This window comes from Fundidesulfovibrio sp. (genome assembly GCF_058402725.1).
Map to the genome: position 1 here is coordinate 1 of NZ_JBZVFJ010000008.1, position 46,758 is coordinate 46,758.

Annotated in this window: 47 protein-coding genes; 8 read left to right on the plus strand and 39 right to left on the minus strand. The window is 68.6% G+C overall.

All coding sequences use genetic code 11. The features are described from left to right. From ACV4UX_RS02160 to ACV4UX_RS02330, 35 genes are all read right to left on the minus strand, one after another. On the minus strand, positions 1–536 hold a 536-nt coding region (locus ACV4UX_RS02160), incomplete at its 3' end, for a hypothetical protein (protein WP_491591690.1). Between the two features lie 14 nt (positions 537–550). Continuing rightward, on the minus strand, positions 551–1,657 hold the full coding sequence (locus tag ACV4UX_RS02165; RefSeq protein ID WP_491591691.1) for a DegT/DnrJ/EryC1/StrS family aminotransferase: 1,107 nt from the start codon (positions 1,655–1,657) through the stop codon (positions 551–553). A 9-nt stretch (positions 1,658–1,666) separates the two neighbouring features. Next, a complete protein-coding gene (locus ACV4UX_RS02170; RefSeq protein WP_491591692.1) occupies positions 1,667–2,566 on the minus strand; it encodes a class I SAM-dependent methyltransferase in 900 nt (299 codons plus the stop codon). After that, a complete protein-coding gene (locus ACV4UX_RS02175) occupies positions 2,563–3,543 on the minus strand; it encodes an NAD-dependent epimerase/dehydratase family protein (RefSeq protein WP_491591693.1) in 981 nt (326 codons plus the stop codon). Before ACV4UX_RS02175 ends, ACV4UX_RS02170 begins: the two co-directional genes overlap by 4 nt. 10 nt (positions 3,544–3,553) lie before the next feature. After that, the gene (locus ACV4UX_RS02180) at positions 3,554–5,218 is read right to left on the minus strand and encodes a nucleotide sugar dehydrogenase (protein WP_491591694.1); all 1,665 of its coding nucleotides are present in this window, start codon (positions 5,216–5,218) and stop codon (positions 3,554–3,556) included. A gap of 11 nt (positions 5,219–5,229) precedes the next feature. Next, a complete protein-coding gene (locus tag ACV4UX_RS02185; protein ID WP_491591695.1) occupies positions 5,230–6,117 on the minus strand; it encodes a sugar phosphate isomerase/epimerase family protein in 888 nt (295 codons plus the stop codon). 9 nt (positions 6,118–6,126) lie between these two features. Further along, the gene (locus ACV4UX_RS02190) at positions 6,127–7,179 is read right to left on the minus strand and encodes a radical SAM/SPASM domain-containing protein (protein WP_491591696.1); all 1,053 of its coding nucleotides are present in this window, start codon (positions 7,177–7,179) and stop codon (positions 6,127–6,129) included. 10 nt (positions 7,180–7,189) lie between these two features. Beyond that, positions 7,190–8,329 (minus strand): class I SAM-dependent methyltransferase, encoded by a 1,140-nt coding sequence (locus ACV4UX_RS02195; protein ID WP_491591697.1) that lies wholly within the window; start codon positions 8,327–8,329, stop codon positions 7,190–7,192. Between the two features lie 11 nt (positions 8,330–8,340). Continuing rightward, the gene (locus ACV4UX_RS02200) at positions 8,341–9,213 is read right to left on the minus strand and encodes an NAD-dependent epimerase/dehydratase family protein (RefSeq protein WP_491591698.1); all 873 of its coding nucleotides are present in this window, start codon (positions 9,211–9,213) and stop codon (positions 8,341–8,343) included. Then, complete coding sequence (locus ACV4UX_RS02205; RefSeq protein WP_491591699.1) at positions 9,210–10,190, minus strand: ATP-grasp domain-containing protein; 981 nt, start codon at positions 10,188–10,190, stop codon at positions 9,210–9,212. The genes ACV4UX_RS02200 and ACV4UX_RS02205 overlap by 4 nt, the downstream gene beginning before the upstream one ends. 2 nt (positions 10,191–10,192) lie before the next feature. Further along, the gene (locus ACV4UX_RS02210) at positions 10,193–10,921 is read right to left on the minus strand and encodes a PHP domain-containing protein (RefSeq protein WP_491591700.1); all 729 of its coding nucleotides are present in this window, start codon (positions 10,919–10,921) and stop codon (positions 10,193–10,195) included. Beyond that, positions 10,914–11,957: an N-acetylneuraminate synthase family protein gene (locus ACV4UX_RS02215; RefSeq protein WP_491591701.1), complete on the minus strand. Its 1,044-nt coding sequence runs from the start codon at positions 11,955–11,957 to the stop codon at positions 10,914–10,916. The genes ACV4UX_RS02210 and ACV4UX_RS02215 overlap by 8 nt, the downstream gene beginning before the upstream one ends. Continuing rightward, on the minus strand, positions 11,944–12,687 hold the full coding sequence (locus tag ACV4UX_RS02220; protein WP_491591702.1) for an acylneuraminate cytidylyltransferase family protein: 744 nt from the start codon (positions 12,685–12,687) through the stop codon (positions 11,944–11,946). Before ACV4UX_RS02220 ends, ACV4UX_RS02215 begins: the two co-directional genes overlap by 14 nt. A gap of 19 nt (positions 12,688–12,706) precedes the next feature. Continuing rightward, positions 12,707–13,951, minus strand: coding sequence for a glycosyltransferase family protein (locus ACV4UX_RS02225; RefSeq protein WP_491591703.1), 1,245 nt, complete (start codon positions 13,949–13,951; stop codon positions 12,707–12,709). A gap of 26 nt (positions 13,952–13,977) precedes the next feature. Next, the gene (locus tag ACV4UX_RS02230; RefSeq protein ID WP_491591704.1) at positions 13,978–15,234 is read right to left on the minus strand and encodes an N-acetyl sugar amidotransferase; all 1,257 of its coding nucleotides are present in this window, start codon (positions 15,232–15,234) and stop codon (positions 13,978–13,980) included. Continuing rightward, positions 15,231–16,088, minus strand: coding sequence for an imidazole glycerol phosphate synthase subunit HisF (gene hisF, locus ACV4UX_RS02235; protein ID WP_491591705.1), 858 nt, complete (start codon positions 16,086–16,088; stop codon positions 15,231–15,233). The genes ACV4UX_RS02230 and hisF overlap by 4 nt, the downstream gene beginning before the upstream one ends. Continuing rightward, the gene (hisH, locus tag ACV4UX_RS02240) at positions 16,088–16,729 is read right to left on the minus strand and encodes an imidazole glycerol phosphate synthase subunit HisH (RefSeq protein ID WP_491591706.1); all 642 of its coding nucleotides are present in this window, start codon (positions 16,727–16,729) and stop codon (positions 16,088–16,090) included. Before hisH ends, hisF begins: the two co-directional genes overlap by 1 nt. Then, positions 16,726–17,847, minus strand: a complete 1,122-nt coding sequence (locus ACV4UX_RS02245; protein ID WP_491591707.1) for an N-acetyl sugar amidotransferase — start codon at positions 17,845–17,847, stop codon at positions 16,726–16,728. The genes hisH and ACV4UX_RS02245 overlap by 4 nt, the downstream gene beginning before the upstream one ends. Further along, positions 17,844–18,404 (minus strand): GNAT family N-acetyltransferase, encoded by a 561-nt coding sequence (locus tag ACV4UX_RS02250; RefSeq protein ID WP_491591708.1) that lies wholly within the window; start codon positions 18,402–18,404, stop codon positions 17,844–17,846. The genes ACV4UX_RS02245 and ACV4UX_RS02250 overlap by 4 nt, the downstream gene beginning before the upstream one ends. A gap of 3 nt (positions 18,405–18,407) precedes the next feature. Continuing rightward, positions 18,408–19,700 carry a DegT/DnrJ/EryC1/StrS family aminotransferase gene (locus tag ACV4UX_RS02255; protein WP_491591709.1) on the minus strand — a complete coding sequence of 431 codons (1,293 nt, stop codon included), beginning with the start codon at positions 19,698–19,700 and terminating at the stop codon, positions 18,408–18,410. Next, positions 19,697–20,404, minus strand: a complete 708-nt coding sequence (gene pseF, locus ACV4UX_RS02260; protein WP_491591710.1) for a pseudaminic acid cytidylyltransferase — start codon at positions 20,402–20,404, stop codon at positions 19,697–19,699. Before pseF ends, ACV4UX_RS02255 begins: the two co-directional genes overlap by 4 nt. Positions 20,405–20,434: 30 nt before the next feature. Further along, positions 20,435–21,502: a hypothetical protein gene (locus tag ACV4UX_RS02265; RefSeq protein ID WP_491591711.1), complete on the minus strand. Its 1,068-nt coding sequence runs from the start codon at positions 21,500–21,502 to the stop codon at positions 20,435–20,437. Continuing rightward, entirely contained in the window at positions 21,499–22,491 is a 993-nt protein-coding gene (locus ACV4UX_RS02270) for a Gfo/Idh/MocA family protein (RefSeq protein WP_491591712.1), read from the minus strand. Before ACV4UX_RS02270 ends, ACV4UX_RS02265 begins: the two co-directional genes overlap by 4 nt. Next, positions 22,484–23,548 carry a pseudaminic acid synthase gene (pseI, locus tag ACV4UX_RS02275; RefSeq protein ID WP_491591713.1) on the minus strand — a complete coding sequence of 355 codons (1,065 nt, stop codon included), beginning with the start codon at positions 23,546–23,548 and terminating at the stop codon, positions 22,484–22,486. The genes ACV4UX_RS02270 and pseI overlap by 8 nt, the downstream gene beginning before the upstream one ends. Positions 23,549–23,567: 19 nt before the next feature. Next, a complete protein-coding gene (locus tag ACV4UX_RS02280; protein ID WP_491591714.1) occupies positions 23,568–24,353 on the minus strand; it encodes a class I SAM-dependent methyltransferase in 786 nt (261 codons plus the stop codon). Further along, the gene (gene pseG, locus ACV4UX_RS02285; RefSeq protein ID WP_491591715.1) at positions 24,350–25,438 is read right to left on the minus strand and encodes a UDP-2,4-diacetamido-2,4,6-trideoxy-beta-L-altropyranose hydrolase; all 1,089 of its coding nucleotides are present in this window, start codon (positions 25,436–25,438) and stop codon (positions 24,350–24,352) included. The genes ACV4UX_RS02280 and pseG overlap by 4 nt, the downstream gene beginning before the upstream one ends. Beyond that, positions 25,413–26,552, minus strand: coding sequence for a UDP-4-amino-4,6-dideoxy-N-acetyl-beta-L-altrosamine transaminase (gene pseC / locus ACV4UX_RS02290; RefSeq protein WP_491591716.1), 1,140 nt, complete (start codon positions 26,550–26,552; stop codon positions 25,413–25,415). The genes pseG and pseC overlap by 26 nt, the downstream gene beginning before the upstream one ends. After that, a complete protein-coding gene (pseB, locus tag ACV4UX_RS02295; RefSeq protein ID WP_491591717.1) occupies positions 26,549–27,526 on the minus strand; it encodes a UDP-N-acetylglucosamine 4,6-dehydratase (inverting) in 978 nt (325 codons plus the stop codon). Before pseB ends, pseC begins: the two co-directional genes overlap by 4 nt. A gap of 41 nt (positions 27,527–27,567) precedes the next feature. Then, the gene (locus ACV4UX_RS02300) at positions 27,568–28,446 is read right to left on the minus strand and encodes a glycosyltransferase family 2 protein (protein ID WP_491591718.1); all 879 of its coding nucleotides are present in this window, start codon (positions 28,444–28,446) and stop codon (positions 27,568–27,570) included. 12 nt (positions 28,447–28,458) lie between these two features. Next, positions 28,459–29,928 (minus strand): B12-binding domain-containing radical SAM protein, encoded by a 1,470-nt coding sequence (locus ACV4UX_RS02305; RefSeq protein WP_491591719.1) that lies wholly within the window; start codon positions 29,926–29,928, stop codon positions 28,459–28,461. After that, entirely contained in the window at positions 29,921–30,139 is a 219-nt protein-coding gene (locus tag ACV4UX_RS02310; protein WP_491591720.1) for a hypothetical protein, read from the minus strand. Before ACV4UX_RS02310 ends, ACV4UX_RS02305 begins: the two co-directional genes overlap by 8 nt. A gap of 24 nt (positions 30,140–30,163) precedes the next feature. Next, the gene (locus tag ACV4UX_RS02315; RefSeq protein WP_491591721.1) at positions 30,164–31,117 is read right to left on the minus strand and encodes a hypothetical protein; all 954 of its coding nucleotides are present in this window, start codon (positions 31,115–31,117) and stop codon (positions 30,164–30,166) included. A 5-nt stretch (positions 31,118–31,122) separates the two neighbouring features. Beyond that, positions 31,123–31,833 carry a class I SAM-dependent methyltransferase gene (locus tag ACV4UX_RS02320; protein WP_491591722.1) on the minus strand — a complete coding sequence of 237 codons (711 nt, stop codon included), beginning with the start codon at positions 31,831–31,833 and terminating at the stop codon, positions 31,123–31,125. Next, a complete protein-coding gene (locus ACV4UX_RS02325) occupies positions 31,820–32,734 on the minus strand; it encodes a lysylphosphatidylglycerol synthase transmembrane domain-containing protein (protein ID WP_491591723.1) in 915 nt (304 codons plus the stop codon). Before ACV4UX_RS02325 ends, ACV4UX_RS02320 begins: the two co-directional genes overlap by 14 nt. After that, complete coding sequence (locus ACV4UX_RS02330) at positions 32,727–33,671, minus strand: polysaccharide deacetylase family protein (RefSeq protein WP_491591724.1); 945 nt, start codon at positions 33,669–33,671, stop codon at positions 32,727–32,729. The genes ACV4UX_RS02325 and ACV4UX_RS02330 overlap by 8 nt, the downstream gene beginning before the upstream one ends. 224 nt (positions 33,672–33,895) lie before the next feature. Here ACV4UX_RS02330 and ACV4UX_RS02335 point away from each other — a divergent pair, with 224 nt between their 5' ends. Then, positions 33,896–35,335, plus strand: a complete 1,440-nt coding sequence (locus ACV4UX_RS02335) for a hypothetical protein (RefSeq protein ID WP_491591725.1) — start codon at positions 33,896–33,898, stop codon at positions 35,333–35,335. Further along, complete coding sequence (locus ACV4UX_RS02340; RefSeq protein ID WP_491591726.1) at positions 35,325–36,032, plus strand: class I SAM-dependent methyltransferase; 708 nt, start codon at positions 35,325–35,327, stop codon at positions 36,030–36,032. The genes ACV4UX_RS02335 and ACV4UX_RS02340 overlap by 11 nt, the downstream gene beginning before the upstream one ends. Here ACV4UX_RS02340 and ACV4UX_RS02345 read toward each other — a convergent pair. Then, the gene (locus ACV4UX_RS02345; protein ID WP_491591727.1) at positions 36,007–36,885 is read right to left on the minus strand and encodes a class I SAM-dependent methyltransferase; all 879 of its coding nucleotides are present in this window, start codon (positions 36,883–36,885) and stop codon (positions 36,007–36,009) included. The genes ACV4UX_RS02340 and ACV4UX_RS02345 overlap by 26 nt on opposite strands. 173 nt (positions 36,886–37,058) lie before the next feature. On the opposite strand from ACV4UX_RS02345, the gene ACV4UX_RS02350 reads away from it, so the two are divergent. From ACV4UX_RS02350 to ACV4UX_RS02375, 6 genes are all read left to right on the plus strand, one after another. Beyond that, a complete protein-coding gene (locus tag ACV4UX_RS02350; RefSeq protein ID WP_491591728.1) occupies positions 37,059–38,156 on the plus strand; it encodes a glycosyltransferase family 2 protein in 1,098 nt (365 codons plus the stop codon). Positions 38,157–38,248: 92 nt separating this feature from the next. Beyond that, positions 38,249–38,839, plus strand: coding sequence for a peptidylprolyl isomerase (locus tag ACV4UX_RS02355; protein ID WP_491591729.1), 591 nt, complete (start codon positions 38,249–38,251; stop codon positions 38,837–38,839). Positions 38,840–38,855: 16 nt separating this feature from the next. Beyond that, on the plus strand, positions 38,856–39,338 hold the full coding sequence (locus ACV4UX_RS02360; RefSeq protein WP_491591730.1) for a DUF3124 domain-containing protein: 483 nt from the start codon (positions 38,856–38,858) through the stop codon (positions 39,336–39,338). Between the two features lie 194 nt (positions 39,339–39,532). Further along, positions 39,533–40,483 carry a hypothetical protein gene (locus ACV4UX_RS02365; RefSeq protein ID WP_491591731.1) on the plus strand — a complete coding sequence of 317 codons (951 nt, stop codon included), beginning with the start codon at positions 39,533–39,535 and terminating at the stop codon, positions 40,481–40,483. Between the two features lie 79 nt (positions 40,484–40,562). After that, complete coding sequence (locus ACV4UX_RS02370) at positions 40,563–41,237, plus strand: DNA alkylation repair protein (RefSeq protein WP_491591732.1); 675 nt, start codon at positions 40,563–40,565, stop codon at positions 41,235–41,237. Between the two features lie 523 nt (positions 41,238–41,760). Further along, positions 41,761–43,020: a S1C family serine protease gene (locus ACV4UX_RS02375; RefSeq protein WP_491591733.1), complete on the plus strand. Its 1,260-nt coding sequence runs from the start codon at positions 41,761–41,763 to the stop codon at positions 43,018–43,020. 202 nt (positions 43,021–43,222) lie between these two features. Here the strand turns inward: ACV4UX_RS02375 and ACV4UX_RS02380 are convergent, their stop codons facing one another. From ACV4UX_RS02380 to ACV4UX_RS02390, 3 genes are all read right to left on the minus strand, one after another. Next, entirely contained in the window at positions 43,223–44,227 is a 1,005-nt protein-coding gene (locus ACV4UX_RS02380; protein WP_491591734.1) for a hypothetical protein, read from the minus strand. 17 nt (positions 44,228–44,244) lie between these two features. Further along, on the minus strand, positions 44,245–45,747 hold the full coding sequence (locus tag ACV4UX_RS02385) for a hypothetical protein (RefSeq protein ID WP_491591735.1): 1,503 nt from the start codon (positions 45,745–45,747) through the stop codon (positions 44,245–44,247). 128 nt (positions 45,748–45,875) lie between these two features. Next, positions 45,876–46,758: hypothetical protein (locus ACV4UX_RS02390; RefSeq protein WP_491591736.1), on the minus strand; the 883-nt coding region annotated here is incomplete at its 5' end.

The following is a 46,758-nucleotide window of genomic DNA, read 5'->3' on the forward strand; positions in this document are numbered from 1 at the left end:
ACCCTGGCCCAGCCGGGCAGTTGGCGCGTGAAGGGGCGCTCCAACACCGCGCCGGAATCGAAAACCACTGCGGCCCGCGAAAAGTCGAAGTGGTCCAGCGCCTTCGCGAGTCTCTTGCGGTTGTAGTGCAGCGAATAGACCCAGTGCTTCAGGCGGCGCTTGGCCGTGCCCCCTGCGGGGGCCTCGGGCAGGCGGGCGGGGGCGAAGCGCATGGGCTCGCCGGGACGCAGGAACTGGGGAACCAGGACGAGGCGGTCGCTGTGCACGATGGTCCGGCCCTGGCGGCGCAGGGTCTCCACGGCCAGGTAGTGGTTCACGGCCTGCACGAAGAGGCCGGGCACGAGGATGCCCGCCAGGGCCACGTCCCCCTCGGGGGTGTGGCCCAGTTCGTCCACCAGCTCGGTGTAGGCGGCCACGAAGTCGATCATGAGCTTCGTGGTGGTCTCACGGGCCACGGGCCAGGAGAAGGACGCGTGCCACGCGGGGATGTCCGCGCCCTTCAAGGCGTAGAAGTCGTAGAGAAAGGGCGCGGGCATGGTTGTCGTGCCGCTCAGGAGCTGGCGGCCACGGCCTCCTTGAGCGTGGCGGCCACGTAGGCGATCTGCTCGCGCGTGAGGCCCGGCCAGATGGGCAGGTTGATGAGCCTGCGCCAGGTGCGCCAGGTGACGGGCAGGTCCTCGGCCTTGGAGCCGAAGCGCCCGCGGTAGTAGGCTTGGTTGTGGATGGGCGGGAAGGAGAGGCGTGTGTCCACGCCCTTGTCCTTGAGGCGGGCCACCACGGCGTCGCGGATGGCCTCGTCCACCTGCACGGCGAACATGTACCAGGAGTGCTGGGTGACGTATCCGGGCTCCACGGGGAGGCTCACGCCGGGGGCGTCGGCCAGGAATTCGCGGTAGGCGGCCACGATGCGGTTCTTCTCGTCCACGATGGCGTCCAGGCGCGAAAGCTGCACGATGCCCAGGGCGGCGGCGATATCGGTCATGCGGTAGTTGAAGCCCAGGGCCACATGGTTGTAGCGGCCTTCCTGGCCCTGGTTGAGCAGCACCCGGCAGCGCTCGGCGAAGGCGTCGTCCGAGCAGGTGATCATGCCGCCCTCGCCGGTGGTGACGGTCTTGTTGGGGAAGAAGCTGAAGAACCCGATGGGCGAAACGCCGCCGATGCGCCGCCCCTTGTAGGAGGCCCCCAGGCTTTCGGCCGAGTCCGAGACCACGGGGATGCCCAGGCGCTGGCCCAGGGCGAGCACGGCGTCGTAGTCCACGGGCATGCCGTTCATGTCCACGGGGACCAGGGCCTTGGTGCGCGGCGTCACGGCGGCTTCGAGGATTTCCGGGGTGACGTTGTAGGTGTCGGGATCACACTCCACGAGCACGGGGGTAGCGCCCTGGTAGAGCACGGCGTTGGCCGTGGAGATGAAGGTGAGCGAGGGCAGCACCACCTCGTCTCCGGGTCCGATGCCCAGGGCGGCAAGGATCACGTGCAGGGCGGCGGTGCCGTTGGCCACGGCGATGGCGTGGCGCGCGCCCACCACGCGGGCGAAGTCGGCCTCGAAGGCGTCCACCTTCTTGCCCTTGCTGATCCAGCCGGACTTGACAACCTCGTAGACGGCGCGGGCATCTTCCTCGGTGGTGACCACGTTGGCGACAGGGATCGTTTCCATGGGAATCCTTCAGAGCGGCTTGCGCAGGAAGCCGAAGAGGGTGTCGGTGGTTTGGGCCTGCTCCAGTTCGCGGCGATAGGCCTTGTCCGTCTCCGGGAGCGTGCTGCGAAGGGTCGGATCGCCGCCCGGCTTGCCCCGCATGAGCCAGCCGAGATGGTTGTCCAGGCCGTAGCGCTGGTGGTGCACGCAACCCGCCGCTTCCGTGCCCGACTTCTCCGCGAGGAAGGGCAGGGTGTCGCGGTGGAAGACGAAGGGGTGCATTGGCTGGAAATGGAAATCCTTGAAGGCCGCGCAGTCGTACAGGGACAGAAGCGGATCCGACGCGGCGGGGGTTTCCAGGATCACGAGGCCGCCGGGCTTGAGCAGGGCCGCGCAGAGGCGCAGGAAGCCTGCGGGGTCGGGGACGTGTTCCAGGACGTGCATGGCCAGGACGGCGTCGAAGGCGTCCCTGGGCGCGTCGTCCAGCCCGGCCAGGCAGGCCAGGCCGGGATACCGGGACGCGGCATAGGCCCTGTGTTCGTCGCACGACTCCACGAGGGTCCCGCGCGCGGCGAGCCCTTCTTCGAGGAAGCGGCCGAGGAGGTTGCCGCACCCGCCTCCGACCTCCAGCACGTGAGCGTCCGGGCTCAACCAGGGTCCCACGATGTCCACGCGGTACTGCTGCTGGGGGGCGCGGCGCTGGTGGGTCTGCTCTGCGGTCTCCCGGCTGGCCGTGACGCCGCGCGCTGCCAGGTGTTCGGCGTAGCGGGCGTGGTAGGCGTCGAGATCCTGCCCGGTGGGCAGGGGCCACAGGAAGAGCACGGCGCAGCGGGGGCAGCGCTTCACCTCGCGGCCCGGGTCGTTCCAGACGCGCGGCCAGTAGGGGGTCGGTTCCGGCGCGCCGCAGACCGGGCAGGACAGGGCGCTCAAATCCCCTGCCTCCGGAAGTGTTCGGCATACCAGGCCAGGGTGCGTTCCAGGCCAGTCTCGAAGCCCACCTTGGGGGACGCGCCCAGGGCCTTCACCTTGGCGATGTCCGGGCAGCGCCGGGGCGTTCCGCCGGGGCGCAGGGGGCCGGGAACCACCGTGACCTTGATCCCGTACACGCGGGCCATGGCCTCCACCAGGTCCAGGATGGAGCGCTCGGCCGTGTCGCCTATGTGGTAGATCTCCCCGGCCCCGCCTTTCTCAGCGCAGGCGATGATCTGCTCCACGGCGTCGTCCACGAAGCAGAAGGCGCGCGTCTCGACGCCCTGGCCCTGGATGGGCAGGTCGATGGCCTTTTTGGTGAACCCGGCCGAGAGGTCGAACATCTTGCGGGCCAGTTCGGGGATGACGTGCTCGAAGCCCATGTCCGGGCCGAAGACGTTGTGGGGCCGGAAGATCACGCCCTCCACGGAGGAGGCGCGCAGGAAGTTGAGCGTGAGCAGTTCGCTGATGATCTTGCCGCCCGCGTAGGAGTAGCGGGGGTTGGTCACGTCGGGCAGGAGGATGCGCTCGGTCTCGTCGGTGGGGACGCGCTCGGGGGTCTGGTAGACCTCGGAGGAGGAGGCCAGCACGTAGCGCTTCACGCCCTTCTCCAGGGCGGCCTTGAGCGTGGAGAGCGCGCCGCGCGTGCCCACGTCCAGCACCTGGTCGGGGATTTCGTAGAAGTGGCGCGTGCCGTTGATGAAGGCCAGGTGGTGCACGGTGTGTACGCCCTCGGTGGCCTTGGCCGCCAGGGCCTCGTCGCGGATGTCGCCCTCCACCATCTCCAGCGCGCCCTTGGCCGTGGCGAGGCGGTGGTTGCGCCCGCGGAAGTTGTTGTCGAAGACGCGCACGGCGTGGCCCCGGTCCAGGAGGGCCAGGGTGAGGGCCGAGCCGATGAAGCCCGTGCCGCCGGTGACGAGTTGCAGGGGACGCGTCATGCAGGCGCTCCTAGCGGCCCACGCCCACGGCGGCGTAGAGGATGCCGTGGGGAGCCTGGGACTTGAGATGGGGGAACATGCGCCAGGCGTCGTAGAACACGGTGGGCCGGGCGGCGAGGCCGAAGAGTCTGGGGAGGTCCCAGCGAAGGTAGGAGGGGTGGTTGTTCATCACGAACACGGCGTCGGCGTCCTGGAACCCCTCCTCGATCGACACGGGAACGGCTCCCAGGGCGGCGATCTCCTCTGGCGGAACCAGGGGGTCGTAGCCCTGCACGTTGGCGCAGTGGGCCAGGAGCTCGCGCAGGAAGAAGAGGGTGGTGGAGTCGCGGGTGTCGCTGGTCTCGGGGTGTCCCTTGAAGGCGAACCCGGCCACGAAGGCCTTGCAGGAGGCCAGGTCCTTGCCCTGGGACGCCAGCATGGCCCTGGCCCGGCCCACGATGTCCACGGGGCCGGCCTCGTTGACCTGGCGGGCCGAGGCGATGAGCGGGGCCTCCAGGCCGTGTTCCCGGAAGACGGCGCTCAGGATGTAGGGGTCCTTGGTGAGGCAGGGGCCGCCCACGCCGGGCGATGGCCTGGGGATGTCGTTGCGGTCGTAGTTGAGGTTCACCGCGTCGATGATGGCGTGGATGTCCAGCCCGAGGGGTTCGGCCACCTGGGCCACCTGGTTGGCGAAGGCGAAGCGCACGTCGCGGTAGACGTTGTCCATGAGCTTGCACAATTCGGCCGCTTCCAGGCCATCCACGCGCACGATGGTGGGCGTGTATTCGTTGAAGAGGCGGCTGGCCAGCTCGGCGCTGCGCTCGTCGAGCCCGCCCACGATCTGGGGCAGGTGGGTGAGCTCCTTGAGCGCGCGGCCCTCGGCGGTGCGTTCGGGGCAGTAGGCCACGTGGAAGTCCTGCCCGGCCTTGAGGCCGCTCACGGCCTCCAGTTCGGGGATGACCACCCGGCGCGTGGTGCCCACCTGCACGGTGGAGCGCAGGATCACCAGGGCGTCGCGGGAGAGGGCGCGGCCCACGGCCGAGGCTGCCTTGCGGATGTAGTCGAGCCCGGGCTTCTTGGTGGCGGGGTCCACGGGGGTGCCCACGGTGATGATGAAGATGTCGGCGTTCACCTGGTCCAGGCTGTCCACCAGGCGCAGGCGCTTGCCCACGTGGCGGTCCAGGAAGCCCTGGAGGCCGGTCTCGAAGAAGGGGGGCTCCTTGGCGGCCAGCTTGTCCAGCAGGGGGCGGTTCACGTCGAACCCGGCCACGGTGAAGCCGTGCTCGGCCAGCACCAGGGCCAGGGTGAGGCCCACGTAGCCCAGGCCCAGGATGGCCACGGACTTCTGCCGGATGTTCAGGAAGCCGTATTCGGAGCTGGCCAGGTCGATGAGCCCGGTGAGCCTGCCGAGGGCGTCCACCTGGGGGAGCAGGTTGATCTTGCGCCCGATGAGCTTTTTGGCCTCGTGCACGTCCACGTCGTGCCCCACGGTGACGGGGTCGGCGTTGAGGTGGCCGCGCGCGGGGGCGTCCAGGGGGACTCCGGCGCGCACGAGGCGCAGCACGTCACCCTGGGTGAGGATGCCCATGAGGCGGTCGTTGTCGTCCAGGCAGAAGGCCACGCGGCGTCCGCCGGCCAGGATGCGGTCGATGGCCTCGGCCAGGGAGGCTTCGTGACCAAAAGTCATGGATTTCATGCGTTGTTCCATCAGGCGGGAAGGGACCAGGCGGCCTGGATGATGTCGATTTGTCGGGAAAGGGTTTCGTCGTCCAGGCTTCTGGCCTCGAGGGTGATCCTCAGGCTGCTGGAGCGAAATCCGGCACATTGGCGCAGGAGGCCGAGGGCTTGGAGTTGCCAATCGGCGTCGGAGAGTGGGAGATGGTCGTCGGCGAAACCGCCGTTGGCGGAGAGGTGCACCTCGAAGAGCCTGTGCCCGAAGTCGCGCACGTAGCGGCGCAGGAAGTCCATGCGGTCGAAGCCGAGGTGGGTGGCGCTGACGTTGAGGTGGCCGAGGTCCAGCAGCAGGCCCACGTCTTCGGGCAGTGGGGCCATGAGAGCGTGCAGTTCCTCGAGGGTGCAGGCCAGGGATGTTTGCGAGCCGTCCCGGGCGGGGAAGAGGTTCTCGAGGGCCAGGGCCACGCCCCGATGCCTTGCAGCGGCATAAAGCGCGGGGAAGTTCCCGTGGAACGCCTGGAGTGCCTGGTCGGCGCTTCGAGGCGTTTGATCACGAAAGGAAAAGTGGCCGTCGGGCTGCTCCACTCCGTCGGCGAGATAGCCCGGGTGGAAGGAGTACCAGGACGCCCCCGTATCCCGGCAGAAGTCCAGCGCGCTCTCGAAGACAGCCATGGAGCGGGCGAGGGTTTCCGGTCGGCCGGTGGCCAGGTTGAGCACGAAAGGTTCACGCGGGGGCGGGAAGTAGTTGTGCACCAGAACGGGCGCGCCGGTGCGGTCCTGGAAGTCGCGGACGTCGGCAAGCCAGCGCGCGGGTTCCCGCCACGCCATGCCGCCGCTGAGTTCAAGGCCTACGCCCGAGGCGGGCAGGCTCGTCCGCACGAGCGGATCTGCCTGGAAACAGGTGGAAGAGAGCAGAAACATGCTAGGCCGTCACTTGGCCGCCTTGAGCAGAGGTCCGAACTGGCGCGCGAAGACCGTGGGGAAGTTGGCCAGGTACTGGTCGATGGCCTTGAACTCGCCCTCCATGCGGGGCACCTCGCAGGTCGGGCACTTGTATCCGCGGGCCTCGCAAAAGGAGAAGTCCTTTTCCAGGTGGGCCGCACGGAGCTTGCGCATGTTCTCGCAATTCCAGACGTCCATGAAGCTCAGGGGCTCGAAGTCGTCGATGTTGCCCAGGACGAAGCGCTCGGAGAAGTCGTAAGGGCAGGGCGTGATGTTGCCGTTCCAGCGGAAGCCCAGGAAATACCAGGGCATGACGCACCCGGGGTGGGCCGCCTTCTGGGCCTGTGCCGCGGGGTCGTCGCCGGCCTCGCCGGCCATGCGGCTGCTGCCCTGGATGGAGTAGAGCCGCGTGGTGAACACCTTGTCGACCACGCCCTCCCAATAGTTGCGGAAATCGTCCATTTCGTGGCGGTTCAGGCTGCTTTCGCAGGCCATGGTGGCGATGAAGCAGTCCGTGCCCATGGTTTTGTTGCGTTCCACCACGTTGTGGATGTTGGCCATGAGCTTGTCGTAGAGGTCCTTCGTGGTGATGGAGCGGTAGGTTTCCCGGCTGAACGCGTGGATGGAGAACTGGAGCTTGGCCAGTCCTGCGTCCAGCAGGCGAGCGGCGAGGTCGTCGTCGAGGAGCACGCCGTTGGTGATGATGTAGCAGGGGATGCCCGCCCGGGATGCGTACGCCACCAGATCGGCGATGGACTTGTGCATGAGGGGCTCGCCTCGCCCGATCATGGTCACGGGGGAGCGCATGCCGGCTTCGGCCATGGAGTCGACGATCTTCTTCCAGTGCTCCACGGACAAAAAGCCCTTGGGGCCCTTGATCTCGGGGGGGGTGCACATGGCGCAGTTGAGCACGCAGGCGTTGGTGGCCTCCACGTAGATGTGGTTGGGCGGGGTGTCGCAGACGGTCTTGCGATCGCGCAGGCACTGGTGGCGCAGCATCTCGGTGGACAGATGCGATTCGAGCAGTTCGTGGAATTTCATGGAGGATTCCTTACCTGGTTGAGTTGGGTGCGCCTGGGTCCGTGAGCAGGACGAATTCGCCGCCGTAGCCGGCGTCAAGGTAGCCCTGGCGGATGGGACCGGCGAATGCGAAGGGAATGATGACCACCACGTCGGCCTCCCGCAGGAGTTCCGGCGTGCGGGGCTCCACGACCACGCCCGCGATGCGTTTGCCCATCTTGGCAGGGTCGTTGTCGGTGACGCGCAGGCGCGCGGGGTCGAAGGCCGCCCAGTGCAGGATGTTGTTCAGGGAATTGCTGGCCCCGTGGGCCAGGACGGTTTTCTGGGAATCGAAAAGGGCGGTGAAGCGGTGGAGGGCCTGGGCGAGCTTGGCGGGATAGGCGTCCCAGGAGGTGAAGCCCTCCTCGCAACGCTGGGGCGCTTCGGCCGTTACGGCCCGGACGTAGATGTTGTCGGCTTCCATGTGCACGGCTTGTTCCTGGAAGCCGGCCCGGCGCAGCATGCTCAGCAGCGGGGCCTTGGTGAAGTAGTGGACGTGCTCGTGCATGAACACTGCGGGGTCGCCCTGCTCCAACTGGAGCTGGCAGTTGGGCGTGGAGAACGAGAGCGCGCCTCCCGGGCGCAGCACGGCGCGGCAGGACTCCAGGAATGCGGGCATGTCCTGGATGTGCTCCACCACGTTGAAGGCCACGATGCAATCGAACAGCCCCTGATCGAGCACCGCGTCCGGGAAGAAGCCCTTGACCAGGCGCACGCCGTCGTGTTCGCCGGAGGCGGCCAGGGAGGGGTCCACGCCTACGGCCTCGCGCGCGCCGTCCCGGCGGAAAAGGCGCAGCACGTAGTCGTTGGGGCTGCCGATCTCCAGCACGCGCCCCGCTGGACGCTCCGGCCTGGCGAAGGCGTAGGCGCGCTCGGCGCGCGCCACGCCCCACTGCCCCACGCCGGTGGAGGTGGAGGCCTGGGCCTGGGAACTCTGGTAGATCTCGTGGAGGACGCGCGCGGCGGCTTCGTCCAGGGGCTGGTGCACGTGGCCGCAACGGAGGCACTGCACCACAAGGCAGGGCAGACGCCAGGGGGCCTGCTGTTCCGGGTAGCCGCCGAGGAAAACTTCTGCCGCGTCTTTGCGCAGCAGTTCCGAGGCGTGCTCGGAAGTGCAGAGGGGGCATCGCATGGTGGGCTGTCCTAGATCCGGAAATCGATGGTCGTCAGCTGCAGGCCGAATGTTTGCGCGAACTTTTCTGAACTGATGGGGCATTGTTCCCGGTTGCCCTTTTCCAGGAGGCGCACGCAGGCTGGCGGAGCGCCCTGGGCGGCCGCGATGCGTCGGGCGACCTCCAGATAGCTGAGATTGGTCCGGCAGGCAAGGTTGTATGTACCGGGCGCGGGACTGGCCAGTACGGCGCGCAGCGCCAGGGCGACGTCGGCCGTGTGGATGAAGTTGCTCACCCGTCGGCCCAGGCCCAGCACGGTGATGCCGCCCGTCTCGGCCAGTTCGGCCTTCATGCGCCCGGGGAGGAGGTTGGGCGGCGTCCCGGGGCCGTAGGCCTGGGTCAGCCGCAGGTTGACCACGGCAGTTCCCTGCGGGGCCATGTGGTTCAGGATCACTTCGGCGTTGAACTTGGCCAGGCCGTAGAGGCACTGGGTGTTGGCGGACGGGTCCACGGCGGAGCGTTCGTCATAGACCCCGGAACGGGCCGGATAGACCGCCAGGCTGGACATGTTGACGAGGCAGCGCGGCGAGAGGGCCTGGGCAAGCGCGGCTACGTTCCAGGTGAGGGCGTTGTTGCGCGTGAGCAGCGTGGCGTCGCGCTCGTCGCCTCCCCTTGGGAGGCAGAAGGCGAGATGGAGCAGGGCATGGTATTCCCGGCCCGCGAGTTCCCCTGCCAGGCGGCGGGTGTCGTCTTCGTCGGCCAGGTCGGCACGGAACACGTCCGGCCCGTCCAGGGGGCTGCGCGGCGATACGAGGCGCAGCACGCGCCAGTGCTCCTCCAGGGCGGGCAGGACGCTTCGCCCCAGGAACCCGCCTGCCCCGGTGACCAGCAGGGCGGGCTTCACGCGCCCTCCGGCACGTAGAGCTCTTCCCAGAAGCGCAGCACGCGCCCGAAGCGGGGCGTGAACACGGGCAGGGGCAGGCCCAGCAGGCATTTGAGGGCCATCTCCGGCTCGTTGACCCCGAACTGCGTGCGCATGGCCGTGGAGCCCGAGAAGCGCAGGTTGATCTCGAAGAGCCGGGGGCGCCCCTCCGCGTCCAGGCGCAGCTGGAGGTTGGCCGGGCCGAAGGGGTCCAGGGCCAGGGCCGTGCGGCGCACGAAGTCCTCCACGGCGGGCGGGGTGGCGCGGTCGTGCCAGGCGGCGTTGGTGTTGCCGTCGCGCAGGGTGCGGCGCAGGCAGATGGTGGAGCGCACCGCGCCGTCGAACACCAGCACGCCGCAGGTGTATTCGGTCTCGCGCGAGCCCACCTCCTCCTGGATCATCAGCCCGTGGCCCGAGGCCAGGGCCGCGTCCAGCTCGGCGCGGGAGCGCACGATGCGCAGGCCCTTGCTCCCCGTGCCCGTGCGCGGCTTGACCACCGCCGGATAGGCCACGGCGTCGGCCTCTTCCGGCAGCCAGGTGGCGGGCGGGTCCAGGCCGTGGTCGCGCAGGAAGAGGTAGGTGAGGTACTTGTCCTCGCAGCGCTCCACCGTCCCGGGGGGACTCACCAGCACGGTGCAGCCGGTGCGCCTGCGGATGGCCTCGCGGTGTTTGGCAAGAAGCGGCAGCTCGAAGCCTATGCCCACCAGGAGGATGGCGAGACCGCGCTCGAGGATGCGCGCCGTGAGCGCTTCCAGCCAATCATCCTCGGTGACGCCGGGGCGCAGGATGTCGGGCAGCAGGAACGTGGGCTTGACCCACTCCCCGCCCACGGTGCCGGGCACGTAGTCGAAGCCCGTGAGTTCCACGCGGCCGTCCAGGTCGCAGGAGCGCAGGGATTTGACGATGCCCTGGCCCACCAGGGAGTTCACGCAGGTGATGCCCACCCTGAAATCGGCCATGCTCAGGCCTCCTCGCCGAAGAGTTCGCGGGCGAGAAGCCGCGAGCACTCGCCCAGCGTGTCGATGTGGTGCGAATCGGAGCCGATGGAGACCGGCGGGTCGAAACGGGACATGAGCTCCAGGAGCGGCCGCAGCACCGGACGGTGGTAGCGGCTGTTGACCTCCATGGGGAAGCCGTGGGCCGCGCAGGCGCGCACGATGTCCTCCAGGAAGCCCTCTGGGAAATGTCCGTGGTAGGTGAGCGACATGCCCCCGGCGTGGCCCAGGAGCGTGGCCCGGCCCGCCTCTGCGGCGGCCACGGCCAGGTCGCGTTCGGCGCGGGCCAGGGATGGGGCGTCCAGGGAGGAGGGGGGCGCGAGGCCGCCGCCCGGCAGGGGGATGGAGTGCACGCTCACGATCACCGCGTCGGCGCGTTCCAGCGCGGCGGGAGGGATGTCCAGGCCGCCCCGGAGGTCCGTGGCCTTGGCCTCGAACCCGGCCAGCACCTGGAGTGCGCCGCCCTCCCGCTTGAGGTCGTCCATTTCGTCCAGGTAGCGGGGGCAGTAGTCGGAGGCGGCGCGCACGTGGTCGGTGAAGAGCACGCGGGCGAGGCCCAGCTCCCGGGCGCGCTCCAGGCAGGCTTTTGGTGCGGCGTGGCCGTCGGTCCAGGTGGTGTGCAGGTGCTGCTCCACCCGGAGGTCGGCCCGCGTCAGCCGCGAGAAGCGGGGGAAGAGCGCGGCGGGATCAGGCATCGTCCACCAGGGAGAGGTCGAAGAGGTCCTCGGCGGCCATGTCGGCCTTGAGCCGCCTGCCCAGGAGGCGGTGCAGTTCGCTGGGGGGCAGGCCGACGCCGGGGCGCTTGGCGGTCACGTCGTCCAGGGTGAGCACCGTGCCCGCCGTGAGGGGCCGCGCGGCCATGAGCGAGCGGCGCATGTTGGCGGCGTTGGCCAGCTCTTCGGGCTGCACGGTCTTCTCCTGGCTGCCCAGGGCGGCCTCCACGTCGCGGATCTGGCGCACCATCTCGGCCAACTCGCAGGGCTCGATGGAGGCGGCGTGGTCCACGCCGGGGAGGTTGCGCGAGAGGGTGAAGTGCTTCTCGATCATGGCCGCGCCCAGTGCTGCGGCGGCCACGGGCACGTGGATGCCCTGGGAGTGGTCCGAGAAGCCCACGGGCACGCCGTAGCGGGCCTTGAGGGTCTCCATGACGCGCAGGTGCAGCTGGGCGTAGGGCGCGGGGTACTGGGAGGTGCACTGGAAGAGGGCCAGGGGTCCGGAGTTGCGCTGCGCGAGCAATTCCACGGCGTGGTCCACCTGCTCCAGGGTGGACATGCCCACGGAGAGCAGCACCGGCAGCCCGGTGTCGGCCATGGCGCAGAGGAGGTAGTCGTTGTTCAGGTCCGCCGAGGCGATCTTCACGGCCTCGGCCCTGATGTCCGTGAGGATGCGCAGGCCCTCGATGTCGCAGGCCGTGGAGAGGAAGGCGATGCCCTGCTCCTCGCACTCGTCGCGGAGCCTGGCGAACTGCTCGGTGGAGAATTCCAGGGAGCGCGACCACTCGATCTTGGACATCTCGCCGATGCGCCCGGAGAAGTAGCCGGGCTTGCTGGAATGGCGCGACTCGCTGGCGGAAGTCCGGTGCGTCTGGAACTTCACGCAGTCGGCCCCGGCCTCTCTGGCGCGACGGACCAGCTCCAGGGCCAGGTCGAAGGCGCCGTTGTGGTTGATGCCTGCCTCGGCGATGACGAACGCGCCCTTGCGGCGGACGATGTGGCGTTCAAACCAGTTCATGGAGCGCCTCCAGGAGCGCCCGGCAGACCAGGAGGTCCTTGGGCGCGTCGATGTCGATGGAGTAGAGGGGGTCGGTTTCCAGCAGGCGCATGCGCTCGCCGTAGGGAGGTTTGGGGCCGAGCACGGCGCGCGCGGTCATGGCGTCCACCAGGGCGTTGATGGACCAGGCCGGGGGCAGGAGCTGGCGGCGATGGTAGCGCTTGAGGTCGATGCCGTCCACGAAGGTGGCGGCGTAGCCCTGCTCGTCCTGCTTGAACATCCAGTAGGGGTGGTGCTTGCCCTGGATGCGGTCCACGGTGCGCACGGAGTCGCAGCCGGTCTCGAAGAGGAGCTTCAGGACCGCGCTGACGTGCCCGGGGCGCTTGAGGGGCGTGGTTGCCCGGAGGTTCACCAGAGCGTCGGGCCGGAAACCCTCGTGTTCTTCGAGCCATTGCAGCACATGGACGAAGACCGGGGCGTCCGGGGTGTCGTCCTGCGCCAGTTCGGCCGGGCGCAGGAAGGGGACCTCGGCCCCGTAGGCGCGGGCCACGTCGGCGATCTCAGGGTCGTCGGTGCTCACGATCACGCGCTGGATGTCCGGGCAGTCGAGCCCGGCCCGGATGGCCCAGGCGATGAGCGGCCTGCCGCCCAGGTCGGCCAGGTTCTTGCGAGGGATGGACTTGGAGCCGCCCCGGGCGGGGATGACGGCGACGGCGGTCGGGGGGGCTGCACCGGCGGCGCAAAGCATCATGGCCTCCTGATCTGGAGCGTTATGCCCTTCCGGCGGCGGCTTCCTGGCAGATGCGGAGCGTCAGTTGTCCGATGTCTTTGGCCAGGGCGCTCCGGACAACGCGACGGTCGATGGAACTGTAGGACTGCCGCGAGGGGAAAGGCCGCCAGAGGACCGCGCGAGCGAGCTTGGTGGGGATGCCGTCGGGACGCAAGGGGGGGCGCTCGGACAGGGTCTTGACGATGTCCCGTGCAATTGTCGCCAGCGCTGATTTTTGATTCCTGTAGCCGTACATGTCTTCAAAAAGATCCATCAAGTTGGTTGGATAGGTGGGCTGGGAATCGTTGCGGATCATGGAGGCTAGCTCGGTTGCATCGTTGGGGCTTATGCTGTCGAGCTGTTCCTTGTAGTAGTCTGCCAGGGAAAAATAGTAGAGCGCAGTGTCGCGCGGAGCGGCCTTGGCTGTGCAATAAAACCTGTTGCCATAGAGTATGCATGCCGCTGTGGTGCTTGATATGTCGCCCACGACAACGTCTTGTTCCGTCAGCCAGGAAGAGAAATCCAGACTGTAGTCTATGTGAAGGTTTCCTTTCCGGACAATGTCCGTCTCGGCGTAGGTCTTGCGGCGTTCAAGGGGATAGGGGCGCAGACTCAGCTTGAACTCTTCGCCCGAGAGTTGTTTGAACGTTTCGGTATAAAGACTGATGAGCGCCAGGCATATATGGAAGTGACTGCCGAGGTGCGGATGATTCATGAGCCAGCTGACGGGATGCAGCCCCTTGGTGTTGTTGATCACGCTGAAGCTGCCCACGAAGCCGACGCGAGTGACTCCGGCGGGACGGGGCCGACGTTCCCGGAATTTCATCAAGTCGAACCGCGGTGCGCCGGAGACCAGCATCTTGTCCTTGGCGGCCACCAGCTTTGCCACGGCGGCGTGCTCCGGCCGGGCCACATAGCGCTCGATGTACGAGCGACAGCGGTTGCCCCAGAGGTAGATGCGCTCAATGCGTTGGTAGAACTCCGGCTTCTCCAGAACGCGCTGCTCGTCGAACATCTGCTCGTCCTCGCCGCCTTCCCCGGCGCAGTAGAAGAAACGAGCTTCAGGGTAGGCTTCGAGCAGGCGCTGGAACCGTCCCGAGGTGACAAAGAACACGGCGTCCGGCTTCCAGGCCTTGGCGACGGGGCCCAGGTAGGATTCGTTGTCGACGATCAGACAACTGCATCCCTGCTGTTCAAGAAGCGCTGCCAGAACGTGCAGGGTCGCGTAGTCGCGGTAGAATGTCATAGAGTGCAGCAGCACTCGATAGGAACTCATTGGTCTACGTGCCCCCTGCCCAGGAGAATGTATTGCGAGTCCTCTTGGCCGGGTTCGCGGGAGGGAGTGAGCACGAAGCGGCAGGCACTCTCCCGGAGTTCCAGTCTGGCTGCATCGACGTGTTCGTCGTGGGCGTGGTTGGTGATGTTGTCGGTCGCATGCCAGCAGCCGACATCGTTGCGGGTCCAGAGAGCCGGGTCGCGACGGGCGTCCACGCAGGACCAGAGCTCGTCGCGGGACATTCCTAGCCAATCGAGGAACAGCTGCTCGTCGTCGGCCGGGAACGCCTGATGGCGGGAGGCCAGGGCGATGCCCTGTTCGCGGGTCATGCGGCGCAGGCGGATTTCCCGGCAGGCGTGGTCGGTGGCCTTGCCGTAGCCCCATTTGGCGAACTTGATCGCGTCGTGCAGCCCGGCATAGTGGAAGCTGTCGACGTGGTTGTAGGTGTCGAAGGTCCGCTGCTGGGGTGCGGTCTCGTAGCCATGGAGGGAAATCATGGCCTCGTGCTGGGCCTTGCTGTCCCAGCGGATGTAGTTGTTCAGGTAGATGCCGCGGACGCCCACCATGTCCAGTTCACGGTCATGGGGGTAGAACAGGGGCTCCACATCGTCGCTGCCCACGTCCGGGCACAGTCCGGGCATGTCCTCGGGCTCCAGGCCCATGAGGTCGTGTTCCTTTCTGTACTTCCTGGTCATTTCCACTTCGTCGGTGTGGGAGAACATGCCGACCTGATCCAGGCCCTGGTGCGCGCCCCAGACGATGAGGGGGATCTTGAAGCGCACGGCCACCTGCACCGGAAACACCGTCGCCCCGGCCAGGACGTGCCAGTACATGCTGGCGCGCAGGGCAAGGGCGGCGCGGGTGAGCTTCTTGACTTTCGCGGGGGAGAGCGTCTGCTGGATGATGTCGCAGCCGAAAACCGTGCGCAGGTAGGCCAGATTGCGGATACCCACGCGGGTGTTCCAATGGGCGTTGTAATGGACGAGCAGGGGGGTCATCCCGAACTCGTTCTTCAGGGTGTGGACGATGAACCATGAGTCCCGTGCGCCGCTCACGGGGACCACGCAGTCGTGGGTGGTGCGCGTCCGGGAACGGTAGCCCTCCAGGATGGAGCGGAGCTTTTCGCGCCGGGGGGCCCAGTCCAGGGTGTCCTTCTCCTCATGGACGCGGCAGCCGCTGCAGACGCCCTGCTCGTCGAAGGTGATGCCGAGCGGGTGGTTGGCGGGATAGAGGCAGCGAGTGCAGTATTTCATATGATTTCTTGCGGGATGTGTTCGAACCGCAGGAGGTCCAGAACCTCGTCAGGGCGCTTCGAGAGTCTGCCGTCGCGCTCGAAGGCGGCATCGCGCAGTTGGGCGTAGGTGTCCAGACGCACCTGGACCCCGGCGTCGAGCAGGAAGCGCTTGGCCAGGATGACGCTCATTTCGGCATAGTGCCACATGTTCCCCGCCGCCACCGCCGAGACGCCGGAGAGGATGGCCTCGCGCAGGTGGTCCGGATGGCCGGCGCCGGAGGCCAGGATCACGGGAATGGTGACGGCTTCGTTCACGCGCTCTGCCAGATCCAGGTCGAACCCCTGGCGCGCTCCGTCGCGCTCCACGCACTGGAGCAGAATTTCTCCCGCCCCGTGGTCTTCGGCCTGCCTCGCGGCGTCCCAAGGAGTGAGGCCTGCGCCGTCGCCGCGAACGGTCCAGGCGCCGCGGCCGGAGCGGGCGGCATCGACGGAGGCCACGACGCACTGGCGGCCGAAGAGCTCCGCCACCTCGGCCAGAAGCCCGGGACGCGCGAGCGCGTGAGCGTTCAGTGCCACCTTGTCCGCGCCGGCGTGGATGACGCGTTCCACCTGGTCCACGCTCCCGATGCCTCCTCCCGCCGTGAGGGGCACATGGCAGACTTCGGCGCAGCGGGCCACCACGTCCGGGTCCAGGCTGCGCCCCCGGGGCGTGGCCAGGATGTCCAGGAGGACGATTTCGTCGATGCCCCACTGGTCCAGGAAGGCGACGGCGATTTCGGGCCTGCAGACCGGAAGATGGCGGGAAAAGCCGATGCTCTGCACCACGAGGTTCTCCCTCATGGGGAGCAGGGCGATGATGCGCGGTTTGAGCATCAGTGCGTGTCCACGAAGTTGACGAAGTTGCGAAGGAGTTTCAGGCCGTTGCGCTGGCTTTTTTCAGGGTGGAACTGCACGGCCAGGACGTTGTCTCGCGCGATGGCGGCCGCGAAGGCGATTCCATGCCTGCTGGCGGCGGCAACGATGTCCGGCGCGCAGTCGAGGTGGAAGCTGTGGTCGAAGTAGAAGTGGGCGTCGGGGTCGATGCCTTTGAAGAGGGGGGTGGGGATGGAGACATCCAGGGTGTTCCATCCCACATGGGGTATGACCACCCCGGGAGAGGGGGGCATTTCCTCCACATGGCCGTCCACGAAGCCCAGGCCTTTGTGGCGGCCGAGTTCCGTGGAATCCTCGGCCAGCAGCTGCATGCCCAGGCAGATGCCCAGGAAGGGCGTCCCGCTGGCGAGCACGCGTTCCCGCAGCCAGTCCGCGAAGCGCAGGGACGTCAGGTTGGCCATGGCCGCGCCGAACGCGCCCACCCCGGGGAGGATGACGGCGTCGACGTGGTCGAGGTCCGAGGGGGCATCCGAGACGACGTGGCGCACGTTCAGGGTTTTCAGGGCGTTGGCCACGGAGCCCAGATTCCCCATGTGGTAGTTGATGATGCCCACCAGGGGGCCGTTGCGCGGACCGTTCACCCGGCGTCTCCGATCAGGCGCAGGCGGTTGTCGGGGTCGCGGGCAACGAGCGCCTTGTTGCGGACGCCCTCCACCACGGTCCAGAATTCGTCCTCGGAAAGCCCGAGGTATTCGCAGAACCGGCGAATGTAGGAAGGGTGGCAGCAGCCGTCGAAGCGGCGGATGAAATCCAGGCCCTCTTCGCGCGACATGGAGCCGGCGCTGATGGCTTCGCATGCCTGATCCGTGACGTGGCCGAACCCGAATTTCGCGAATTTGACCATCTGGTTCACAAGCCGGAAATCCTCGTCCAGTCCGGAGAAACCCCACAGGTCGCCGGTATTGCTGGGGATGTCGTCCCGGATGGCCAGGCCCTTGTCTATGGAGAACGCCGCATTGTTGGAGCCCGACCAGTCGCGGATGAAGTAGCCGAGGTAGATGATGCGCAGCTGGGCTGCCTCCACGTCGCGTTCCGGGGGATAGTTGTAGAAGTGCAGATCCTGGGGCGTAACGCCTTCCATGGCGAAGCGCGAGGCGTCCCCCCCTTTCAGGGTGTTGCAGTAGCGCATGCGCGAGGCGTCCGAATCCAGGTTGCCGTGCTTCTCCCCGATGGTCCAGGCAGGGTTTTCCCCCAGGAAGATCAGGGGGATTTCGTAGGCGATGGCCACGTGGATGGGGATGGCGTAGAGCGCGCTTTCCGTGGAGATGCACCAGTTGGCATGGTCCAGGAAGCTCTTGCGCATGAGCTTTTTCCAGGCCTGTGGGTTCAGGCTGACGGATACGGTGTCGAAACCGTGCGAGATGAGGTTGGCGAGGTTGGCCGCCCCGCGCTCGTGGAGTTGCTCCGGCGGGTAGACGCAACTGGCCAGCAGGGGGTTGAGGCCCAGGACGTCACGCGCGTAGAAGGCCTGACGGGTGCTGTCCTTTCCGCCGCTAACGGTGACGATGCAATCGTAGGAGCCGCGTTTGCGGGCCCTGGCCCAGTCGATGATCTCCGCCATCTCGCGGTCGCGGGCATCCCAGTCCACGGCGTGGGTGCGCTTGTCGCGCTCGAAGTTGCATACCGGGCATACGCCTTCTTCATCAAAGAAGATATTGGGGCGGGTGTCCGGGTTAACGCAGAGTTTGCATCGCTTCATGGGGTCGCCTCGCGAGAGGCGTGGTGGGTGTCAGAATAAGCGGCCATGAATATCACGTCCGTTTCGCGACCGTCAAGCAGGTAGTGGCGGCTGCGCACGCCGTCCGGAGTCATGCCGGCTGCCCGCATGATCGCGATCATTGGGAGGTTCTCCGCCAGGGTTCCTGCCGCCACCTTGCGCATGCCGCCGGGGCCCAGGAGCCATCCCAGCGCGCAGACAAAGGCTTCGCGGCCCAGGCCCAGGCCCCGGGCGGCCGGCTCGCCGATCAGGATGGTGAGGTCGGCCAGGCCATGCCAGGGCGAGACGTGTGCCGCCACGTTGCCCACGTGCCCCAGGCCATCCTCCAGATCTTCCACGGCCCAAAGGTAGTGTGGGCCGTCGTTCATGGACTTCGCCCAGGCGATCTGGCTGTCGGGGGTGTGCAGGCGGTGGCGCTGTTCGCTGAAGCGCATGAGGACCGGATCGGCCAGCCAGGCGAGATTGCGCTTGCAGTGGCGCGTCACGTCGTAGGGAACCAGTCTGATGCGACCGGCAGGCAGTACGGGGGCGATCGCCATGGTCTAGAGCGCTGCACGCAGGGTCCAGACCTTCTCGAATGCGTCGAGAGCATCCTTGAGATCGTCTGGTTCCATACTGGGCAGCATCATTTCGTGCGTGAAGAGAGTCGTTTCGTGCAGCCTCTCCACCACCGGGCACAACCCCTTCGCGTAATCCAGGGGGCCGCGCGCGGCCGTGAAGGGCCATCCCCCGTTGCCCACGGCGATGCGCCGCTGGTACATGGGGAGCAGGTAGAGGGGTTTGACGTAGCCTCCACCCACCTTGACGCCTTCCTTTTCCCGTCCCTCGTGCACCGGGAGCTCCGCGCGCACGGCGTCCAGGAAGCGGTCTCGCGGGACGCCCGCGACGGTGGCGTCGTAGAGGCAGGCGTGGACGTAGTACGCATGGTCTGCGCCGTCCCGAACGCGGGGCATGGTCAGGCAGGGGATTGCGGAGAGGCCGGCTTCCAGCAGGCGCACGTTCTCCAGGCGCTTTGCCAGCAGCCCGGGCAGTTTCTCGATCTGGCACAGCGCCACGGCGGCTTCCAGTTCCGTCATGCGGAAGTTGAAGCCGACCATGTTCGCCAGGTGTTCCGGCCCCCCGTCCTCGACCACCGACTCCGCATGGTTGCGGATCAGGCGCAAGCGCCGGGCCAGGTCGTCGTCGTCGGTGACCACCACGCCGCCCTCTCCGCTGTGGATGTGCTTGTGGTAGTTGAGCGAATAGACGCCCATATGGGCCAGGGTCCCGGCCTTGCGGCCGTGGAGCGCGGCCCCGGGGGCCTGCGCTGCGTCTTCCACCACGGCCAGGCCGTGCTTTCGGGCCAGGGCCATGATGGGCGCCCTGTCGAAGGGCTGGCCGAAGAGATCCACCACCACGATGGCCTTGGTGTGCGGGGTGATGCGCGCTTCCACGCTGGCCGGGTCCAGGCAGAAGCAGTCCGGCTCCACGTCCGCGAAGACGGGAATGCCGCCCCAGACCAGGGCGGCGGTGGCCGAGGCGGACATGGTGTAGGGCGAGACGACCACCTCGTCTCCGGGGGAGACGCCCGCCGCGCCCAGCGCGCACATGAGGCCCGACGTGCAGGAGTTGACGGCCACAGCGTGGCGCGCGCCGAAGGCTTCGGCCCAGCGTTCCTCCAGGCGGCGGACCGTGGGGCCGCCCATGAAGTTCTCGTGCCGACAGCCGAGGTAGTTCGAGAGCAGGCCCGAGCGCATCACTTCGTCCACTGCCGCGCGTTCGGCCTCGCCAACGGTCTTGTGGCGGGGAAAAGGCCTGGTGCGGACTGGTTGTCCGCCGAAAAGGGCGAGCTTCATGCCTGGGCGCTCTCCGTCGCAAGGCGCATGGCCTCGAACATCCATTCGGCGCGCAGCCAGTCCTCGGGGGTGTCGATGTCCTGCACCAGGTAGCGGGGCAGGTGCACGGGGAGCGCGTCCGGGGTGTAGACCAGGCCTGTGCGCAGAAAGGGTTCGGCGCGCAGCCAGTAGAACTGACCTGCGTCGTGGCAGGTCTCGGGCAGATCCTGCGAGCGGGTGTCCCGGTGCTCGGGCCAGAGCATCTGCAGGCGGCCCGCCTCGTTCACGGTGAGAGCACGGAAGATCGGGAAGGCGAAGCTGGTCACGGAAAAGGCCGCGTCCGCGCCGCGCGCGTCGAGCAGTTCGAGCCCCCGGAGGATGTCCTGCGCGCGTACGAACGGGGCCGTGGCGTAGATGCAGCAAAGCGTGTCCACGTCCATGCCGTTGTCGAGGCACCATTGGAGGGCGTGGCGCAGCACGGGCGCGGTGGGGGTGTGGTCGTCCGCCAGTTCGGCTGGGCGCAGAAACGGTGTGGACGCACCGGCCTGGCGCGCGATCTCGGCGATTTCCTCGTCGTCGGTGGAACACAGGATCATGTCGAAGACGCCGGCCTCGCGCGCGGCGTCGATGGACCTGGCAATCATGGGACGCCCGGCGAACGGTCGGATGTTTTTTCTGGGGATGCGTTTGCTTCCCCCCCTGGCTGGGATCACGGCGATGCGCATGCTGGCTCCTGGCGCGGCTTGCCGCGCCGTTCAGGGCTGGCTCATAAGGCATTTGCACAGGGACTGCAAGGAAGCCGCCGCCTCGGCGTGGCGCAGGAGATCTGGCCTGGGGGGGGCCTGGCGGCCTGCGAGGACATCCCCGGCGAGTTGTCTCAGAACGTGCGGCGCATGGTCCGAGGTGCGGGCGCAGAGCAGTCCTTCGCGGGCGGTGAGGGCCGCCCCGGCGTCGTCGCGGGCGTCGGGCCTGACGCTTGCCGTCGGCTTGCCTAGAAGCCAGGATTCGTAGAGCAGGAGAGAGGTCATCCCGGCGGTTCCCGAGGCGGCGGCCAGGGCCGCGCGCCCCCTTGGCACGCGGACGACGGCCCCGCGCAGAGCGCCCCGGCTGGCTTCCCAGACGGCGGCCAAGGCGTCCGCGTCCTCCCGGGGATGGGGCAGCACGAGCACCTGGAGGGCGTCGCGCGCGTGAGCCCAGGCGGCGCAGGCCAGGGCGAGCGTCTGATACTGGGTGTAGCCCCGGAATCCCGGATGGGAGGCGTCGGGGCCTCCGTCCTGGGCCGCCGGTTCCGAGACGAAGAGGAGGGTCGGCACGGCTGGGTCCAGGCCCTGGTCCGCCAGGAGTCCGGTGGAGGGCGGACGGCCTGCGAGGTCTCCCAGCGCAGCCAGGTCGGGGTGGCCCGTGACCACGATGCGGTCCGGGGGGACGCCCTCGGCCTGGGCCTCCTCGCGCGCCAGGTCGTCCATGACGGCGTAGGCGGAGGGGATGAAAGGAGGCAGGCCGTCCGTTGAAAGCCTTCGGATGTGGCCTCCCCAGTTGTCGAGCACGAAGAGCGTCGGGATGCCCGAAGCGTTCGCGGCCCGGGCCAACTGCAAGGCCGTGGCGTCGGCCACGCTGGAGGCGAAGACCAGCAGGCGGCAGGCCCCGGGGCGAAGACACCCGAAGGCCGCTTCCACGGAAAGGGTGCGCCAGTCTGGGTCGCGTTCCTTGCGGAAGTGGCCGTGCTCCACCAGGGCCATGGGAAAGCCCTCGCACGCGAAGGCCGCCGCCAGGGGCAGCAGTGCCCTGGCTCCGCCCGGATCGCCGGCTGCGAAGAGGATCATCGGGGGGCTCCCGATGGGCCGGGAGCGAGGGCCGTCTCCAGGACGGCCTGGGTCGGCAGGGCCGTTCGGGGGGTGGAGAGGGGTGCGGTCCCGGTCTTGTGGGCGTTCAGGAGGTCGTCCAGGGCGTTCTCGAAGGCGCGGTGGAAGCCGCCGGTCCAGTCCGGGGGCGGGGTTTCTTCCCGCAGCCGGTAGTAGCCGGGGAAGAGTTCGTGTTCCACCCGGCGCTCCAGGCGCACGGTCATGCCGCCGTGCGCCAGGGTGGCGCGTCCGCCCTCGAAGGTGGCCGCCAGGTCGATGCAATGATAGGCAAGGCCCGCGACCCCGACGAAAGAGGCCTCCAGCCCGGAGGGAAAGCGCAGGAAGAAGCTCGGGTTCTCCGGGTCCGCGCCCGTCTTGCCGGTCAGTTCGGCCCCGGGCGGGTCGCCCGCCAGAAAGAAGGCCAGGTCCACCATGTGGCATCCGTTGACGGCCAGGCCCCTGGAGTACACCGCATCCAGCCGGACGAGGCGGCCCAGTTCCCCGTCCCGGCAGAAACGGCGCAGGCGCAGGCAGTTTGCGGCGAAGCGGCGGTGGTAGTTGACCAGCACCGCAGTGGACGCCCCGGGCCGGAGGGAGGCTTGCGCGAGCCTTTCGAGCTCCTCCAGGCCGGTGGCCGGCGGCTTCTCCAGCCAGATCATGGGCACGCCCGCCTCCATGCAGGACATGGTCTGCGGGAAGTGCAGGGGCGTCGGGGAGCACACGCTCACCAGGCCGGGGCGGACCTTTTCCAGCGCCTCCTCCAGGGTGGCGTAGGCCGGTGCGCCGAAATGGCGGGTGAAGGCCGCCCGCCGGGCGGGATCGGGGTCGCAGCCGCCGCGCAGGCGCACGCTGGGGTGGCGGGCCAGGGCCAGGGCGTGGGTGCGGGCGTCCTCACCCGGGGCTGCGTCGAAATCCAGGGCGCAGCCGATGGCGCCGAGCCCGCAGACCAGGGCGTCGCAGGGTTCAGCCATCGCCCACCATGTCCCGGGCGAGGGGGACGCCGCGCGTCAGGTCGCGCGTGGCGCGCTTGCCCAGCACCTCGTCCAGGTGGCGGGTGTGCATGCCGTGTCCCGGCCGGATGGAGCGCACGTTGTCCGGCGTGAAGGGCTCGCCCCGGGCCACGTCCTGCACCACGAAGAGGGAGCGCCGGAAGACGCGGCTGACCATTTCCTTCTCGCCGGGTTCCAGGACGGGGCGTCCCAGGGCGGCGTGGGCCTCGCGGGCGTCGCGGACCATGGCGGCGAACTCGTGGGGCTCCAGGGAGAAGGCGGAGTCGGGGCCGCCGTCGGCGCGCGCCAGGGTGAAGTGTTTCTCGATGATGCACGCCCCCAGGGCCACGGCCGCCACGGCGGCCGCCGTGCCCAGGGTGTGGTCCGAGAGCCCCGCGGGCACGCCGTAGCGCTGGGCCAGCAGGGGGACGGCGCGCAGGTTCATGGCTTCGGGGGGGCTCGGGTAGGCGCTGGTGCACTTGAGCAGAGCCAGATCCCGGCAGCCGGAGGCCTTGAGGGTCTCCACGGCCTCGTCGATCTCCTCCAGGGTGGCCATGCCCGTGGACATGATCACGGGCTTGCCCGTGGCCCCGATCCTGCGCAGCAGGGGGATGTCCACGATCTCGAAGGAGGCCACCTTGTGGGCCGGAACGCCCAGGGACTCCAGGAAGTCCACGGCCGAGGGGTCGAAGGGGGTGGAGAACACGGCCACGCCCAGGTCCCTGCCCGCCTGGATGAGCCCCGGGGTCCACTCCATGGGCATGGCGGCCTCTCGGTAGAGGTCGTGGAGGGTGCGCCCCTCCCAGAGGGTACCCTTGATGCGGAAATAATCGTTGTCGCAGGCGATGGTCAGGGTGTCGGCCGTGTAGGTCTGGAGCTTCACGGCGTCGGCCCCGGCGCGGGCGGCGGCTTCGAGGATCTTCACGGCGCGGGAAAAGTCCCCCCCGTGGTTGGCGCTCATTTCGGCCACGCAGCATGGCGGGTGCTGGGGGCCGATGGGCTGTTCGTTCAGGCGGAAGGCGGCGAGTGGTGTGGACATGTGCGGTTTCCGTACCCCGTCAGACGTTCTTGCGCCATATCCAGAGCTTGCCCTGGGCGGCGTCTCCCAGAGGGGGGAGCAGGAGCGCGAGTTGGTTCACGGGGGCGTCGTAGCTGGGCTCCTCCCCCTGCTTCATGGCCAGCCATGCGTTGACCACGCGGCTCAGCAAGTAATAGCTGGCCGAGTAGCAGTCAACGGCCTCCAGGGTGACGCCGGGGATGCTCAGGGCCTGAAGCGCGCCGTCGCGGAAGTAGATGTTGTGCCAGGGGGGCGAGATGGCCGACAGCCCGGCCGCCAGGCGCAGCTCGTTGATGCGGTCCAGGCCGTCCTGGCTGTTCTCGCACATGAGGTATGCGCCGCCGGGCTTGAGCAGCCCGGTGAGGGTCTCGATGGCCCGGACCTGGGCTTCCCAGTCGGCCAGGTTGATGAGCACGCGTTCGGTGATCACCGCGTCGAACAGGCCAAGGCCGGGGGGGGTGGCTGTCACGTCGCCGGTCTCGAAGCGGACGCTGCCCTTCAGCGGGGTCTGTGCCGCGAGTTGGCGCGCCCCGTCCAGCATCTTCTCGGCGTAGTCCATGCCGACCACTTCCACGTCAAGGCGCCGGGCGAGTTCGATGGCGGTGAGGCCGTTGCCGCAGCCCATTTCCAGGATGCGTTGTCCGGGCGCGATGCGCGAGCAGATGGCCTCCACTTCCAGCTGTTTGGCCACGAAGTCGCGGGTTCCGGCCAGGGGGCCCAGTTCAGCGCTCCGGTTCCAGTGCGCCTTGACGGCCTCCATGTCCCGTTCGTTGGTCGGTGTGCTCATGAGCATGACTCCTTGCAGAGAATTTCGGCCACGCGGCGCGCGCCCCGGCCGTCCGCCAGTTGGGCGCAGGCCCGGGCCAGGCGTTCGCGCGCGGCGTGGTCCTGCCGTAGTTCGGACACCGCGCGCGTCACGTCATCAGGCCGCAACTCACGGCTGTCTCCGATCAGCCGCGCCGCGCCGCTGCGGTGCAGCGCCCGGGCGGCTTTGGCCTGGTTGTCTGCGGTGACCATCAAGAGCATGGGCAGGCGCAGGCAGCACATCTCCCAGACGGTGGACCCTGAAGCCGCGAGGGCCATGTCCGCCCAGGCGAAGAGGGCGGGCATGTCGCGCACGTCGTGGAGCAGCCGCGCCTGCGGCCCCAAGGTCTGCACGGCCCGTCGCGCCTCGTCCAGGTGCGGCGCGGCGGGCCCCATGACCACCCGGACTTCCAGACCGTCGCGATCCTCCATGAACTGCAGCGCCTCAAGGGCCAGGAGCGTGGCCCCTGCGGGGTCGGAGCCGCCCATGGTCACCAGGAGACGGTCCGCCCGGGGTGGATGCTCCCTGGGGGGCGCGGCGGCGAGGGCGAATTCGGGGCGAAGCAGCGCGTAGCGTGGGCCGAAGAGCGTCACGGGGGGCGGCCCGGCGAAGGCGTAGGGCAGTTCGTGCGCGCCGAGATTCTGGTTGAGCAGAACGTCCGCATCATAGACGTCAAGGTGGGCGTGGTCGTCCACCACCAGAAGGGGGAACCCGGCGGCGCGCACGCACCGGTGGTAATCGGGGGTGAAGGCGTAGCCGTCGAGGATCAGCCGGGCGGGCCGTCCCTGCGTGCTCATGCGGCGCAACAGGGAGAGGGTGTCCGCCAGGTCTTCCTGCCGGGAGCGCGAAGCGTCGGCCTCGATCCATGTGAAACCGGCACGGCGGACATGCTCGCGCAGGGCTTCGGGCGCGGCCCCCGCGAAGAGCGGAGCGGCCCCCAGTCCGCGCAGGGCCAGGGCCAGGGCCAGGCAGCGCATGACGTGGCCTATGCCGATGTCCGGCCCGGCGTCGGCGCGGATCACCAGCCAGCCGGGGGCGGGTTCAGGCGCGGGCGCGCTGCAGGGCATTGGCCAGGGCCTCCATGACCTGGGCGGCCTGTTCGTCGGTCAGGCCCTGGTGCATGGGCAGGGTGAGGATGGACTCGTAGGCGGCCTCGGCTGCGGGGCACAGCCCGGGGCCGTGGCCGAAGCGCTCGCGGTAGTAGGGGTGCAGGTGCACGGGAATGTAGTGGACGTTCACGCCGACGCCCTGTTCGCGCAGGGCCGTGAACACGGCGCGGCGGTCGATGCCCTCGTCCAGGCGCACCACGTAGAGATGCCAGGCGTGCTCCACGCCGGGGCGCAGGGCCAGGGGCTCTGCCCCGGGGATGTCCCGCAGGGCCTGGGCGTAGAACCGGGCGATCGCGCGGCGCCGGGCCAGGAAGTCCGGGAGCCTGCGCATCTGGGAGAGCCCCAGGGCGCACTGGATGTCCGAAATGCGGTAGTTGAAGCCCAGTTCCACCATATTGTAGCGCCAGGCCCCCGCCGCTTCCCGCTGTCGGGCGTCGGTGTCGATGCCGTGGTTGCGGAAACGCCGGAGCAGGCGCGCCGTGTCCGCGTCGGAGGTGAGCACCATGCCGCCCTCGCCCGTGGCGATGTGCTTCACGGGGTGGAAGCTCAGGGCGGTCATGGCTGGGGGCAGCGCGCCCAGGGGGCGGCCGTCCTGGGTGGCCCCCAGGGCGTGGCAGGCGTCCGCGAAGAGCGCCACGCCGCGCTCCCGGCACAGGGCTTCCAACGCTTCGTAGTCGCAGGGCTGGCCCGCGTAGTCCACGGCCACAACGGCCCTGGTCCGGGGCGTGAGCTTGCGCTCCACGTCGGCGGGGTCCAGGAGCAGGGTGCGGGGGGCCACGTCCGCGAACACCGGCGTGCCGCCCAGGTAGCACACGGCGTTGGCCGTGGCCGCGAAGGTCATGGCCGGGACGATCACCTCGTCGCCGGGGCCGATGCCCGTCACGTGCATCATGGCGTGCAGGGCGGCGGTGCCGCTGGAGACGGCCACGCCGTGGGCCGCTCCGGCGAAGGCGGCCACGGCGGCCTCGAAGGCGTCCACGGCAGGGCCGGTGGTGAGCCAGTCCGAGCGCAGGACCTCGGCCACGGCCCGGATGTCGTCCTCGTCGATGGACTGTCTGCCGTAGGGGATCATTGCCTGTTCAGGAAGTCGCGCAGTTCGTCCACGGAGAGCAGCCAGGGATTGGTGCCGGAGCTGTACTCGAAGTCCTCGGGCACGCGCGCGCCGGGGGCATCGTCGAAGCGGGGCGTGATGTCGTCGTGGTCGGGCAGGATGATGTAGTGGTTCTTGAATTCCAGGGTGTTGCGGGCGTCGGCCATGGGCACCATGACCTCGTGGATCTTCTCGCCCGGGCGGATGCCCACGACGGGGGTCTCGCACTCGGGGCAGATGGCCCGGGCCAGGTCCATGATGTTCATGCTGGGCAGCTTGGGCACGAAGACTTCGCCGCCGAGCATGCGCTCCAGGCATTTGAGCACGAAGTCCACGCCCTGCTCCAGGGTGATCCAGAAGCGGGTCATGCGCGGGTCGGTGACGGGGAGCACGCCGGTGTGCTTCTGCTGCAGGAAGAAGGGAATCACGGAGCCGCGGCTGCCCAGCACGTTGCCGTAGCGCACCACGCTGTAGCGTGTGTCGCTGGCGATGAAGGCGTTGGCGGCCACGAAGAGCTTGTCGGAGCAGAGCTTGGTGGCCCCGTAGAGGTTCACGGGGTTGGCGGCCTTGTCGGTGCTGAGGGCCAGCACTTTCTTGACGCCCCGGTCGGCGGCGACGTTGATGATGTTCTCCGCGCCGTAGACGTTGGTCTTGATGACCTCGGTGGGGTTGTACTCCGCCGTGGGCACCTGCTTGAGCGCCGCGCCGTGGATGACGTAGTCCACGCTCTGGAAGGCGCGGTTGAGGCGCTCCTTGTCGCGCACGTCCCCGATGAAGTAGCGCATGCAGGGATGCTTCGCGGCGGGGAACTTCTGCGCCATCTCGTACTGCTTGAACTCGTCGCGGCTGAAGATGATGAGCTTGCGCGGCTGGAAGCGGGAAAGAATGACTTCGGTGCACATGTGCCCGAAAGAGCCGGTTCCGCCGGTGATGAGGATGGTCTTGTCGTTGAGCATGTTGGTTCCGTTGTGTGGTTTCCGGGGGGATGCCGCGCTCATCAGCGCATTTTGCGCAGAATGGCGTGCAGTTCCCTTCTGGTCCGCGCGATCTGGTCGGTCATGATGCCGAAAAAGAGCAGGAAAAAGCCCAGGATCAGCGAGAGCATGCTGGACGCCGTGATCTTCTGGAGCGCCCACACGTCGTGCAGGCCGTTGAGGAGCCCCAGCCCCATGAAGAGACCGGCCAGCGGCAGGAAAACCTTGAAGGGGTTGAAGAGCATGATCATGCGCAGCATGATGAACAGAAAGCGCAGGCCGTCGCGCACGGGCTGGATGTTGGAGGAGCCCCCCTGGCGGCGGCGGATGGTGGGCAGGGGCTCGTACTTCACGAAGCGCCCGGCCGAGAAGAGGGCCATGGTGATGGTGGTGGGGTAGGAGTAGCCCTGGGGGAAAAGGTGCGCGAAGTCCTCGAAGGCGGCGCGCTTCACGGCGCGGAAGCCGCTGGTGAGGTCGTCGATCTTGCGCCCCACGAGAAACTGCGCCGTGGCGATGAGCACGCGGTTGCCGAAGGCGCGGAAGCGCGACACGTCCGATGCGCTGGTGCGTGCGCCCACCACCATGTCGTAATTGCCCATGTGCTCGAGAAGTTTGGGGATGTCTTCGGGCAGGTGCTGGCCGTCGGCGTCCATGAACACGAACACGTCGCCGTTGGCGGCGGCCGCGCCGGACTTCACGCTGGCGCCGTTGCCCAGGTTGTAGGGGTGGCGCACCACGCGCGCCCCGGCGGCCTCGGCCGCGCGGGCCGTGTCGTCGGCGGAGCCGTCGTCCACGACCACCACTTCGTAGCCCCGCAGGGCCTCCAGGGACATGATCCGCGAGACCACTCCCCCGATGTTCTCGGCCTCGTTGTAGGCCGGTATGATGATGGATACCCGCATGGCTGGCCGTCCTTACGCGCCCCGGAACACGAAGTCCAGCACCCGGGTTCCGGCGATGAGGCAGCGTTTGAGGTCTTCCAGGGAGCGCACCTGCCGCGCGGCCAGGGAGAGCATGTAGCCGGGGCGCAGGTAGAAGCGGCGGTAGGCCAGGCGCACCAGCTTCTGGAGCTCGGAGCCTGGCACGGAGCAGTAGAGCTCGTTGAAGATGCCTTCCACGTGGAGCTTGGAGAGGTCCGACGAGGAGCCGTCGCGGATCTCGGGGTGTTTCGCGGCCACGGACTCGAAAAGCGGCGTGCCCGGGTAGGGCGTGCAGATGCCGAAGGTGGCCGTGGTGGGCGAGAGCTCCTTCACGAATTCTATGGTGGCCTCGATGGTCTCGCGGGTGTCGCCGGGGTTGCCCAGCATCACGTGGGCGTGGGTGTTCATGCCCATGCGGCTGGCGGCACGGAAGATGTCGCGGGCCTCGGGGATGCGGTAGCCCTTGCGCATGCCGTCCAGGATCTCCTGGCTGCCGGACTCGATGCCGAACTTGATGGTGTGGCAGCCGCTCTTGCGGGCCAGTTCCATTGTTTCGGGGTCGATGCCCGAGACGCGGGCGTTGGCCAGCCAGGTGAGGTCGAGCTTTTCGGCCAGGAGGCCCTTGAAGATCTCGTGATCGCGGCGCTTGTGCACGAAGAAGGTGTCGTCGCGGAAGTAGACCTCGCGGAAGCCCTTGGAGGCGAGGTAGCGCATGAGCCCCAGCACGTACCCGGCGGACTGGAAGCGCACCCTGTGGCCGTCGAACACCGGGGCGGTGCAGAAGGTGCACTTGCCGGGGCAGCCCTTGGAGGTGGTGGCCGTCATGTAGGGCAGGCGGCGCACGATGGGGTTGAAGTAGTGGATGCCCTGGGGGAGGAAGTCCACGTCGGGGTAGGGCAGGGCGTCCAGGTCTTCGATGAAGGGGTAGTCCTCGTTGACCACGGGTCGGCCGGAGGCGTCGCGGTGGCCCGTGCCGGGGACGGCGGCGGGGTCGCCCTCTCCGGCCAGGGCGCGGCAGAGGTCGCGCGCGGCGAATTCGGGCTCGCGGCGGATGATGTAGTCCACGCCCGGGGCGGCCAGGGCGTAGTGGGGCATGAAGGTGGGGTGCGAGCCGAAGACCACGGTGGTCAGGGCCGGATTGGCGGCCTTGAGGCGCGAGAGGTACGCGGCGTCCTCGGTGAAGCTCATGGTGGAGGTGGAGCAGAGCACCACGTCGAAATCGCGCACCAGGGCGGCCACCGTTTCGGGGCTTTTCTGCTCGGCCTGGGCGTCCAGGAACACGGCGTCGCGGCCGTCCTGCCTGAGGATGGTGGCCAGCTGGATCAGCGGGAACGGCGGCACCGAGGCCCCTCCGATGCGCTTGCCCGCGCACCAGCAGCCGTAGAGCACGTCGCGCACCACGTTCTTGGCGGCCTGGGTCATGGGATTGAGCACCAGGGCGCGCAGCGTGCGCGCGTCAGCCATGGCGGCGCTCCGGGTCCACCAGGGCGGCGGGCGCGCCCTGGGCGGGGAGGAAGTCCCGCAGGTCCAGGAAGTCGGCGTGGGCCACGTAGGCCACGCGGCCCTTGCGGCGCACGGCGGTCATGAGCAGGGCGCGCAGGAGCCGCGAGCCCGCGGGAATGCGGCCCAGGGTGAGGGCGAGCAGGCGCAGGGCCATGAGGGCGTAGGAAGACACGGGGCGGTCACCTCGGGGGGAGCTTCATTCTTCGAGTGAGAGGGCATGGGTCGAAAGGGCTTCCAGCCGGCGCGCGGCGAGCAGGTAGTCGGCGGCCAGCGGGATGGAGTAGCGATCGTCCATCCAGAGGGGGTTTATGACAACATCCTTGCGGAGTCCAGACGCCAGGCGCGCGAGCACGGGGCTTTGCAGGGCGGCCAGGCCCGAGGGGTAGAGAAACTGGGTGCGCCGGGTGGTGGCGCGCCAGTCGTAGAGGCCGTCTTCGTCCACCGCGTCCAGGAGGAAGGCCTCGCAGGCGCGCAGGGAGTCCCGGGCTTCGTGGTCGCCGGTGATCTCGTGGTAGCCGGCCAGCAGGGCCATGGTGATGGTGGCGTACCCCACGTCGGGGCCGCCGTATTCGGCGTAGCAGCCGCTGGCGAGCTGGCGCGCCGCGATGGCCCGGAACTTGACGCGCGCGGCCTCGAGGTAGCGCTCCCGGCCGGTGATGCGCCCGATGCGCGCCAGGGCCGCGCAGGCCCCGGCCATCTGGTTGGCCACCTCGGGGTTGTCGTGGGCGGCGAGCCAGTCGGCGGTGGGGGCGAAGTCCACCCGGGGCTTTTCGGGCAGCAGCTCCCAGGCCAGGGCCGCCGCCTGGGCGGACATGGACGTGGCGCAGAAGGAGCGCTCGAAGGGGTAGACCTCGTCCACGGAGCCGTCGGGATGGCGCAGGCGCGCCCAGGCCTCCAGGGCCGCCCCTGCCAGGCGTTCGATGGCGGGCGCTGCCCCGGGGCGGGCGTGGGGCGCGGCCAGGGCCAGGTGCAGGGCGGCCTCCTGGTAGCGGGCGTTGGCCAGGTCCAGGAGCTTGTAGCACCAGTAGGCGCGGTCGAAGAGACCGTGGGTGGGGCGTCCGGGGTCGCGGTCGCACAGGCCCAGGAAGCGCTCCAGCAGGATGAGCGAGCGCGCGCGCAGGAGCGCCGGGATGTCGGGGGGGAGGGTCACGGAGGCTACCCCGAGGCGAAGCAGGCCAGCCAGTGGCCGAACCGGCCGGAGAGGGTCAGCTTCTCGAAGACCCGGGCGGCGGTTTCGCTGTAGCCGAAGGGCAGCACCCGCAGGAAGGCGTGCCCGTAGCAGGGGCGCACGTCGGCCCGGCGGAATCCGGCGCGCAGGGCCAGCTCGTGGAAGGCGCTCCGGGTGTAGCGTTTGCCCACGCTGGCCAGGTCCACGGAGTTGCCCCGCATGTAGTGGTACAGGAAGCTGGCCGCGTAGGGCGAGACCAGGTTGGGGACCACCACGAGACAGGCGCCGCCGGGCTTGAGCACCCTGCGGTGTTCGCGCAGGGCCTCGAGGGTTTCGGGGAAGTGTTCCACCACGCCCAGGCTGTAGACGAAGTCGAAGCTGGCGTCGCGCAGGGGGATGGCCCGTACGTCGGCCAGCACGGAGGGCGCGAAGGCCGCGCAGTGCCGGGCGTTGGCCTCCACGATGTCCAGGGCGACGCCGGATGCGCCCTTGCCGATGAGGTGGCGCAGGGCCTCGCCGAAGCCCGCGCCCAGGTCGAGGACGCGCTTGCCGGTCCACCCCCCGGGGGGCTCGCAACGGTCGAGGAGCCGGTTGGCCATGTGCGCGGAGTAGCGCGGCAGGGCGTGCTGGTAGGGGATTTCCCGCTCCCAGAAGCGCACCAGGCCGTCGGAGGGGTCGCCCTTGTCAGAGGGGGGCATGCGGGCCGTCCTTGGGTTGCACGAGGAAGAAGGGGAGGCAGAAGGCGATCTGCACCAGGTAGGCCAGGAGGAAGAAGGCCGAAAAGGCCACGGCCTGCTCGGGGGTCGCCGACACGTCCCGGAAGAGCATGATGAGCAGCGCGTCGCGCGTGCCCACCCCGGCCACGGACACGGGCAGCACCGACACGAGGTTGGCGCTGCTGACGCAGAAGACCAGGAACGCCGGCCCGAGCTTCAGTTCCAGGCTGGAGGCCATGAGCGCCATCCCGAGGAAGTAGACGCACCACATGGCGGCCGTCCAGGCGGCCACGGCCGGCTTGTTGCCCAGGGAGACCAGCTCGCGCAGGCGTCCTGCGGCCCAGCCGAGCCTCCCCTGGGCGATCCAGTCGGGCCAGGCGCGTCGCGCTGCCAGCGCGGCGGCCAGGACGCAGGCCAGCGCCCCCGCCCCGCCCAGGGCGGCCAGAGGGCGCAGGGCGGGAACGGCCAGGATGGCGGAAGCCGTCCAGGCCCCGCCCAGGGCCAGGATGTCCGCGCCCCGGTCGGCCACCAGCGCCCCCAGGGAGTTGAACACGGACGCGCTGTGGCCGCGAAGGTAGCCCAGGCGGGTGAGCTCTCCCAGGCGGCCCGGGGAGACGAACCCCCAGAACGAGCTGCGGAAGAAGATGAGCGAGGCCTCGCGCAGGGGGACGCGGATGCCCTTGCCCTCCAGGACGGCCTGGTGGCGGAAGTTCTTGAGCACGAGATACGCGAGCATCATGGATTGCCCGAGGGCCAGCCGGGCGGCGTCGGCATGGAGCACGGACCCGATCACCTTCTCCGGGCCGATGCGCCAGAGCACCCACGCGAAGAGCACGAGGCCCAGCAGGGGCGCAAGCCGACGCAGCAGGCGCGCGTCAGGCACGGCCGCCCTCCAGGGACTCCACGAGCCCCCGGGTGGTGAGCACTTCGAAGGAGGCCGCGAGATCGGCCAGGATGCTGTCCATTTGGGCGCGCTTGCGACGGCGGGATCTGGCCATGCCGGGGCGCTGCGCGATGCAGGAGGGGACGTCGCTCCTGTCCAGCACGTCCACGGCGTGGAAGGCGTAGTTGACCACGCCCGGCCCGGCGAGCTTGTGCAGGGCGATGCCGAGCCGGTAGAGCCCGAGGGTCGAAACATTGACGAAGGAGAAATGGAAGGGCAGGCGCAGCAGGGGCATGGTGCTGGTGGGCGCCTCCACGAGGCGCATGGCCCCCAGCGCGTAGGGCTCGCCCGCCGCCGGATGGTAGGGGGCCAGGGGGGCGCGCAGGCTGGCCAGCGAGCCGAATTCGCTGCGGCCCTTCTCGTAGCGCAGCCAGAAGGTCTGCACCATCTTGACCAGGGGGATGGCCAGGTTGGGGTGCACGGAGCTGTCGTAGAGGTATCCCGCGCCCTCCAGATGCTCCAGCAGGGCGGGGCTCACGGCGTAGGCCGGGGCCTTGAACCCGGTCGGCCGCACGCCCAGCGTGCGCTCCATGAGTTCGGCGCAGCGGTCCACCTCGCGGGCCATCTCGTGGGCGGGCAGGCGCTTGAAATCCATGCGGTGGGTGTGGGAGTGGTTGGCCAGTTCGTGCCCCTCGGCCAGGAGGCGCTCCAGCCAGGGGAGGTTCCTCGGGTCCTCCATGTCCTTGCCCACCACGAAGAACGTGGCCTTGAGCCCGTGCGCGGCCAGGGCCTCGAGGAAGATGGGGATGGCGGCCTCGTAGACCGTGCGCGCCTCGACCGGCGAGACGCCCCGATTTGCCTGATAGCAGGAGGCGATGTACCAGAAAGGGTCGATGTCCACCTGGATGGTGGCGATGCGGCGTCTTGAGGGATTCATGGCGTGGGTTGTGGGCGCGCGGCGCGTGCCGGGATCGGCAGCACGCTCGGGTCGCGCCGGGAACCCCTATGGCAGGCATGGGGGCGGCAGGTCAAGACGGCGCGCCGTGCCGCCGGATGATTTCGGGGCCGTCCCCTTGACAGGAGGGGGGCCTGGAGCCCTATGCACCTGCCTTCCGTCCGGAAGAGGCGTCAGACGCCGACAGCAGGCAGGAGAGGCCGAACATGAGAATCGAGCAGCGGACATCCCCCGGCAGGGTGACTTGGCGGACGGCCTTGGTCGTGCTGACGCTGGGCTACGCCCTGGTCTGGGCGCTGTACGCGGGAAAATACCAGGAGAGCAGCGACGGGGTCAAATACGACCTGAGCGCGGAGGCCTTCAAACGCCTGCTGTTCTCGGGCGATCCCGGAGCGCTCGGGGACTACGCCCGTGACCGGCTGGGGATCGACTCCGGCGGAACGGCGACCATGATCGCCTCCACGGCGGTCACGGACGAGCGCCCGGTGTTCTTCCTTTATCTGGCCACGCTCAAGCTGGCGGACCCGGCCCCTGTGGGGCTCCACCTCGCGGTCAGCCTCGCGCTGCTCCTGGCGAGCCTGGTCCAGATGGCCCACGCCCTCGATCCGCCGGACAAGCCGCTCTTCGTGATGGTTTCCGGCCTGCTCTTGAGCCCGTACTTCGTCTTCCAGGGGTTCGCCTACCAGCCGCACGTGCTCCAGATGGCCTTCGCCTGCTGCGCGTTCAACCAGTACGTCCAGGGGCGGACGGGCCTTGCGTTCGCGTGCATGACCCTGTCGTTTCTGTCCCACGGGCTGAGCCTGATCCTGCTCGGTTGTCTCGGGCTCTTCCTGCTGGTGGACAGGCCCTTGGACTGGCGGGCCTGCGCCCGGGCCTTTCTGGGCGTCCTGGGGGCTTGGCTCGCGGTGGAGCTGGTGCTGCAGCTGGCCTTCTGGAAAGACGATGCGGGGGTCATGCCCCATGTGACGTTTTTCGAGCAGTTCTTCCTCAAGTCCTCCCGGCTGCAGGGGGAGTTCGCCCGGGGGCCGGGCGTGGCGTCGACCCTCAAGAGCCTCGCCGTGCTGACGCCCCTGGGCCTGGCGGGCCTGTTCCTGGCCAGAAAGCGCGCGGAGCTGGCCCTGGCCGTGCTGCCGCTTGTTCTTTTCGGGCTGGCCACCAAGGGCGCCATGAGCGGCGACGTGCGGGTGCTGACGCCCATGCTGCTCATGGGCCACTGCGTGTTCGTGGCCCGCGCCCTGGATGCGCGAAGCGCCGCCCTGAAGGCGGTCTGCGCGGGAGCGGCCTGCGTTGCCCTGGCCCTGAGCGCGGCCTATTACGCCGAAGTGGCCCGCTGCGTGGACATCTCCCGCGGCGAGGGGGCTCCTGCGGCCATCGCCCCGGAGTCGACGGGCGCGAGCGCCTGGCTGCACTGGAACCTGCGGCGCTACCATCCGGTGACCGCCGAGGCATCCAGGGCCTACGGCCTGCGCCCGGTGAACCGCCTGGAGCTTCCGGGCATTCCGGACCCGAACCTCGTGCACATCAGCCAGCTGTTCATCCTGCTGTCCAAGGTGCTGCCGCCCGGGCGGCTGTCGCTGCTGGGGTCGCTCGATCCCTCCCCCCCGGTGTACGGGCTCTTCGAGCGGGGCGTGGCCGATGCGCGCTGATGCGGCCTCGCACAAGGCGCCCTGGGAGGCGGTATGGAAGGGAACGGGCGGCGCGTGGTTCGAGGCCCCCGGATTCGTGGCCGCATTTCTGGAGTGTTTCTCGCGCTTTGGGAGTCTCGATGCGCCGCTCCTGGACGTGGGGTGCGGCAGGGGGCGCCTGGTGGCCAGCCTGCGCTCCCGGCTCGGGAGCGGCGTGCACGGGGTGGACCTGTCGTACGAATCCCTGCTCCGTGGCGAGCCGGGGTGCGTCCAGGGCAGCGCCGTGGGCCTGCCGGTGCGCGACGCGGCATGCAACACGGTGACGGCCGTGCTGCTCATCGAGCATCTGCCCGACGTGGAGGCCTTCCTGGCGGAAGCCTCCCGCGTGCTCGCGCCGGGGGGGCACATCCATCTGGTGTTTCCCAACCTGTATTCCCTGGTCACTCCGGCGCTTTTTCTCAAGCGCCGGGTCGCCGGGAGGAAGGAACTCCCCTGGCATGCGCCCCTGAGCGCCGCCTGGACGGCCAAGGCCCTGACGCGCGCGGGGCTTGAGGTGGCGGGGGTGGACTATCTTTCCATCGGGGCTTACCGGGGCGGGCTCGACCGGGTGCTGTCCGGGGCCGTGCGCGCCCTTCTGCCCAGGCGATTCCGGGAGGAGGTGGTGATGACCGGCCGCAAGCCGGGCGGGCCGGTCAGGCCCGGCCGGTCAGGCGCTTGAGCCTGCGGTAGGCCTCGTGCAGTGCGTCCACGGCGCGGCTCGCCAGGCGCAGGCCCAGGGCCTTGAGCTTCCAGGCGTGCTCGGCGTCCAGGCGCGCGTTGCGGTTGTAGGGGAACTCGGCCTTGAGGCTGTAGGGCGCTTCGCGGACCTTGCGGGCCTCCACATAGAGCGAGATGACGGGCTTGTTGTCGAAGCCGACGAAGCGGAAATCCCGGGTGGTCTTGGTCAGGGCGCGCGCGCGGGGGTCGGTGACCTCGTGGCGCGTTCCCCCATGCTCGATGGCGTAGGGCTCGCGCAACTCCTCCAGGGAGGATTCGCGGTAGGCCGAGCGGACCACTTCGCCGAAGCCCCACTTCTCCAGGAGGATGCGCAGCATCTCGAAATCGTAGTTGTAGGTGTGGGCATAGGAGCCCAGCGGCTCCAGGGAGGAGTCGAAGGCCAGGGTCTGGTGGCCCGGGGAGATCACCTGGTTCATGAGCAAGCTCCCGAAGCCCAGGTGGTCCGCGGGGTGGATGGTGTCCTCGTTGAGGAAGTAGCTTCTGTCCTTCTCCAGGTAGGCCCTGGCGGCCTTCTCCAGGTCCGGGACGCTGATGCGCAGCAGGCCGCCCGGGCGCATGATCCGGTTGATCTCGGCCATGGACTGCTCGATTTTGAAGTGGGGGACGTGCTCCAGCGTGTGGGAGGTGTAGACCACGTCGTAGACGCCGGAGGGCAGGCGCGTTTTCCAGACCTTGCCGTGATGCTGCCACGGTTCGCGGTAGGCCCCGGCCTGGCCGTCGAGCACGTCCCAGCCGGGACGGGCCCAGGAGATGCCTGCTCCGATGTTGATTTTCCTGGGGGCGGGTGCGGTCATGGCGTGGCTCCTGCGCGTGGGGCTTGCGATGGCGCAGAGGTAGGGGCAAGGGCCTCCGGTGTCAACCGGTCGGCGTTGCCAGCGCCCTGGAAACCGGATAGATTCCCGCGTCGATCGAATCCCAGGCGCGCGCGGACAGCCTTGAACCCGCGCGGGCATCCGGAGAGGCATCCATGCTGCACGGCAAGACCGTGGCCGTCGTCGTGCCGGCCTACAACGAGGAAACGCAGATCCTGAAGGTCCTGGAGACCATGCCTGCGTTCGTGGACCGCATCGTGGTGGTCAACGACTGCTCCAAGGACCGTACGGCGGAGATCGTGCGCGACTACATGGCCGGGCACAACCAGGTCTCCGCATGCCGGGGCGAGGGCTGCGAACCGCTGACCGCCACGCCCTACAACAAGGCCGAACGGGTGCTGCGCACGCTGAACAAAAAGGAAATCGACTTCTTCCTGCCCTCGGAGGTGGTCAACAAGACCCCGGAGAGCGACCGGGTGATCCTCATCAACAACCTGGTCAACGGGGGCGTGGGCTCAGCCATCGCGCGCGGCTACAAGTTCTGCAAGGACCTGCGCATCGACTGCACCGCCGTCATGGCCGGCGACGGCCAGATGGACCCCGACGAGCTCGAAAGCATCTGCATGCCCGTGGTGGCCGAGAACATCGACTACGTGAAGGGCAACCGCCTCATCCACCGTTCGGCCTGGCTGGTGATCCCCAAGATCCGCTACCTGGGCAACTCGGTGCTCTCCATGCTCACCAAGATCGCCTCGGGCTACTGGCGCGTCTCCGACACCCAGACGGGCTACACCGCCATCTCGCGCAAGGCCCTGGAGGCCATCCGCATCCACCAGATCTATCCCAGCTACGGCATGCCCAACGACATGCTCGTGAAGCTCAACATCGCCTTCTGCACCCTTCGCGAGGTGGAGATCAAGCCCGTGTACGACGTGGGCGAAAGCTCCAAGATGAAGATCGGCAAGGTGATCCCCACCGTGTCCTGGCTTCTGTGCAAGAGCTTCTTCAAGCGGCTGTGGATCAAGTACCTTTTCAAGGATTTCCACCCCATCTTCGTGCTCTACCACCTCTCCTTCCTGCTGCTCTTCCTGGCGGGGGGGCTGGGCATGCGCCTGCTGGGGGAGTTCATCGCCGGGCGGTCCTGGACCAGCGTGTCCCTGCTCATCTTCGCCTTTTTGTCCATCAACGGCTTCCAGTCGCTGCTCTCGGCCATGTGGATGGACATGCAGGACAACGACCGCTTCTACAAATGACGCGAGGGGCCTCCCGGGGCTTCCGTCCCGGCGGCGCCTGGGCTATGGTCGCGCCCTGGGCGGCCCAACCATCTTCCCCGAGGTGATCGATCATGCAGCGCAAGAGCTTTCCGGTCCTGACGGTCCTCCTCGCGGCCCTTCTGGCCCTCTCCTGGGCCGGACCGGCCGCTGCCCAGAACAGGGACTACGTGGCCCTGACCACCTCCAAGGGCGCCATCGTCCTGGAACTCTACCCCGACAAGGCCCCACAGACCGTGGCCAACTTCCTGGCCTACGTGAAGGAGGGCTTCTACGACGGGCTCGTCTTCCACCGCGTGATCAACGGCTTCATGATCCAGGGCGGCGGCATGGACAAGAACCTCCAGCCCAAACAGGGACGCCCGCCCATCAAGAACGAGGCCGACAACGGGCTCAAGAACGAGGCCTACTCCATCGCCATGGCCCGCACGCCCGTCCCGGACTCGGCCACTTCGCAGTTCTTCATCAACGTCAAGGACAACCGCCAGCTCGACCACTCCGGCAAGACCCCCAACGGCTGGGGCTACGCCGTGTTCGGCAAGGTGGTGGAAGGCAAGGAAGTGGTGGACGCCATCAAGGCCGTGCCCACCGGCATGCGCGCCGGACTGGCCGACGTGCCCGTGGAGTCCGTGGTGATCCTCAAGGCCGAGACGGTCAAACGCTGACACGGAGGCTTGCGCCATGGCCCCGCGTTCCGGCTTTCCGCCCCGCGCCGCGCTGGCGGCGCTCGTCCTGGCTCTTGCCCTGCTGGCCGCCCCCGCCCGGGCGGGCGGCCCCTCCAAGGGCCAGACCCTTTACGTGCCCTGCTATTCCCACATCTACCACGGCATCAAGACCCGGCCCATCGACCTGACCATCACCCTCTCCGCGCGCAACACCGACCCCGCGCGCGCCGTGCGCCTGCTGGAGGTGGACTACTACGACACCGCGGGCAGACTGGTGAAGCGCCACCTGGAGAAGCCCATGGTGCTGGAGCCCCTGGCCACGGCTGAGTTCATCGTGGGCCAGACCGACGTGACCGGCGGCTCGGGGGCCAACTTCCTGGTGCGCTGGAGCGCCGAGGAGCCCGCGAGCCCGCTCCTTGTGGAGGCCGTGATGATCGGCACCTCGGCCCAGCAGGGCATCTCCTTCACCAGCCGGGGGCTGCCCGTGGCCGGACGCTGACCAAAGGCCCGCCCCGACCGCCACGGCGGCGTCGGACGCTGCGGGCTGATGAGTGCGCCTGAAAAAGCCCGGACGCCCGGGCCAGGCGCTGCACCAAACGCCTCGTCCGCTTGCGGCGGAACCCTTGCTCCGGCCGGGGCACGCTACGCCTCCCGGGTTGGCAAGCGCCCCGCGAGGGCGTATCTCCCCTGGCCATGACCCTCGAACAGTTCGCGGCCCAGCACGCCTGGCCCCTGGCGAAGCTCCTGGCCGGGCTCTGCGTGAGCCTTCTTCTGGCCAACCTCCTGGAAACCCTCAACTGGACCCGCTCCCTGGCCCGCTTCGCCCGCCCCCTGGTGCGCGCCGGGCACATGCGCGACGTCACCGGGGCCAGCTTCACCCTGGCCTTCTTCTCGGGCATGGCCGCCAACACCATGCTGGCCGAGGCCCACCGCGACGGCACGCTGAACGACCGCGAGCTCATCCTGGCCAACCTCTTCAACTCGCTGCCCACCTACTTCCTGCACCTGCCCACCATGCTCCTGGTGGCGGGGCCTTTCATCGGCCCGGCGGCCTTCGTCTACGTGGGGCTCACCCTGGGGGCGGCGGTGCTGCGCTCGGCGGGCATCGTGGCCGCAGGGAGGGCGCTCCTGCCCAGGCCCCCGGAGGACTGCCTGGAGTGCCGCCTGCCCGAGCGCGGCCCCACCTGGCGCGAGGCCCTTGCCAAGAGCTGGCGGCGCTTCAAGCGGCGCATCGTGAAGATCTGCCTGATCACAGTGCCCATCTACGCGGCCATGGCCTGGCTCAACCAGGCGGGATTCTTCGCGGCGGCCGAGCGCTTCGTGGCCGAGCGCCTGTCCTTCATGGACTGGCTCTCGCCCAAGGCGGCCTCCATCGTGGTCTTCGGCATGGCGGCGGAGTTCACGGCGGGTCTGGCGGCTGCCGGGGCGCTCCTGGGCGCCGGGGAGCTGCCCGTGAAGGAGGTGGTGCTGGCGCTGCTGGCGGGCAACATCCTCTCCACGCCCGTGCGGGCCTTCCGCCACCAGTTCCCCTACTACGCGGGCATCTTCCGCCCGGCCCTGGCCATGCGGCTCATCGTGCACAACCAGGCCTTCCGGGCCGCGAGCCTGGTGGCCGTGGGCGTGGTCTACTGGCTCGCGGCCTAGCTGGCCGCCCCGATCACCCGCGCTGGCAGCCCGGCGCGCGACGCGGTCCAGCGCCTCGCTGACCAGCCAGGGAGCCATCATGACGCAAGCGGAAACCACGGCCCGGGATCTGGCCCGGACCTTGAGGACCATGGGAAGCGAACGCAACCGCGCAGGCATGGCGCGCTTCGGCATCAACACGGCTCGCGCCGCCGGGGTGGGCATGGCCCCCCTGCGCCCCCTGGCCCGCGCCCACCGGGGCGACCACCTCCTGGCCCTGGCCCTTTGGGACGCCGGGCTTCACGAGGCGCGCATCCTGGCCTGCATGGTCGACGACCCCCGCCTGGCGGACAGGGGGCAGCTGGAGCGCTGGGCGCTGGACCTGGACTCCTGGGACCTGACGGACCAGCTCTGCAACAAGCTCGTGGCGCGCTCGCCCCTGGCCTGGGAGCTGGCCCCGGCGTGGGCGGCGCGGCAGGAGGAGTTCGTGCGCCGCGCGGGGTTCTCGCTGATCGCGCAGCTGGCCGTGCACCACAAGAAGGTCCCGGACGAGGAGTTCCTGCGGTTTTTCACGCTCATCGAGGCCCACGCGGGCGACCCGCGCAACTTCGTGAAGAAGGCCGTGAACTGGGCCCTGCGCCAGCTGGGCAAGCGTTCGCCCCTGCTGCGCGGGCACGCCGAGGCCACGGCCCTGCGGCTCCTGGAGCAGGGCTCGCCCCCTGCGCGCTGGATCGCCCGGGACGCCCTGCGCGAACTGACTGGCGAACGTGGCTGAGCCGCGCGGGAGAGCTGACGAAAGCCGCCCCGGGCGCGGCGGGCAGGGCGGGACGGTCGTTGCCCTGGGGCAGGGTTTGGGGGAGTGCTTGAAGCCCTCGGACGCGCATCAGGCAGCAAAGGCATAGGCGAGGACCAGCAGGAGAAGCCGGATGGAACGAACGGATACCGGAAATCCTCATGCGTTTGCGTGTTTTGGTTCGAGGCGCGGCATGTTGCGGCATGCCTGTCGCATGGTGTCTCATGGCCGTAGTGTGCGCCGGGTGGAATTCACATCATGGATCATTTGAAGGGGTTCGCCCCCCTGTCTGCGGTCAGTCGATTGGCTTGGGCATGCCGTTTTCCGGCACGGATTGCGTATCGCATGGTTCGCTGGCGGACGGATGGCCTATTCCAGGGGCAAGGGTTGATACGAATAGTTGGTGTGCTGTGCTTGACGGCTCGGGGCGAAGCGGATATCAAGAGGGCGACATCAAGAGTGTGAGGTGATCATGCGCCCTCTGTATTGGACGATGTGTACGTTCTTGCTGGTCCTCCCCTTTCTGACAGGATGCGGAGCTCCCAAAATAGAGACCCGCGATCACAAAGCCATCGATGTTCCGGACGGGGTGGTATCCAAGGCCATCGGCCTGCAAAAGGTTGTCTCCAAGATATCCCGGGGGACCAAGGTCGGCGAACTCAAGGGTGGCGTGGCGTGCCGACGCCGGTCCGACATCCTGTGGAACGCGAACCGGCGCAAGATCACCGACGAAGAGTGGACCGCCATCTTCTACGATGAACTGAAGCAGGCGAACTACAAGGTCGTCGGCGATCCGGAGAATCTCTTCGAGGAACGCGGGGCCGTGGACATCGCCATCGGCGGCAAAGTCACCGATGTGGTGTTCAACGTCTGCTACCCGACCTTTGCGGAGGCCTGGAACTACGAAATGGACGGCGGCACCGCCGCCGCGTCCGTCTCCGTGGAGTGGCAGATCTACGATACCATGGAGCGAAAGGTTCTCCACCGGGTGTTCACGTCGGGAGCCGTCACGTTGAAGTTCACCGGCAACAACGACCAGGAAGCCATGTTCCAGGCGTTCAGCAGCGCCGTGCGCGGGTTGCTGGCGGACAAGACCTTCCACAAGCTCGTCATGCCCAAGGAGGGGGCGGCTCGCGAGGAATCGTCCAGCGACTTTCGGGCAGGGGGCGACGAGCCCGCCTCCGCCACGGTCCCGTTGGCCAAGGCCGACTACAAGAGCAGCGTGCCGGAGGCGCAAAAGCGCGTGGTGGTCCTGCAGCGCGGCAGTTCGCATGGCTCGGGCTACCTGGTGGGCGACTCCGGCCTGATTCTGACCAACGACCACGTGGTGGGCGACGCGAAAACCATGAGGGTGATCTATGCCAACGGCGTCAAGGCCGAAGGGCGGGTGCTGAAGTCCGACCTCAAGCAGGACGTGGCCATGGTCCAGGTGGATGCCCCGCCCCTGGGCGGCCTGCGGGTGCGCCTCGATGATCTGCCCGTCGGCACGGACGTCTACGCCATCGGCGCTCCGAATGATATCAAGCTGCAGGGGACCGTGAGCAAGGGCGTGGTGAGCAGCTACAGATACAGGAAAAACGGTAGCCGCTGGCTGCAAAGCGACACCACGGTGAACCACGGCAACAGCGGCGGCCCTCTGGTGGATGCGCAGGGCCGGCTGGTGGGGATGTGTTCCTGGGGGTACAACAAGCAGGAAGCGGAGGGTCTGAACTTCTTCGTGCCTGTGGCGGAAGCCCTCAAGGTGATGGGGCTGGAGGCCAAGTAGCCCTGGCGCTAGACTCCTTCCGTCCCTTCCGTGCGCCTCTGCGGGTATGCTGAAGCGCCCCTTACGGCGCAACGCCTGGACTCCACTGCTGCCTGCGGTCGCGGCAGGCCGGTAGCGGGCGGCCCTCTCGGGCCGCCCGTACGGAAATGGACGCATCGGCACGAGTGCCGACGCGTCGTCGTTCACCCTCCGGGGGAGATGGCTACAGGATCCCCTTGAGCCCGGAGAGAAGACTCCCGCCGCCGGACATGAAGCCCCCCAGGGTGCTGATGCCGGTGGTGATAAGCCCCAAGGCTCCCGGTCCGTTGTTCTTCTGTTCCATGGCATCGGCCTGTTCGCGCATCATTTTCTTCTGCCAGCGCTCCATCTCGGGGTCCACGCCGGACCAGATGCCCCAGGTGCGGTTCCAGGCCGCATCGTTCTGCTGGGTGTCCCAGGCAAGTCGTTGCATGTTCCAGTCCTGGAGGCTTTGGGCCATCATGTTGTTGTAGTTCACCTGGCGCTGGGCCATGCCGTCGTTCCAGTCGCGTTGGGCGGTGGAGGCGTTCCAGTTCCAGTCGTTGGCCTGGGAGTTGTCCTGGAAGAGCAGGTTGTTCATCTGCTGGTTCTCGGAGAGGCGGTTCTGCCAGACGTTGTAGGCCATCTGGTTGGAGGCGTTGTTCTCCTGCATGCGCGCCTGCCAGGCTGCCATGGCCTGGTCCTGGGCGTAGCGCTGGTCCTGGGCCTGGAAGTCGTAGCGCCGCGCTGCGGCGTTGGCCGCGTTGTCGGCCAGGACGTCCATGTAGCTCCCCGTGACCTGATCGTCCATCTGGCGGGTGAACTGGCTGGAACCGTAGAGCCCCCGGGAGGAGTAGGCGTCGGTCAGGTCGCGCTTCGCCGTCTCGTAGGCCGACCGGGCCGCGCGCTCGCCGGGCGCCTTGAGCGAGAGTTCGTAGCGGTCGTAGTCGCCGTCCCGGAAGCCCTTGTAGTCGGGCGCGGCCTGGGCGTAGGTTTTGTAGGAGGGATCGGAGCCGGGGGCGTACTTCTGGTAGTTGAAGCTCTGGTAGGCCGGCGCGTTCCATTGGGTGTTGGCCGGGGCCTGGGCCTTGTTGCCCCACCATTGGGCGTCGCTCAGGAAGGAGGCCTTGCCGTAGGGGTCCACGTTGTTCTGGTTGGCGAAGATGTGCGACTGCATGAGGCCGAAAGTGGAAGGTCCGTTGTAGTCCATGGGGATTCTCCTCTTGGTTAACCGGCGGCCAGGGCCATCTCGGCCAGGCACTGCCGGAGCCGGATGCGTCCGGCGGTGGTGGTGATCTGGAAGGACAAGGCCCGGTCGCGCACGCGCGCGCGGGTCACGTCCTGGGTTTCCGACGAGGCCCCGAGGGGCTGCGAGGCCTGTTCCAGCGGGGCGTCGGCGTCCGCGAGCCTGCCCAGGCCGGGGTCGGCCTGCCAGGAGTAGAGCGTCACGGGGCTCACCTGGTCCGCGCCCAGCGCCTGGAGCGTGCCCTGCCCAGGGGTGAGGGCCTCGAAGTCCAGGCGGACGGAACGCAGGATCATCTCGCCCGGAGCCGTGAACATCTTGGAGCGCACCAGGCCCTTGATGGGCGCGAAGTCCCCGGGCTGGACCTCGTCGCGCGATTCGCCCAGGCCCAGGCGGTAGAGACGGCCGCCCCGGCCCGCCAGGAAGATGCGCTCTCCGGCCTGGCAGCACGCGCCCAGGAAGAGGCCCTGGAAGTCCAGCCGGGTCCAGGCCGAGTTGTGGGGGTGGTAGACCAGCACCTGGGAATCGCCCTCCACGAAGGCCAGGAGCACGGCCAGCCGGGGCAGGAAGCGCATGGAGGCCACGCGCTTGCCGCCCAGCGAGGGGTTCACGGGGCGGCCAGCGCCGCCCACCTGGAGGTCGCCGTACTGCTGCACGCCTGCCAGGTCGAAGATGCCTCCGGGACCAGCGAAGAGCAGGTTGTTGCCCACGTGCTCCACGCAGTGCCCCGAGTGGGCCGTGAGGTTGCGCGAGAGCTGGGTGAGGCCCCAGCCCGAGGACGGTCCTGCCGTCTGGAGGCGCATGATGCGCTTGCCCGAATCTCCGGCCTTGAAGACCAGCAGGTCCTGCCCGATGACTCCGAAGCCCGTCACCCGCAGTCCGTCGCCGTAGCCCGCGCGCAAGAAGATCGCGCCGCCTTCGGCGATGTCCCAGTCGGTTTCGTCGAAGGGGCCGCTCAGAACCACGCCGTCCAGGTCCTGGGCGGAGTTGGCCGCGAGGCGTCCGCCGATCTCGGCCACGGCCGAGGCCGAGGGCGAGCCCTCCAGATCCTCCACGTCCTCCCCGTCCCAGGCGCGCAGGCAGGGGCCGCCGTCTGCGATCACCAGCCTGCCGTGGAAGGTGCACAACCCCGGAGTGACGCCCTGCTGGTCCAGGTCGGCCACGTGCCGCCAGGCCGGGGGCGAGACGGACTCGTCCAGGCTGTGGAGCTTGCCGTCCGCCGTGGCGGCCACGAGGCAGCCGGTGAGGGCGTCCTTCTCGTACCAGTGCAGGGCCGTGATGTCCGGGCCGCCGGGGGGCGGTTCTGCGGCGCAGACCAGCCCGGGCCTCGTAGCCAGGACGTTGCGCGCCTCCTCGTAGTACATGTTGCGTGCCTCCGAGAGCTGGTTGGGAGCCAGGGCCTCGGGGCCTTGGGAAAGGTCCAGCCCGCCGTCGAAGGTGACGGCGGTGGTGTTCACGGTGCGGTGCTTGACGCTTGATCTCGCCATCGACGCTCCTTGCCAGGGTCGGGGGCGATTATCGCCAGGCGCGCGGGGAAATCCACCCACATAGCGCTATGTGGGCAGAAAGTGCGGGATGGCGGGAGAATTCCGCCGGACGCAAGCGGGGCGGACGGTCAGCCGCGCAGCAGGAAAGCGCCCACGCGGTGCACCACGTCGCGGTCCGCGTGGATTTCCGGGCGCGGGGCCACGGGCCAGTCCCAGGCGTCCAGGGGGTCGGGGAGGGCGAGGCCGGGCAGGGGGTCTTCCCCGCGCGGCCCAGGGGGCCAGGCCGTGTCCGTGAGGAGCAGGCGCACGCCGGGCAGGGCGCGGAGCCAGTCCAGGTGGGCTGCGAGCACGGCGCGGCGGAAGGCTTCCAGCTCTCCGGCCTCGAAGCGTTCCAGGGCTTCCAGGTGTTCCAGGGGGGCCAGGGGGAGCTGGGAGAGGCAGTTGGCGGAGACGGTCAGGTCCGGGGCGAGGTCGCGATAGAGCGCGGGGACCGCCGGGCGGGGGAGGCGTCCCTGGAGAACGTCCTGCCATGTGCCGGTAAGATCCACGGAGTCCAGGCGCACGCCGGGCAGGGACCGGGCGCGCCAGCGCACGCTGAGCGGCTGCACGGCGTCGGCCAGGACCACGCGGCGGAAGCGGGCGGCCAACTCGTCCAGGGGGATGTCCAGCAGGCGGCCGGAGCCCAGGATCAGGGCGGTGTCGCGGCCTTGGCAGGCCCCGGCGGCCTCCAGGATGCGGGCGCGGCAGCGCTCCAGGTGGGGCCGCCAGGCCGCGCGGCAGCGGCGGTGGCGCGCGCCGATGGCCACGGATTCGCGCAGGAGCCCCAGCTTGCGGGCCAGTGCGGGGCAGGGGGTGAGCAGGTGCTCGAGGGCTTCGGCCAGCATGGCGTGTGTGGGCGGGTTGTTTGTTCTCGTCGTGTGCCGTCGCCCCGCGCCATTTCCACGAAGCGCCAGGCCTCGTCCTGGCCGCACGGTGAAACCCGCGAAGCAACTGCCGGGTCCAGGGGGGAGC

Excerpts from the sequence above, each read along its gene's own strand:
- ACV4UX_RS02365 (WP_491591731.1), top strand. The coding sequence starts at position 39,533 with ATGACCCTCGAACAGTTCGCGGCCCAGCACGCCTGGCCCCTGGCGAAG.
- ACV4UX_RS02280 (WP_491591714.1), bottom strand. The coding sequence starts at position 24,353 with ATGAGCACACCGACCAACGAACGGGACATGGAGGCCGTCAAGGCGCAC.
- ACV4UX_RS02320 (WP_491591722.1), bottom strand. The coding sequence starts at position 31,833 with ATGCCCCCCTCTGACAAGGGCGACCCCTCCGACGGCCTGGTGCGCTTC.
- ACV4UX_RS02245 (WP_491591707.1), bottom strand. The coding sequence starts at position 17,847 with ATGAAGCGATGCAAACTCTGCGTTAACCCGGACACCCGCCCCAATATC.
- ACV4UX_RS02195 (WP_491591697.1), bottom strand. The coding sequence starts at position 8,329 with ATGCGATGCCCCCTCTGCACTTCCGAGCACGCCTCGGAACTGCTGCGC.
- ACV4UX_RS02300 (WP_491591718.1), bottom strand. The coding sequence starts at position 28,446 with ATGCGGGTATCCATCATCATACCGGCCTACAACGAGGCCGAGAACATC.
- ACV4UX_RS02370 (WP_491591732.1), top strand. The coding sequence starts at position 40,563 with ATGACGCAAGCGGAAACCACGGCCCGGGATCTGGCCCGGACCTTGAGG.
- ACV4UX_RS02165 (WP_491591691.1), bottom strand. The coding sequence starts at position 1,657 with ATGGAAACGATCCCTGTCGCCAACGTGGTCACCACCGAGGAAGATGCC.
- ACV4UX_RS02220 (WP_491591702.1), bottom strand. The coding sequence starts at position 12,687 with ATGATGCTTTGCGCCGCCGGTGCAGCCCCCCCGACCGCCGTCGCCGTC.
- ACV4UX_RS02335 (WP_491591725.1), top strand. The coding sequence starts at position 33,896 with ATGAGAATCGAGCAGCGGACATCCCCCGGCAGGGTGACTTGGCGGACG.
- pseB (WP_491591717.1), bottom strand. The coding sequence starts at position 27,526 with ATGCTCAACGACAAGACCATCCTCATCACCGGCGGAACCGGCTCTTTC.
- ACV4UX_RS02230 (WP_491591704.1), bottom strand. The coding sequence starts at position 15,234 with ATGAAATACTGCACTCGCTGCCTCTATCCCGCCAACCACCCGCTCGGC.
- pseC (WP_491591716.1), bottom strand. The coding sequence starts at position 26,552 with ATGATCCCCTACGGCAGACAGTCCATCGACGAGGACGACATCCGGGCC.
- ACV4UX_RS02265 (WP_491591711.1), bottom strand. The coding sequence starts at position 21,502 with ATGATCCTCTTCGCAGCCGGCGATCCGGGCGGAGCCAGGGCACTGCTG.
- ACV4UX_RS02330 (WP_491591724.1), bottom strand. The coding sequence starts at position 33,671 with ATGAATCCCTCAAGACGCCGCATCGCCACCATCCAGGTGGACATCGAC.
- pseG (WP_491591715.1), bottom strand. The coding sequence starts at position 25,438 with ATGCCCTGCAGCGCGCCCGCGCCTGAACCCGCCCCCGGCTGGCTGGTG.
- ACV4UX_RS02345 (WP_491591727.1), bottom strand. The coding sequence starts at position 36,885 with ATGACCGCACCCGCCCCCAGGAAAATCAACATCGGAGCAGGCATCTCC.
- ACV4UX_RS02255 (WP_491591709.1), bottom strand. The coding sequence starts at position 19,700 with ATGAAGCTCGCCCTTTTCGGCGGACAACCAGTCCGCACCAGGCCTTTT.
- ACV4UX_RS02350 (WP_491591728.1), top strand. The coding sequence starts at position 37,059 with ATGCTGCACGGCAAGACCGTGGCCGTCGTCGTGCCGGCCTACAACGAG.
- ACV4UX_RS02355 (WP_491591729.1), top strand. The coding sequence starts at position 38,249 with ATGCAGCGCAAGAGCTTTCCGGTCCTGACGGTCCTCCTCGCGGCCCTT.
- ACV4UX_RS02380 (WP_491591734.1), bottom strand. The coding sequence starts at position 44,227 with ATGGACTACAACGGACCTTCCACTTTCGGCCTCATGCAGTCGCACATC.
- pseF (WP_491591710.1), bottom strand. The coding sequence starts at position 20,404 with ATGCGCATCGCCGTGATCCCAGCCAGGGGGGGAAGCAAACGCATCCCC.
- ACV4UX_RS02180 (WP_491591694.1), bottom strand. The coding sequence starts at position 5,218 with ATGAAATCCATGACTTTTGGTCACGAAGCCTCCCTGGCCGAGGCCATC.
- ACV4UX_RS02185 (WP_491591695.1), bottom strand. The coding sequence starts at position 6,117 with ATGTTTCTGCTCTCTTCCACCTGTTTCCAGGCAGATCCGCTCGTGCGG.
- ACV4UX_RS02340 (WP_491591726.1), top strand. The coding sequence starts at position 35,325 with ATGCGCGCTGATGCGGCCTCGCACAAGGCGCCCTGGGAGGCGGTATGG.
- ACV4UX_RS02215 (WP_491591701.1), bottom strand. The coding sequence starts at position 11,957 with ATGAACTGGTTTGAACGCCACATCGTCCGCCGCAAGGGCGCGTTCGTC.
- ACV4UX_RS02360 (WP_491591730.1), top strand. The coding sequence starts at position 38,856 with ATGGCCCCGCGTTCCGGCTTTCCGCCCCGCGCCGCGCTGGCGGCGCTC.
- pseI (WP_491591713.1), bottom strand. The coding sequence starts at position 23,548 with ATGTCCACACCACTCGCCGCCTTCCGCCTGAACGAACAGCCCATCGGC.
- ACV4UX_RS02305 (WP_491591719.1), bottom strand. The coding sequence starts at position 29,928 with ATGGCTGACGCGCGCACGCTGCGCGCCCTGGTGCTCAATCCCATGACC.
- ACV4UX_RS02385 (WP_491591735.1), bottom strand. The coding sequence starts at position 45,747 with ATGGCGAGATCAAGCGTCAAGCACCGCACCGTGAACACCACCGCCGTC.
- ACV4UX_RS02250 (WP_491591708.1), bottom strand. The coding sequence starts at position 18,404 with ATGGCGATCGCCCCCGTACTGCCTGCCGGTCGCATCAGACTGGTTCCC.
- ACV4UX_RS02210 (WP_491591700.1), bottom strand. The coding sequence starts at position 10,921 with ATGCCTGATCCCGCCGCGCTCTTCCCCCGCTTCTCGCGGCTGACGCGG.
- ACV4UX_RS02225 (WP_491591703.1), bottom strand. The coding sequence starts at position 13,951 with ATGACATTCTACCGCGACTACGCGACCCTGCACGTTCTGGCAGCGCTT.
- ACV4UX_RS02270 (WP_491591712.1), bottom strand. The coding sequence starts at position 22,491 with ATGGCTGAACCCTGCGACGCCCTGGTCTGCGGGCTCGGCGCCATCGGC.
- ACV4UX_RS02175 (WP_491591693.1), bottom strand. The coding sequence starts at position 3,543 with ATGACGCGTCCCCTGCAACTCGTCACCGGCGGCACGGGCTTCATCGGC.
- hisF (WP_491591705.1), bottom strand. The coding sequence starts at position 16,088 with ATGCTCAAACCGCGCATCATCGCCCTGCTCCCCATGAGGGAGAACCTC.
- ACV4UX_RS02205 (WP_491591699.1), bottom strand. The coding sequence starts at position 10,190 with ATGGCCGATTTCAGGGTGGGCATCACCTGCGTGAACTCCCTGGTGGGC.
- ACV4UX_RS02190 (WP_491591696.1), bottom strand. The coding sequence starts at position 7,179 with ATGAAATTCCACGAACTGCTCGAATCGCATCTGTCCACCGAGATGCTG.